Origin of the sequence: Bradyrhizobium sp. CCBAU 51745 (assembly GCF_028128715.1) — a bacterium.
GTDB lineage: Bacteria > Pseudomonadota > Alphaproteobacteria > Rhizobiales > Xanthobacteraceae > Bradyrhizobium > Bradyrhizobium manausense.
On record NZ_LBJP01000001.1, the window covers coordinates 206,524 to 262,232 of the forward strand.

At 64.0% G+C, this 55,709-nt stretch carries 56 protein-coding genes (2 of these 56 only partly in view); 36 read left to right on the top strand and 20 right to left on the bottom strand.

The genetic code is table 11. The annotated features are described in order from the left end of the window. A protein-coding gene (locus XH98_RS00945; RefSeq protein WP_271617504.1) for an ABC transporter permease crosses the window boundary here: on the top strand, positions 1-38 show its 3' portion. Its footprint begins 976 nt before the window's first position; only the last 38 of its 1,014 coding nucleotides appear in the window; the start codon falls outside the window, past its left edge; it ends in the stop codon at positions 36-38. Positions 39-975: 937 nt separating this feature from the next. On the opposite strand, the gene XH98_RS00950 is transcribed toward XH98_RS00945, so the two are convergent. Together XH98_RS00950 and XH98_RS00955 are read right to left on the bottom strand one after the other, a co-directional pair. Beyond that, the gene (locus tag XH98_RS00950) at positions 976-3,444 is read right to left on the bottom strand and encodes a TonB-dependent receptor (protein WP_442868528.1); all 2,469 of its coding nucleotides are present in this window, start codon (positions 3,442-3,444) and stop codon (positions 976-978) included. 180 nt (positions 3,445-3,624) lie between these two features. Next, positions 3,625-4,983: a histidine kinase gene (locus XH98_RS00955; RefSeq protein ID WP_271617505.1), complete on the bottom strand. Its 1,359-nt coding sequence runs from the start codon at positions 4,981-4,983 to the stop codon at positions 3,625-3,627. A gap of 209 nt (positions 4,984-5,192) precedes the next feature. Here XH98_RS00955 and XH98_RS00960 point away from each other — a divergent pair, with 209 nt between their 5' ends. Continuing rightward, complete coding sequence (locus XH98_RS00960; protein WP_271601446.1) at positions 5,193-5,813, top strand: response regulator; 621 nt, start codon at positions 5,193-5,195, stop codon at positions 5,811-5,813. 72 nt (positions 5,814-5,885) lie between these two features. Then, complete coding sequence (fghA, locus tag XH98_RS00965) at positions 5,886-6,731, top strand: S-formylglutathione hydrolase (RefSeq protein ID WP_271601447.1); 846 nt, start codon at positions 5,886-5,888, stop codon at positions 6,729-6,731. Positions 6,732-6,888: 157 nt separating this feature from the next. Here fghA and XH98_RS00970 read toward each other — a convergent pair whose 3' ends face one another. Then, complete coding sequence (locus tag XH98_RS00970; protein ID WP_271601448.1) at positions 6,889-7,389, bottom strand: DUF3280 domain-containing protein; 501 nt, start codon at positions 7,387-7,389, stop codon at positions 6,889-6,891. Between the two features lie 128 nt (positions 7,390-7,517). Between XH98_RS00970 and XH98_RS00975 the strand changes: the two genes are divergently transcribed. The 6 genes from XH98_RS00975 (at position 7,518) to XH98_RS01000 (ending at position 12,573) form a co-directional block, all read left to right on the top strand. Continuing rightward, on the top strand, positions 7,518-8,699 hold the full coding sequence (locus XH98_RS00975; protein ID WP_271601449.1) for an ABC transporter substrate-binding protein: 1,182 nt from the start codon (positions 7,518-7,520) through the stop codon (positions 8,697-8,699). A 173-nt stretch (positions 8,700-8,872) separates the two neighbouring features. Beyond that, positions 8,873-9,874, top strand: a complete 1,002-nt coding sequence (locus XH98_RS00980; RefSeq protein WP_442868529.1) for a YVTN family beta-propeller repeat protein — start codon at positions 8,873-8,875, stop codon at positions 9,872-9,874. Next, positions 9,871-10,677, top strand: coding sequence for an ABC transporter ATP-binding protein (locus XH98_RS00985; protein WP_271601450.1), 807 nt, complete (start codon positions 9,871-9,873; stop codon positions 10,675-10,677). Before XH98_RS00980 ends, XH98_RS00985 begins: the two co-directional genes overlap by 4 nt. Beyond that, on the top strand, positions 10,674-11,522 hold the full coding sequence (locus XH98_RS00990) for an ABC transporter permease (RefSeq protein WP_271601451.1): 849 nt from the start codon (positions 10,674-10,676) through the stop codon (positions 11,520-11,522). The genes XH98_RS00985 and XH98_RS00990 overlap by 4 nt, the downstream gene beginning before the upstream one ends. Continuing rightward, positions 11,519-12,127 carry a hypothetical protein gene (locus XH98_RS00995; protein WP_271601452.1) on the top strand — a complete coding sequence of 203 codons (609 nt, stop codon included), beginning with the start codon at positions 11,519-11,521 and terminating at the stop codon, positions 12,125-12,127. The genes XH98_RS00990 and XH98_RS00995 overlap by 4 nt, the downstream gene beginning before the upstream one ends. A 146-nt stretch (positions 12,128-12,273) precedes the next feature. After that, positions 12,274-12,573, top strand: a complete 300-nt coding sequence (locus XH98_RS01000; RefSeq protein ID WP_271601453.1) for a copper-binding protein — start codon at positions 12,274-12,276, stop codon at positions 12,571-12,573. A gap of 113 nt (positions 12,574-12,686) precedes the next feature. Here the strand turns inward: XH98_RS01000 and XH98_RS01005 are convergent, their stop codons facing one another. Beyond that, entirely contained in the window at positions 12,687-13,274 is a 588-nt protein-coding gene (locus XH98_RS01005) for a PQQ-dependent catabolism-associated CXXCW motif protein (RefSeq protein ID WP_271601454.1), read from the bottom strand. Next, a complete protein-coding gene (locus XH98_RS01010; protein ID WP_442868530.1) occupies positions 13,271-14,149 on the bottom strand; it encodes a substrate-binding domain-containing protein in 879 nt (292 codons plus the stop codon). The genes XH98_RS01005 and XH98_RS01010 overlap by 4 nt, the downstream gene beginning before the upstream one ends. 108 nt (positions 14,150-14,257) lie before the next feature. Here XH98_RS01010 and XH98_RS01015 point away from each other — a divergent pair, with 108 nt between their 5' ends. Beyond that, a complete protein-coding gene (locus XH98_RS01015; RefSeq protein ID WP_271617506.1) occupies positions 14,258-15,184 on the top strand; it encodes a quinoprotein relay system zinc metallohydrolase 2 in 927 nt (308 codons plus the stop codon). A 53-nt stretch (positions 15,185-15,237) separates the two neighbouring features. After that, complete coding sequence (locus tag XH98_RS01020) at positions 15,238-16,056, top strand: quinoprotein dehydrogenase-associated SoxYZ-like carrier (protein WP_271601456.1); 819 nt, start codon at positions 15,238-15,240, stop codon at positions 16,054-16,056. Positions 16,057-16,200: 144 nt separating this feature from the next. Here the strand turns inward: XH98_RS01020 and XH98_RS01025 are convergent, their stop codons facing one another. Beyond that, positions 16,201-16,560 (bottom strand): hypothetical protein, encoded by a 360-nt coding sequence (locus XH98_RS01025; RefSeq protein ID WP_271601457.1) that lies wholly within the window; start codon positions 16,558-16,560, stop codon positions 16,201-16,203. Positions 16,561-16,681: 121 nt separating this feature from the next. Here XH98_RS01025 and XH98_RS01030 point away from each other — a divergent pair, with 121 nt between their 5' ends. Genes XH98_RS01030 through XH98_RS01045 form a run of 4 tightly spaced genes read left to right on the top strand, consistent with a single transcriptional unit; the run spans position 16,682 to position 19,475 of the window. Next, on the top strand, positions 16,682-17,623 hold the full coding sequence (locus XH98_RS01030; RefSeq protein ID WP_442868535.1) for an ABC transporter substrate-binding protein: 942 nt from the start codon (positions 16,682-16,684) through the stop codon (positions 17,621-17,623). A 1-nt stretch (position 17,624) separates the two neighbouring features. Next, positions 17,625-18,362, top strand: coding sequence for an ABC transporter permease (locus tag XH98_RS01035; RefSeq protein ID WP_271601458.1), 738 nt, complete (start codon positions 17,625-17,627; stop codon positions 18,360-18,362). Next, positions 18,352-19,074, top strand: coding sequence for an ABC transporter ATP-binding protein (locus XH98_RS01040; RefSeq protein WP_271617508.1), 723 nt, complete (start codon positions 18,352-18,354; stop codon positions 19,072-19,074). The genes XH98_RS01035 and XH98_RS01040 overlap by 11 nt, the downstream gene beginning before the upstream one ends. Before the next feature lie 47 nt (positions 19,075-19,121). Then, positions 19,122-19,475 carry a hypothetical protein gene (locus XH98_RS01045; RefSeq protein ID WP_271601460.1) on the top strand — a complete coding sequence of 118 codons (354 nt, stop codon included), beginning with the start codon at positions 19,122-19,124 and terminating at the stop codon, positions 19,473-19,475. Between the two features lie 10 nt (positions 19,476-19,485). On the opposite strand, the gene XH98_RS01050 is transcribed toward XH98_RS01045, so the two are convergent. The 4 genes from XH98_RS01050 to XH98_RS01065 all read right to left on the bottom strand — a co-directional run bounded on the left by XH98_RS01050 (position 19,486) and on the right by XH98_RS01065 (position 21,388). Continuing rightward, complete coding sequence (locus XH98_RS01050) at positions 19,486-19,695, bottom strand: hypothetical protein (protein WP_220001069.1); 210 nt, start codon at positions 19,693-19,695, stop codon at positions 19,486-19,488. A 105-nt stretch (positions 19,696-19,800) separates the two neighbouring features. Next, complete coding sequence (locus XH98_RS01055; RefSeq protein WP_333931479.1) at positions 19,801-20,706, bottom strand: hypothetical protein; 906 nt, start codon at positions 20,704-20,706, stop codon at positions 19,801-19,803. Between the two features lie 25 nt (positions 20,707-20,731). Further along, positions 20,732-20,812, bottom strand: coding sequence for a pyrroloquinoline quinone precursor peptide PqqA (pqqA, locus tag XH98_RS01060; RefSeq protein ID WP_012029362.1), 81 nt, complete (start codon positions 20,810-20,812; stop codon positions 20,732-20,734). Between the two features lie 183 nt (positions 20,813-20,995). Beyond that, positions 20,996-21,388, bottom strand: coding sequence for an EF-hand domain-containing protein (locus tag XH98_RS01065; RefSeq protein ID WP_057751392.1), 393 nt, complete (start codon positions 21,386-21,388; stop codon positions 20,996-20,998). A gap of 335 nt (positions 21,389-21,723) precedes the next feature. Between XH98_RS01065 and XH98_RS01070 the strand changes: the two genes are divergently transcribed. From XH98_RS01070 to XH98_RS01085, 4 genes are all read left to right on the top strand, one after another. Further along, on the top strand, positions 21,724-23,388 hold the full coding sequence (locus tag XH98_RS01070; protein ID WP_271617510.1) for a methanol/ethanol family PQQ-dependent dehydrogenase: 1,665 nt from the start codon (positions 21,724-21,726) through the stop codon (positions 23,386-23,388). A gap of 21 nt (positions 23,389-23,409) precedes the next feature. After that, positions 23,410-23,766, top strand: a complete 357-nt coding sequence (locus XH98_RS01075) for a c-type cytochrome (RefSeq protein ID WP_271617731.1) — start codon at positions 23,410-23,412, stop codon at positions 23,764-23,766. Further along, positions 23,763-24,701, top strand: a complete 939-nt coding sequence (locus XH98_RS01080) for a substrate-binding periplasmic protein (protein WP_271617511.1) — start codon at positions 23,763-23,765, stop codon at positions 24,699-24,701. The genes XH98_RS01075 and XH98_RS01080 overlap by 4 nt, the downstream gene beginning before the upstream one ends. A gap of 183 nt (positions 24,702-24,884) precedes the next feature. Next, positions 24,885-25,310, top strand: a complete 426-nt coding sequence (locus XH98_RS01085) for a hypothetical protein (RefSeq protein ID WP_271617732.1) — start codon at positions 24,885-24,887, stop codon at positions 25,308-25,310. 47 nt (positions 25,311-25,357) lie between these two features. Here XH98_RS01085 and XH98_RS01090 read toward each other — a convergent pair whose 3' ends face one another. Further along, positions 25,358-26,326 carry a helix-turn-helix domain-containing protein gene (locus XH98_RS01090; RefSeq protein WP_271617512.1) on the bottom strand — a complete coding sequence of 323 codons (969 nt, stop codon included), beginning with the start codon at positions 26,324-26,326 and terminating at the stop codon, positions 25,358-25,360. 515 nt (positions 26,327-26,841) lie between these two features. Here XH98_RS01090 and xoxF5 point away from each other — a divergent pair. The 7 genes from xoxF5 (at position 26,842) to XH98_RS01125 (ending at position 34,698) form a co-directional block, all read left to right on the top strand. After that, a complete protein-coding gene (xoxF5, locus tag XH98_RS01095) occupies positions 26,842-28,644 on the top strand; it encodes a lanthanide-dependent methanol dehydrogenase XoxF5 (protein ID WP_271617513.1) in 1,803 nt (600 codons plus the stop codon). A 112-nt stretch (positions 28,645-28,756) separates the two neighbouring features. After that, positions 28,757-29,245, top strand: coding sequence for a c-type cytochrome, methanol metabolism-related (locus XH98_RS01100; protein ID WP_271617733.1), 489 nt, complete (start codon positions 28,757-28,759; stop codon positions 29,243-29,245). A 61-nt stretch (positions 29,246-29,306) separates the two neighbouring features. After that, complete coding sequence (locus XH98_RS01105; protein WP_271617514.1) at positions 29,307-30,416, top strand: S-(hydroxymethyl)glutathione dehydrogenase/class III alcohol dehydrogenase; 1,110 nt, start codon at positions 29,307-29,309, stop codon at positions 30,414-30,416. A 30-nt stretch (positions 30,417-30,446) separates the two neighbouring features. Continuing rightward, positions 30,447-31,010: an S-(hydroxymethyl)glutathione synthase gene (gfa, locus tag XH98_RS01110; RefSeq protein WP_057750896.1), complete on the top strand. Its 564-nt coding sequence runs from the start codon at positions 30,447-30,449 to the stop codon at positions 31,008-31,010. 603 nt (positions 31,011-31,613) lie between these two features. Then, complete coding sequence (locus tag XH98_RS01115) at positions 31,614-32,066, top strand: (2Fe-2S)-binding protein (protein ID WP_271617515.1); 453 nt, start codon at positions 31,614-31,616, stop codon at positions 32,064-32,066. Between the two features lies 1 nt (position 32,067). Then, positions 32,068-34,380 carry a xanthine dehydrogenase family protein molybdopterin-binding subunit gene (locus XH98_RS01120; protein WP_271617516.1) on the top strand — a complete coding sequence of 771 codons (2,313 nt, stop codon included), beginning with the start codon at positions 32,068-32,070 and terminating at the stop codon, positions 34,378-34,380. Positions 34,381-34,434: 54 nt separating this feature from the next. Then, a complete protein-coding gene (locus XH98_RS01125) occupies positions 34,435-34,698 on the top strand; it encodes a hypothetical protein (protein WP_271617517.1) in 264 nt (87 codons plus the stop codon). Between the two features lie 88 nt (positions 34,699-34,786). Here XH98_RS01125 and XH98_RS01130 read toward each other — a convergent pair whose 3' ends face one another. The 5 genes from XH98_RS01130 to XH98_RS01150 form a co-directional block, all read right to left on the bottom strand. After that, entirely contained in the window at positions 34,787-36,511 is a 1,725-nt protein-coding gene (locus XH98_RS01130) for a methanol/ethanol family PQQ-dependent dehydrogenase (protein WP_271601469.1), read from the bottom strand. 110 nt (positions 36,512-36,621) lie between these two features. After that, positions 36,622-37,272 carry a QcrA and Rieske domain-containing protein gene (locus XH98_RS01135; RefSeq protein ID WP_271617518.1) on the bottom strand — a complete coding sequence of 217 codons (651 nt, stop codon included), beginning with the start codon at positions 37,270-37,272 and terminating at the stop codon, positions 36,622-36,624. 264 nt (positions 37,273-37,536) lie between these two features. After that, positions 37,537-38,001, bottom strand: a complete 465-nt coding sequence (locus XH98_RS01140; RefSeq protein WP_271617519.1) for a group III truncated hemoglobin — start codon at positions 37,999-38,001, stop codon at positions 37,537-37,539. Between the two features lie 267 nt (positions 38,002-38,268). Continuing rightward, positions 38,269-39,120: a 3-hydroxybutyryl-CoA dehydrogenase gene (locus XH98_RS01145; RefSeq protein WP_271617520.1), complete on the bottom strand. Its 852-nt coding sequence runs from the start codon at positions 39,118-39,120 to the stop codon at positions 38,269-38,271. A gap of 258 nt (positions 39,121-39,378) precedes the next feature. Beyond that, positions 39,379-40,800 carry a carbohydrate porin gene (locus XH98_RS01150; protein ID WP_271617521.1) on the bottom strand — a complete coding sequence of 474 codons (1,422 nt, stop codon included), beginning with the start codon at positions 40,798-40,800 and terminating at the stop codon, positions 39,379-39,381. A 184-nt stretch (positions 40,801-40,984) separates the two neighbouring features. On the opposite strand from XH98_RS01150, the gene XH98_RS01155 reads away from it, so the two are divergent. The 4 genes from XH98_RS01155 (at position 40,985) to XH98_RS01170 (ending at position 43,340) form a co-directional block, all read left to right on the top strand. Then, positions 40,985-41,329, top strand: a complete 345-nt coding sequence (locus XH98_RS01155) for an ArsR/SmtB family transcription factor (RefSeq protein WP_271617522.1) — start codon at positions 40,985-40,987, stop codon at positions 41,327-41,329. A 91-nt stretch (positions 41,330-41,420) separates the two neighbouring features. Beyond that, positions 41,421-41,831 (top strand): arsenate reductase (glutaredoxin), encoded by a 411-nt coding sequence (gene arsC / locus XH98_RS01160; RefSeq protein WP_271617523.1) that lies wholly within the window; start codon positions 41,421-41,423, stop codon positions 41,829-41,831. After that, complete coding sequence (locus XH98_RS01165) at positions 41,831-42,511, top strand: aquaporin (protein ID WP_271617524.1); 681 nt, start codon at positions 41,831-41,833, stop codon at positions 42,509-42,511. The genes arsC and XH98_RS01165 overlap by 1 nt, the downstream gene beginning before the upstream one ends. A 130-nt stretch (positions 42,512-42,641) precedes the next feature. Next, a complete protein-coding gene (locus XH98_RS01170) occupies positions 42,642-43,340 on the top strand; it encodes an ABC transporter permease (RefSeq protein ID WP_271617525.1) in 699 nt (232 codons plus the stop codon). Here XH98_RS01170 and XH98_RS01175 read toward each other — a convergent pair. Then, complete coding sequence (locus tag XH98_RS01175) at positions 43,314-44,123, bottom strand: extracellular solute-binding protein (RefSeq protein WP_271617526.1); 810 nt, start codon at positions 44,121-44,123, stop codon at positions 43,314-43,316. The genes XH98_RS01170 and XH98_RS01175 overlap by 27 nt on opposite strands. 271 nt (positions 44,124-44,394) lie before the next feature. Between XH98_RS01175 and XH98_RS01180 the strand changes: the two genes are divergently transcribed. The 3 genes from XH98_RS01180 to XH98_RS01190 all read left to right on the top strand — a co-directional run bounded on the left by XH98_RS01180 (position 44,395) and on the right by XH98_RS01190 (position 48,292). Further along, positions 44,395-44,667: a hypothetical protein gene (locus tag XH98_RS01180; protein WP_271617527.1), complete on the top strand. Its 273-nt coding sequence runs from the start codon at positions 44,395-44,397 to the stop codon at positions 44,665-44,667. Between the two features lie 239 nt (positions 44,668-44,906). Next, positions 44,907-45,992 carry a hypothetical protein gene (locus XH98_RS01185; RefSeq protein ID WP_333931483.1) on the top strand — a complete coding sequence of 362 codons (1,086 nt, stop codon included), beginning with the start codon at positions 44,907-44,909 and terminating at the stop codon, positions 45,990-45,992. 293 nt (positions 45,993-46,285) lie between these two features. Next, positions 46,286-48,292: a putative bifunctional diguanylate cyclase/phosphodiesterase gene (locus tag XH98_RS01190; RefSeq protein WP_271617528.1), complete on the top strand. Its 2,007-nt coding sequence runs from the start codon at positions 46,286-46,288 to the stop codon at positions 48,290-48,292. Positions 48,293-48,310: 18 nt separating this feature from the next. Here the strand turns inward: XH98_RS01190 and hutU are convergent, their stop codons facing one another. From hutU to hutI, 3 genes are read right to left on the bottom strand one after another with little or no spacing between them, the layout of a single operon-like run. Continuing rightward, positions 48,311-49,981: a urocanate hydratase gene (hutU, locus tag XH98_RS01195; RefSeq protein WP_271617529.1), complete on the bottom strand. Its 1,671-nt coding sequence runs from the start codon at positions 49,979-49,981 to the stop codon at positions 48,311-48,313. A 12-nt stretch (positions 49,982-49,993) separates the two neighbouring features. Further along, on the bottom strand, positions 49,994-51,553 hold the full coding sequence (hutH, locus tag XH98_RS01200; protein ID WP_271617530.1) for a histidine ammonia-lyase: 1,560 nt from the start codon (positions 51,551-51,553) through the stop codon (positions 49,994-49,996). After that, complete coding sequence (hutI, locus tag XH98_RS01205) at positions 51,550-52,764, bottom strand: imidazolonepropionase (RefSeq protein WP_271617531.1); 1,215 nt, start codon at positions 52,762-52,764, stop codon at positions 51,550-51,552. The genes hutH and hutI overlap by 4 nt, the downstream gene beginning before the upstream one ends. 102 nt (positions 52,765-52,866) lie before the next feature. Between hutI and XH98_RS01210 the strand changes: the two genes are divergently transcribed. The 3 genes from XH98_RS01210 to XH98_RS01220 all read left to right on the top strand — a co-directional run. Next, positions 52,867-54,225 (top strand): formimidoylglutamate deiminase, encoded by a 1,359-nt coding sequence (locus XH98_RS01210; protein WP_271617532.1) that lies wholly within the window; start codon positions 52,867-52,869, stop codon positions 54,223-54,225. Next, positions 54,222-54,950, top strand: coding sequence for a histidine utilization repressor (gene hutC / locus XH98_RS01215; protein WP_271601486.1), 729 nt, complete (start codon positions 54,222-54,224; stop codon positions 54,948-54,950). Before XH98_RS01210 ends, hutC begins: the two co-directional genes overlap by 4 nt. Positions 54,951-55,033: 83 nt before the next feature. Next, positions 55,034-55,709 carry the 5' portion of an ABC transporter substrate-binding protein gene (locus XH98_RS01220; protein ID WP_271601487.1) on the top strand. Its footprint extends 269 nt past the window's final position, so the window shows 676 of its 945 coding nt (coding positions 1-676); the start codon lies at positions 55,034-55,036; its stop codon lies beyond the right edge, outside the window.

Sequence of the window (55,709 nt, forward strand, 5' to 3'; positions counted from 1 at the left end):
CCCAGGCAAGCCTCACGGCTGCCCCGCTCGAGGGGTGACGGCGGGAGGAAAGCCGAAAACAACCCCATGCACAGTAGCCGGCGATAACGAAATCAATGGCCTAATGCGCAATGCGATCGGGATGACCAATCATCGCGCATGAGCTCGTCGTTCGCGCACAGTATTTCCGAAAAACAGAATAACGCTTGTCCCGTCGGGCAACGGGCCTGATGGGTCGGGCCCCTCCCTCCGCTGGTCGCTATCGTTATCCTCAAGCTTCACATCGGGCCACATGGCGAGCCGAGCAGATCATGCGCGCCCGACGTCATCTCAACATCGCGCCGGCATGATGCCGAAGCTGGGCCGCCGCGCCGCTTGAACTATCCCATGGATAAATCGCGTTGTGACTTGGTTCATAGTCCCCGGCCAACAGCGGGGCCTATAAAACTTGAGGTTGAGGACCAAACAACCGGCGTACCTTCGAAAGCGGAACTGAAAGGAATTAGCACGAGGAGATTGGATTATGCTCGGATTGAAACAAAAGATCGCGTTCACCGCAGTACTGGTCATTAGCGCTGTCCCTTCCGGAAGCAAGGCATTCACAATTGAGCAATGCTCTGACGCTGTTGAGCGAGACTACGCGAATTGCAGCGCAGGCTCGTATTATCAAAATTTCGGCCAGTGCGAAAATAGGCGGGCGCAGGGGTTGGCGTTCTGCTTACAGGGCCGATACGTGCCACCCGGTGCAAGCCTAAAAGACCAATGTCTTACGAGAGTACAAGCAGAGTGGGCGAACTGTGGTTACAGGAATGTTTGCGCGAACAGGTGGATTCAGGGGCTCCAGGAATGTAACTCCTACCCCGGTTGATGGAAGCCGGACATTACTGAACTACAAGCGGGCCTTCGTCGACGGCGGGGCCGGTCGTGTCTAGCCAGCGAGCCGCAGCGCGCCTCACCAATGCGATAAAATCAGCAGCTTGATGGTGAGCACTCGCCCTAGAACGTCACCCGCATCCCCGCATAGAACGCGCGCGGCCTTGCCGGGCTCAGCGAGCGCGGGTCGGTGAAGGGGTTGCCGCCGCTCGTGAAGTTCGGCAGAGCGCCGGTGTCGAAGAACTGGCCGTAGGTCGCGTACCTGTTGTCGAAGACATTGTCGACCTTGCCGTAGAGCTGGACCTGCTTGCTGACCTGGTAGGAGGTGTGCAGGTTGAAGACCGTGTAGGATGGCAGCTTGGAAGATTGGTTGGATTCGTCGCCGACCAAATATTGGCTGGAGACGAACAGCGCGTTGCCGCCGACCTTCCACTCGTCGGTCACGGCATATTCGACACCGACCTTGACACGGTGGCGCGGGATCGCGGGGATCTGGTTGCCTGGCAAGACCTGGATGTGGCCGTCCGCATCGGCGAACGGGCTGTTGGAGCCGAGCGTCAATGGATCGAGGAAGCGGGCATCGATGAAGGTGTAGCTCGTCTGGAACTGAAGCGCCTGCGACTTGATGTCGACCTCGGCCTCCAGCCCCTGCCGCCGTGTCCGGCCGACATTGCTGAAATAGCCAAAGCCGGTTCGATCAGGAACGGGGACGGCTAGGATGTCATCATAGTTGGTGGCGCGGAAGCCACCGAGCTTCCAGCCGAGCGTGCCGATGTTCAGCTCTCTGGTGCCGCGCAGGCCCGCTTCGACGGTCTTGGACACGACCTGCTTCAACGGCGGATCGGAGACCAGAAACGCCGCGATAAGACAGGGATTGTGCGGATCGGCGCAGCCGAGCTCGAGCGGCGTCGGCACGCGGTTGGCCTCGGAATAGCCGGCATAGGCGGTCAGCTCCGACGTGATCTTGTAGGTGCCGCCGATCACCGGATTGAACCTTGTGTAGGTGTAGTCGCCGTTCAGCGCGGTGCCGAGCTGGTCCTCCAGCGAGATGCGCGCCACGTTGAAGCGGCCTCCGCCTGTGACCGCGAAGGCGTCCGTCACGTTGAACGTATCGGTCGCATACAGGCCGTTATATTGATTGACCGTCCGCAGCGAGACGGGACCGGCAAGCCCGGTCCCGATCGTGCCTGATGGCCCGAGGAAGACGCCGCTGCCAGTCACGACGTAGTTCTGTCCGATCGAGCCAATCTCCGCCATGGCATCGTAGCGCGTGGTGCTGGCATCGTAGCTCGTGCCGATCACGAAGCGGTTCTCGTGCCCGAACAATTGATCGGTGTTGGTGGCCTGCCCCGAGACGCCAAAGCTGGTTGAGCGTATCGAGCTGCGGTCGATCTCGCCGAGGATCGTGCCCGGCGCAAAGGGATTGCCGAGCTGGACGCCGTTCGCGCCGTTCGCAGGCGTTGCACCGTCGCCGAAGCACAGCAGCGTCGCATCCGCCGTGCACTCCTCGACGTTGGTTGGATTGCCGTCGACGACCTTGTGCTCGTAGCGGCGCACATGCGCGGTACCTTCGAGCGTCCAGGTCGGCGTCGCGTCGGCCTTGGCCGTGAGGTTGAGATAGCCGACGCGGTTGGAGCTGGTTTGCGGCGTCGTGTAGGTCGCGCCCCAGTAATTGCTTAGGAGCTCGGCCGGAACGGTGGCGCTGGCGCCGAAATCGTTCTTGGCAGCTCCCACATTGACATGGAATTCGCTGTCGCCCGCGATGTAGCCGACGTCGCTGTAGAAGCGCCGCACATCCGATTGGGAGAAGTTGCGGAAGCCGTTGTCGTGCAGGCCTTCGAGCGCGGCGTAGACGCCGTAGTTCTGGTCGACCTGCTTGCCCCATTGTGCCGAGCCCTGGATGCGGCCGAACGAGCCGCCCATGACATCGAGCTCCGCTCCCTGATAGGTGAAGCCGTCCTTCATTTGCAGATTGATCGCGCCGCCGAGGGCGTTGAGGCCAAAGGCGGGATTGTTGGTCACCAGCGTCGCCGACCTGATCGCCGCGGTCGGGATCAGGTCCCAGTTGACGGCGTCCGAGAACGCTTCGTTGATGCGCACGCCGTTCTGGTACACGGCGAGGCCTTGCGGCGTGCCTGTCACGGGCGAGGCGATAAAGCCGCGAAACTCGACATTGGGCTGGAACGGGTTGCCGGTGACTTCGCTGATGCTGACGCCGGCGATGTTGTCGCGCAGCGCATCGGTGACGTTGAGCGAGCCGGTGCGCTTGATCTGATTGGCATCGACCGCGTTGATCGCCGACGGAACCTTGTCGACCTCGAGGCCTCTGCCGGTGCCGGGCTCGGTCGGATAGACGTAGATCCGGCCACTGCTCCTCGGCTTGCCTGCGTTCGCAGCCGTCCGCGCGATGCGGCGCGGCGGTGCGCGACGCGCGACCAGCTGCGGCGCCACCACCTCGATCGCCGGCAGATTCTGGACGTTGGTCTCCTCATCCTGCGCGGCGCGCCCGTCGGTCGCGAGAACGAATCCCGACATCAGCCCTGATGAGACCGAGGCCACCAAGAGACGTCGCGTGTGTCCAGCCCAGCGCATTCCCATCGTTCCACCCGTAACCACCGGCTGCTTTCTTGTTCGCCTGATGGTTTGAAACGAGTGTAATCGGCGGCACCTGATGCACTAGCCACAAAAGGTCGTACGCCATCCGCACCCGTTTTCCCGACAGAATCGGGAATTATTCCCGATCGGGAATTTTCCCGCTTGAACCGGGCGCGATCAGGCCGCCGCGGTTGGAACCAATGCTTCCACAGTGACGCCACTCTCGCCTGAGGCCACGTTGAGCGTGCCACCGAGCGCCAGAATGCGCTCGCGCATACCGACAAGGCCGAAGCCGAGCTTCTGGCCAGGCTCCATGCCGCGGCCGTTGTCGCTGACCCGCACACGCGCGCAGCAGCGACCATCGCGGCCCGGCTGCTCCGCGGGCTCGATCACCACATCGATCGCAGTCGCGCCGGCGTGGCGGAACGCGTTGGTGAGCGCCTCCTGCACGACGCGATAGATGGTGAGGTCGGCCGTCTCGCCGGTGACGCCGAGCGCGGGCGAGATCGTGGTCTCGATGGTGACGTCGGGATGCGACTCCCGCCACAGCCGCGACAGCGATTCCAGCGCCTTGCCGAGGCCTAGCTCGGCAAGGCCGACCGGCCGCAACCGCTCCAGCACACGCCGCGTGAACTGCTGCAGCGCGTTGATCTGCTCCAGCAGTGCGACGCCGTGCTTTCGCACGGCGTCTGCGCTCGGGGCCCGCCCATCGGCCAGCTTTGCCAGCGCGCTGGCATGGGCGCGCAGCGAGAACAGATACGGCCCGAACTCGTCATGCAGCTCGCGCGCAATCTCCTTGCGCTCGACGTCCTGGAGCGACACCGCGCGCTCGGCAAGGCGCTGCTTGTCCTCGACCGCCTCGCCGAGTGTCGCCGCCAGATGATTGAGCCTGGTGCAGATCGCAGCCAACTCAGGCGCGCCACCGGGCGCAACGCGTGCACCGTAGTCGCCGCCCTCGAGCTCGCCCATGGTCTGCGCCAGGGACTGGAGCGGCGCAAGCGCCCGGCCGACAACTGTCATCATCACCAGGAACAGCACCAGCGCGATCACGGAGCCGACCTCGAGCTGGGTGACGATGGCGTCCCAGATCTCGGCGATCTCGTCATTGGGATGCGAGGTGATCACCAGCGAGCCGGGCTTGCCATGAACCGTAACAGGCACGCTGACGGCGGTCTGCTCGGGATGAACCAGGCTGACGAACCAGGCCGGCGGCCCCGGCGTATCGTCGTCCGCATCGGGCCGCGGCGGTGTCAGCGGGTTACCGCCGGCATCGCGAAGCGCGATGCTGACATGACGCAGACGGTTCAGATCGTGCGCGATCCGGTCCAGCCTCGCATCGGGGTCCGGCGCCTCGTTGAGATCGGCAACGATCATCTCGATGAATTCGCGCGCCAGCCGGATCACGCTCTGGTCCTCGGCCTGCACGCGCGGCCCCGCTTCCGCGACCTGGCGGGCGATGTTGACCGCGAGCCCGAGGGCAAGCAGCAGCGCCAGCAGAAGGTTGATGCGCCCGCGCAAGGAAAGATTTTGCCACATTGCTTTCGCCCGTACCCGCTGCCGATCGCTCGCGCCTGCCCAATAGCGTTGACAGGGGCGAAGCGCCCGATATCTAATCGGAAGCGTACAGCAATCCCGGGCGAGTTGCATGGGCCGACAAGCTTCTCGGTGGGCATCATGCGGCGCGAAATCGCGAGACTCACGCGACAACGAAACTGAAGAGTCCGGTGCTGTCGCGGGGAACGCCTATGCGCATTCTGATCGTCGACGATCATCCCATTGTCGCCTCCGGCTGCCGCGCCGTGCTGGCCGACGAAGGCGAGGTCGAGATCCTGGAGGCCGCCGACGCCGAGGATGGCGAGAGCGTCTTCATCGTCGAGCGCCCCGACCTCTGCATCATCGACATCAACTTGCCGACGGTCTCCGGCTTCGAGCTGGCGCGCCGCATCCTCGGGCACGCGCCGGATGCCCGCATCATCATGTTCAGCATGAACGACGACCCCGCCTTCGCCGCGCGCGCGATCGAATGCGGCGCCAGGGGCTACGTCTCCAAGACCGGCGATCCCGATGATCTCGTCGAGGCGATCCGCGCCGTCGGCGGTGGCGGAACTTACTTGCCGAGTGCGATCGCGCGCAGCATCGCCTTCGCGGGGCCCGCACTGGCGCAGAGCCCGCTGTCGAAGCTGAACGCGCGCGAGATGGAGATCTTGCGGCTGCTCAGCGCCGGAAAAAGCCTGTCCGAAATCGCCTGGCTGGTGCAATCGTCCTACAAGACGGTCGCCAACACCTCCTCGATCATGCGCCAAAAGCTGGGGGTGAAGACCTCGGTCGAGCTGGTGCGGCTGGCGATCGACAGCGGCGTCGCCTGAACGCGCGCCACAAACTTTGGTCACACAGGCATTGCATTCTCGATGTGGCGAGATGCCACGGAGCTATCAGGCATGACGATCCAGACTGTCTCGACCAACAAGTCCCATGGCGGCGTGCAGGGCGTATATCGCCATGCAAGTATGGCGACCGGAACCGATATGGTGTTCTCGGTCTATGTTCCCCCGCATGCCGAAGGCGCCAAGCTGCCCGTCGTCTGGTATCTCTCCGGCCTCACCTGCACCCATGCCAACGTCACCGAGAAGGGCGAATTCCGCAAAGCCTGCGCCGAGCTCGGCCTGATCTTCGTCGCCCCCGACACCTCGCCGCGCGGCCCGGACGTGCCTGGCGATCCGAACAATGCCTATGATTTCGGCCTGGGCGCCGGCTTCTATGTCGATGCGACGGAGGCACCGTTCGCGCGCAATTATCGGATGTGGAGCTATGTCACCGACGAATTGCCGAAGCTCGTGGCGGGACATTTTCCCGTCGATGCCAAGCGGCAATCGATCATGGGCCATTCCATGGGCGGCCACGGCGCGCTGACGGTAGCGCTGCGCAATCCGCACCGCTACCGCGCCGCCAGCGCCTTCGCCCCGATCGTGGCGCCATCACAGGTGCCGTGGGGTATCAAGGCGCTGACCGGCTATCTCGGTCCGAACAAGGAGGCCTGGCGCAGCCATGACACCGTGGCGCTGATCGAGGACGGCGCAAAGTTTTCCGGCTTCCTGGTCGATGTCGGCGAGGCCGACAATTTCCTGAAAGAGCAGCTCAAGCCCGAGCTGCTGCAGGCCGTTTGCACCAAGGCCAACATCCCGCTGACGCTGCGGCGGCAGCCGGGCTATGACCACAGCTATTATTTCATCTCGACCTTCATGAGCGACCATCTGCATTGGCATGCGGAGCGGCTGAAGGGGTGAGGTCTTTTCTTCTCCCCTTGCGGGAGAAGGTGGCGCGAAGCGCCGGATGAGGGGTTCTCTCCGCTCGCATCGGTGTTCGCGAGGATAGATACCCCTCACCCGTCTCGCCGCTACGCGGCGAGCCACCCTCTCCCACAAGGGGGAGAGGGAAACCATCTCACGGCCTGCCGTAGTTCGGCGCCAACAGGCGGTTGCGGATCAGATAGCTCATCGTGCGCGTCCAGGATTCATCGGTGTTGCCGCGCATGTCGGCGCTGGCGGCCGTGATCATGTTGCCGGTCTTCACGTCACGCAGGTAAATGTTGAGATTGATGATCAGGTTCGAGACCTTCTGCACCATGCCTGTGATCTCGAGGTCCGCGCCCAATTGTCCGGCAAGCTTGAGGTCGCAGCCGCCGCAGGCCTGCAGATTGCTGTGACGGGCGGCATCCCTGACCGGCGCGATATCGAGCACCTGGAACTTGCCTGACTCCGCCAGCTCCTTGCGGAGTTGCTCGCTGATGCGATCGAGCCGCGCCTCTTCCGGCTTCGAGCCATAGAACTCGCCGGGCAGGCTGGTGTCGATCAGCTCGAAATCGAACACGGCAAGTTTTGGCGGATCGGCGGCTGCCTGCGAAACCATCAGCAGCAAAGCTGCGAAACATATCGGCGCTCGCATGATCGTGATTCCGATCCTCGTGTTGCGACGACCAAATGCGGGGTTGCAAGCCCGGCCAAATCGGTCATGCTTGAACAGAAACAATTCTCCACCGGCGGTCAAGCCGGGGAGGAGGTTGCGGAGGAAGCATGATCCGATGGTTGCTCGGCCCTATCGGCCTGTGTCTGGCAGCGGCGCAAGCGCTCGCGGCCGACCCTGTGACGATCGGCGTCGGCTATCTCGGTTTAGCCGGCACCAGATCGACGCTCTCGCTGGTCGAGCAGCCGGCGGAGAATGACGGCGTTGCCGGCGCCAGGCTCGCGATCGAGGACAACAACACCACAGGAAAATTCCTCGGCCAGCGCTTCACGCTGGAGGAGCACCGCATCAGGGAGGGCGAAGATCCGGTCCAGGCTGCGACTGCGCTTGCCGAGCACAACGGTTTTATTGTCGCCGCCCTGCCGGCCGATGCGCTGTTGAAAGTCGCCGACGCCTTGCACGATCGCGGCACCTTGCTGTTCAACGCCGGCGCCATCGACGAGCGGCTGCGCGAGGCCGATTGCCGCGCCAATGTGATCCACACCGCGCCGACACGCGCGATGCTGGCGGATGCGCTCGGCCAATATCTGGTGTGGAAGAAGTGGTCGCGCTGGCTGCTGGTGGTCGGCTCGCATGATGAGGACAAGCTCTATGCCGATGCGCTGCGGCGTGCGGCCGCACGCTTCGGCGCCAAGATCGTGCAGGAGCGCACCTTCGAGGACACCGGCGGCGCGCGCCGCACGGATAGCGGCGTCACGCTGATCCAGCGGCAGATGCCGGTGTTCACGCAACAGGCGCCTGCCTATGACGTGCTTGTCGCCGCGGATGAAAGCGAGGTGTTCGCCGCCTATCTGCCCTACCGTACCTGGGACCCCCGCCCCGTCGCCGGCTCGGCCGGCCTCGTGCCGCGCAGCTGGGATGCGGCGCAGGACCAATGGGGCGCGACGCAGATGCAGAACCGCTTCATGAGGCTGAACGCGCGCCGCATGACCGCGCTCGACATGCAGGCCTGGACCGCGGTGCGCATGATTGGCGAAGCGACCTCGCGGACCAATTCCGGCGAGGTCAAGAAGGTCACCGATTTCATCAAGGGGCCGAATTTCGAGGTCGCCGCGTTCAAGGGCACAAGGCTGACGCTGCGCGACTGGAATCTGCAGTTGCGGCAGCCGATCCTGCTGGTCGACGGCCGCATGGTGGTGTCGGTGTCGCCGCAGGAAGGGTTTCTGCACCAGGTCTCCGAGCTCGACACGCTCGGCTACGACCGCCCGGAGAGCAAATGCAAGCTGAAATGAACTTTTGTGAGATGGGCTCAAACTGCGGCCGCAACGGCGCTGCGCCCCCTCCCCCGCTTGCGAGGGAGGGTTGGGGAGAGGGTGTCTCGACAACGAAGACCCCCCAAGAGGAGCGAGCCCTCTCCCGCATCGCATCTTGCGATGCGCTGCGACCTCCCCCGCAAGCGGGGGAGGTGAAGACCGCCCGCGGATGGACGTTGCGCGTGCCGGGAGCAGCATCGCTCGTGGCACTCGCGCTCGCCGCCACGCCCGCGCACGCCTTCATCGCCTATGTCTCGAACGAGAAAAGCAACACGGTGTCTGTCATCGACACCGACAGCTGGACCGTTACAAAGACCATCAAGGTCGGCCAGCGGCCGCGCGGCATCGAGTTCACGCGCGACGGCAAGTTCGTGATGGTCGCGGTCGGCGACGACGACACCATCCAGCTGATCGACGCCAAGACGCAAGCCGTGGTGGACACCCTGCCCTCCGGCCCTGACCCTGAATTGTTCACCCAGGATGCCGCCGGCAAGACGCTCTATGTCGCCAACGAGAACGACAACACGGTGACCGTGATCGACCTCGAGAAGCGCGCCCGCCTCGGCGATATTCAGGTCGGCGTCGAGCCCGAGGGCATGACCATCAGCCCTGATGGCAAGACCCTGATCAACACATCCGAGACGACCAACATGGCGCATTTCATCGATACGGCCTCGCGCCAGATCGTCGCCAACGTGCTGGTGGATGCGCGGCCGCGCTTTGCCTGTTACAAGCAGGACGCTTCCGAATTATGGGTGTCCTCCGAGATCGGTGGTACCGTCTCGATCGTCGATCCCATGAAGCACGAGGTGATCGGCAAGGTCACATTCGAGATTCCGGGCCTGCGGAAGGAAGCGATCCAGCCTGTTGGTATCGGCATGACCAAGGACGACAAGACCGCCTTTGTCGCGCTCGGCCCTGCCAACCGTATCGCGGTGGTCGACACCGCCACGCGCAAGGTGATGAAATATCTCCTGGTCGGCCAGCGCGTCTGGCACATGGCCTTCACGCCGGACGAGAAATACCTGCTCACCACCAACGGCGTCTCCAACGACGTTTCCGTCATCGAGGTCGCCGCACAAAAAGTGATCAAGACCATTCAGGTGGGCGAATTGCCCTGGGGCATCACGATCGCGCCAGGGATCGCGCCATGACCAGCCCCGCTCCTGTTGCCGAACCGCGCGAGACGCCACGGCCCGATCCCGCCGCGGTACCGGCGCTGTCGATCGACGGTGTCAGCCATTCCTACGGCCAGCGCCGGGCGCTGACGGACGTCTCCTTCAACGTACAGCCCGCAAGCTTCACCGCCCTGCTCGGGCTCAACGGCGCCGGCAAGAGCACGCTGTTCTCGCTGATCACGCGGCTGTTCGGCATTCAGACCGGCCGCATCGGCATCTTCGGCCATGACATCAGCAAGAGCCCCGGCGAGGCGCTGCGCCTGCTCGGCGTCGTGTTCCAGCCGCGCACGCTCGATCTCGACCTGTCGCTGACGCAGAATCTGCTCTATCACGCGGCGCTTCACGGCATCATCAGGCGCGAGGCGGCCGCGCGCAGCGCGGAGCTGCTCGCGCGCATTGGCCTCAGCGAGCGTGCCGGCAGCAAGGTGCGCGATCTCTCCGGCGGCCAGATGCGGCGGCTGGAGATCGCCCGCGCGCTGCTGCACCGGCCGCGCCTGCTGCTGCTGGACGAGCCGACCGTCGGGTTAGATGTCAAGGCGCGGGCCGACATCATCAGCCATGTCCGCCAGCTCGTGACCGAGCAAGGCATCGGCGTGCTCTGGGCCACGCATCTGTTCGACGAGATCATGCCCGGTGACGATCTCGTCGTGCTGCACCAGGGCAAGGTGCTGGCGCAGGGGCCGATGAGCCGCGTCCTCACCGAGGCCGGCGCGCAGGACGTCAACACCGCCTTCATGCGCATGACGGGCGCGCAAGTGATGCCGGGAGGCGGCGCATGAGCAGCATCACCACGCGCGACACACCGCGCGGCTTCTCGTTACAGGAGTACATGACCTGCCTCACCGGCATTGTCTGGCGCGAGGGCCTGCGCTTCCTGCACCAGCGCGAGCGCTTCGTCTCGGCCTTGGTGCGGCCGCTGGTATGGCTGTTCATCTTTGCGGCCGGCTTCCGCCAGGTGCTCGGCATCTCCATCATCCCGCCCTACGAGACCTACATCCTCTACGAGGTCTTCATCGCGCCCGGGCTGATGGCGATGATCCAGCTGTTCAACGGCATGCAGTCCTCGCTCTCGATGGTCTATGACCGCGAGATGGGCAATATGCGCACGCTGCTGGTGAGCCCGTTGCCGCGCGGCTTCCTGTTGTTCTGCAAGCTGCTCGCGGGCACGGCGGTGTCGCTGCTCCAGGTCTATGCGTTCCTGATCATCGCCTGGTTCTGGGACATCACCCCGCCTCCGATCGGCTACCTCACCGTGCTGCCGGCGCTGATCCTGTCAGGGCTGATGCTGGGCTCGCTGGGAATGCTGATCTCCTCCGGCATCAAGCAGCTCGAGAACTTTGCCGGCGTGATGAACTTCGTCATCTTCCCGATGTTCTTTGCGTCGTCCGCGCTCTACCCGCTCTGGCGGGTGCAGGAGGGCAGCCCCTATCTCTCCTATGTCTGCCAGGCCAACCCGTTCACCCATGCGGTGGAGCTGATACGTTTTGCGCTGTATGGGCAGATCAACTGGATCTCGCTCGCCGTGGTCGGAGCTTGCACAATCGTCTTCATGACGGCAGCGATTTTCGCCTATGATCCCTCGCGCGGACTGGCGCGGCGCGGGCCTGCGGGAGGCGAAGGATGATGGTTCGAGCCCTTGCCTTGGCGGCCCTTGCGTTCGCGGTCTCCACGGCGGCGCGCGCCGCCGATCCGCGCTATCCCAACTGGCCCTGTGCGCAGGCCAAGGTTCCGGAGATTTCGCTGGCCGCGGTCTGGGCCGGTCCGGAGCTAGGTGACGCCGAGAGCAAGTGGAAGGAGGACAGCAAGATCAGCGCGCTGGTCGCCAAGCTCGCGGCGCGCAAGACGCCGCTGGACGAGGCCGAGAAGTCGGTGAAGGAGTTCCTGGCCGGCTCCGCCGACAAGACCGCGAACGCAAAGCTGCTGTTCGCCGGCCTGTTCGACACGCTCAACGCCCAGCGCTCCCAGGTCATGAGCGGGCTTGAACGCGTCAGCCGCAAGCAGCGCGAGGCCGCCGACAAGATCCGCGAGGAGACCATCCAGCTCCAGGCACTCCAGGACGCAACGCCCCGCGACGACGCCAAGGTCGACGCCATGAGCAACCAGCTGATCTGGGAGACCCGCATTTTCGAGGACCGCCGCAAGGTGGTGCGCTTCGTCTGCGAGGTTCCGACCGCGATCGATCAGCGTCTGTTCGCGCTCGGCCGGGTGATCCAGCAGGAAATGGAATAGCGCGAGCCTTATAACGTCAATCCTGCTGACGGCTTTCATAAAAGTTCCCGCGATATCAGTGCGATCCTTAATGTTTGCCGCGCTATCTGCCGGAACCAAATCGATCTAGGATGGCTTGTCCCGTGAATCAAACGCCGGAGGCCTCGATGGGAACAGCAAAATTCATTTTCGCAGGCGCTGCGGCCATCACCGTGCTCGCAACCAGTGCCTTTGCTGACGACAAGACCGGAATGGTCACCAGCATCAACAGGCTCAACAATACGATCTCGATCCAGGAGATGCAGAAGGGCACGGTCGGCGGTAGTGCCGGCGGCGCCGGCGCGCTTCAACAGTACAAGGCCAAGGATGCCGCGATGCTGGATGCCGTCCATGCCGGCGACAGGGTGACGTTCACCGCGACCGACACCGACGGGGCGAGCACGCTGACGAAATTGCAAAAGCAGTAGGGCGACGCTCTACCCACCCCGTATTGCGAGCGCAGCGAAGCAATCCAGAGTCCCTCCGCGGAAAGATTCTGGATTGCTTCCCTGCGCTCGCAATGACGGGGAGAGAGCCAGGCCTATTGCTCCGGCCGTGGCTCCGGCCGCGCCTCCTCCGTCGGCAGCTTCGCGTGCTCCCAGCCGTCGGTGCCGTCGGGATACCAGGCAACGTTGGCATAGCCATAAGCCAGCGCGCGCTTGGCGGCGTTCCAGGACATCCAGCAATCGGCGAGGCAATAGATCACCAGCAGCGCGGCCTTGTCATCGTGCGAGGCCTGCGCAAGGCCACGCTGGAAATAATCGTCCATCGCAGGCGGCAGCGCGCCGTAGCCGGTGTCGGGCAGCCAGATGCTGCCCGGGATATTTTTCCGCGGCGTATCGCGCCACACCGTGCCCGCGGGGAGGTTCTTCGGCTTCGGTGCACGCGGCAGCACATCGACGAAAGCACCGCTCTTCGCCCGCCAGATTGCCTCGGCGTCGGCCGTCGTCAGCACGCGCGCGCCTTCCAGCGTCGCCGGCACCGGCGCGCGGTAATTGTCGGTGCGATAGCCCTCCGGCTCGAACGGCTCCTGCTGCCGGGCCTGACCTTGCTGCGCCGACACTTGCTGCACCAACACTTGCGCCACCAGTGCGGCGGCGACGAGCGCAGCGGCAAGGGGCCATCTCATGGCGTCTTCTTGGCCGCCTCCACGCCGAGCGGCCTGTCATTCTCGTCGAGCAGAGGCACTCCGAAGTCGAGCAGGATCTTGTTGATCTCGCCCTGGTTCTCCTGGATCAGCTTGTTGAGCTGCCGCTTCCAGTTCTGATCCGCGGCGCGCACGCCCATGCCGATGCGATAGACCAGTTTTGGCCCCGAGCTTTCCTTCACCAGCGGCGTCACGTGCAGCGAGCCGGCCTTCTTGGCGTAGTACCCCGCCATCGGCCCCCACAGCACACCGGCATCGATCTTCCCCGAGGTGAGATCGTCGATCATGGCCTGCGCCGAATTGTCGTAGCGTGTATCGATCATCAACGGATAGGGCTTGGCGTCGCTCATCAGCCCGGCAATCGCCATGTTGGTCGCCGGCGGCGTGCCGGCGATGATACCGACATGCTTGCCCTTCAGCCGGGGATCTTCGAGCGTGTCGACATCCTCGAGCCCGCTGCCCTCTTTCGCAACCAGCGCATAGGTGGTGCGGTAATAGGGATTGGTGCCCTGCACGATATCGTCGCCCTGCGGGAAGCCCATGATGACGTCGCAACGATGCGCACCCAGCGTCATGCGCACGAAGCCTGTGGCTTGCGGGAAGAAGACGTAGTCGAGCTTCTTGCTGAGCTTGTCGGCGAACAGCTCGGCGAGCTTGTTCTCGATGCCCTCGCCCTTCTCGTTGGAGAACGGCATGTTGCGCGGATCGGCACAAACCCGCAGCACCTTGGGATCGACCAGCTCGAACGAGAGATCGCCACCATCGCTCGTCTGCGCGCGGGCAACGCCGCCGATCGCACAAGATGCCGCCATCACGCACAGTGAAACCAACCAGCGACGATGTCGTCCGGCCTCCATCGCGCTTCCTCCTCATTTCCCTCGAATGCTACTCTTTTGTTTGCCAAACTTGGTGTTGGCTCGTTGTGTTGCAGTGCAATGAGGCCAATCCTGAACTGAGGCGGAAAAGTGTCGCAGCTCGTTTCAAAGATCGCAGCCCTGTCTCTGCTTGGACTCGCGACGCTAGCACGCACTGGGGCAGCCGAATTGCCTGTAAGCGAAGTCGCGACCGGAATCTTCGTGCACTCCGGGACCATCGCCCTGATGACCCGTGAGAACGAAGGCGATATCGCCAATGTCGGCTTCATTGTCGGCGAGGACGCCGTGGCCGTGATCGACACCGGCGGCAGCCTGCGCGAAGGCGAGGCGCTGCTGGCGGCGGTACGGGCCCACACCAGGAAGCCGATCCGCTATGTCATCAATACCCACGGCCATCCCGACCATGTGTTCGGCAATGCCGCCTTTCTCGCCGACGGGACCAGCTTCGTCGGCCACAGCAAGCTGCCGCAGGCGCTGGCGAGGCGCGGCCCCTATTATCTCGACAATTTCAGGCGCATCATGGGTGGGGAACTGATCGATCCCGTGAAGATCGTGCCGCCGACCATGCTGGTAAAGGACACCATGACGCTCGATCTCGGATCGCGCATGATAACCTTGCGGGCGTGGCCAGCCGCGCACAGCGACAACGATCTGACCGTGTTCGACGAAACCACGAAGACGTTGTTCGCCGGCGACCTCGTCTTTCTCCGCCACGTCCCGGTGATGGACGGCAGCCTTCGTGGCTGGCTTGCCTTGCTGAAGCAGTTGGAGGCCATTTCGGCGGTCCGCGTCATTCCCGGTCACGGCCCTGTGAGCGATTGGCCTGCCGCCCTGTCAGACGAGCGGCGTTATCTCACGACGCTGCTGTCGGACGTCCGTACCTCGAACAAGAAGGGCGAGCCGATCCGGACCGCGGCCGAGAAGGCCGCCGCGACGGAGCGGTCGCATTGGGAACTGTTCGACGATTACAACGCCCGCAACGCAACCGCAGCATTTTCTGAAATTGAATGGGAGTAGTGGGCGCGCTACCTTCGCCCTGATATTCGCCTCGTCCGCACAGGACCTTGATCATGATGGGATGCATACGCCGCCTGCCGCTGATCGCCGCGCTGCTCGGCATCGCCTTTGCGCTGCCTGTGAGCGCCGAAGAGGTTTATGATCCCTGGCCCGGCCTGGTGCAGGATATCTTCAACAACCGTCCGATCAACGACGGCGCCGAAATCATCGCCATCGAGATGCCCTATCGCGCCGAGGATGCGGCGATCGTACCGGTGACTTTGCGCAGCAAGCTGTCGCCCGCTGACAGCCGCCGCATCCGCTCGATCACGCTGGTGATCGACCGCAACCCGGCGCCGGTGGCCGCGAAGTTTGAGCTTGGCGCAGATGCGAATGTCAGCGAAATCTCCACGCGCGTGCGCGTCAACAACTACACCGATGTGCATGCGGTCGCCGAACTCAGCGACGGCCAGCTCTACGTCTCCAAGACCTATGTGAAGGCCTCAGGCGGCTGCTCGGCGCCGGCGGGGAAAAACGCGGAGGAAGCCCAGAACCACCTCGGCCAGATGCGCTACCGGCAATTCTCGCGCGAGGACCTGCCTGCGAGCCGCATCCGTGAGGCCCAGATCATGATCGGCCATCCCAACAATTCCGGCCTGCAGATGGATCAGGTCACCCAGCTCTATATCCCCGCTTTCTTCATCAACCAGCTGAAGCTGACGCAGGATGGCAGCCCGGTGCTGTCGATGGAAGGCGGCATCTCGATCTCGGAAGATCCCAATCTGCGCTTCACCTATGTCTCCAACGGCGCGAAGCGATTCCGCGCGGAGGCCAAGGACACGGACGGACACGTGTTCCGGAATGAGTGGGACGTGGAGAAGTCCGGGACGTAAGTCTCCCGGATGGCCGGGCTTGTCCCGGCCATCCACGAACTTTGCACCCAGCCCAAGAACGTGGATGCCCGGGACATCTAGCGCGAAGACGCGCTTCGCGCTCCTGCCCGGGCATGCCGGAAACGGCGAGCTGAGCCCAAAGAACTAGAAACATCGCACCTCGGCCTCGGCCTGCGCCCTGCGCAAATCATTCACGGCGGCATTCGCCTGCTCGGAGGTCCGGAACTGGGTACCGAGATTGCCGCGAACCTGGGACATGCTGAGCGCGGTCTCTGCAGTGACATAGCGTTCATAGGGGACGATCGAGGCGACCACGTCGATCGAGCAGGAGCATTGCTCGATCGCCTGCCGCGTCTCGCCATTGGCTTTCATGCAGCCATAGACATATTCCGCGCGCGCTGAGGTCGGATAATCATTGGCCTCCTCGGCTCGCACCGCATAGCCGGTCGCCGCGAGCATAGCTACAGCGGCGACAACAGGTCGTAACTGTCCCGCAAAGTTCATGAGCATCCTCCCGGCTGGTTGCGATGGAAGCTATGCTATGCCTATTGTCCTGAGAAGCACTCTATCCGAGGAAATGGCCCACAAGGTGATGAGAGTTCTGGCACGCACAATAGTGCTGGCGATGATGCTGGCGCTGGGCACGGCGGCCCACGCCGCTGATGTCGTCCGCCTTGCGGTGCAGAAGACCGGAACGTTCTCCTGGGAACTGGCGACGATCCGCGCGGCCGGGCTCGACAAGGAGGCCGACCTGTCGCTTGAGGTCACCGAACTTGCGAGCCCCGAGGCCGGCAAGATTGCGATGCGCGCCGGCAATGCCGACATCATGCTGTCGGATTGGCTCTGGGTGTCGCGCGAGCGTGCGCTCGGCGCCAAGCTGACCTTCTATCCCTATTCCAGTGCGCTCGGCGCGGTGATGGTGCCCGCATCCTCGCCGATCAAGACGCTGGCCGATCTGAGGGGACGCAAACTCGGCGTCGGCGGCGGCCCGATCGACAAGAGCTGGCTGCTGCTGCAGGCGCGGATGAAGCAGGACGGCATCGACCTCAAGTCGGATGCGGCCATCGTCTATGGCGCGCCGCCCCTGATCGCCGCCAAGGCGCTCGACGGCGAGATGGATGCGAGCGTGAATTTCTGGAATTTCTGCGCCCAGCTCGAGGCAAAGGGTTTCCGGCGCCTCGCCGGCATCGAGGACATCTTGCCGAACCTCGGCGCCAAGGGCGCGGTCTCTGCGGTCGGCTATGTGTTCGATGAGGGCTGGGCCGCCAGCCATCGCGACGCCGTGGCGCGCTTCCTCGCCATGACCCGCAAGGCCAAGCAGCTTCTGGTCACCTCCGATGCGGCCTGGGACGAGATCGCCCCCCTCACCGGCGCGAGCGATCCGGCCATGCTGAAAACGTATCGCGACCGCTATCGCGACGGCATTCCGCGCCGGAGCATCAGTGACGAGGAGGCGGATGCGCGCGTGCTTTATCGCGTGCTGGCCGAGACCGGCGGCCGTGACCTGGTCGGGCCGGCGGCCGAGCTCGATCCCGGCACGTTCTACCACGCCGTCCCCGGAGACTGAGGTGCTGCGCCTTCTGTCGATTGCCCTGCTGCTTGCGATCTGGTGGACAGCCGCGCTGTTCGTCGGCGGTGCAAAACTGCCCTCCCCGCCTGTCGTCCTCCACGTCATCATCGCGGAAGCGGCGTCCGGCGCGCTGTTCCTGCATCTCGGTGCCACGCTTGCGCGCGTTGCGCTCGCCTTCGTGCTCGCGATGTCGGTCGGCAGTGCCATCGGCTATCTGATGGGACGGGTGACGCTCGCAGACCGTCTCGGTGATCCCTGGCTGATCCTGCTGCTCAACCTGCCGGCGCTGGTGGTGATCGTGCTGGCCTATATCTGGGCCGGGCTCACAGAGGCCGCGGCCATCGCAGCGATTGCCATCAATAAGCTGCCGACCGCGGTGGTCACCTTGCGCGAAGGCACGCGCGCACTCGACCGTTCGCTCGACGAGATGGCGAGCGTCTTTGCGATGCCGCGCTGGCGCGCCTTCCGTCATGTCGTACTGCCGCAGCTTGCCCCCTATATCGCGGCCTCCGCCCGCTCCGGCCTGTCGCTGGTCTGGAAGATCGTGCTGGTCGCCGAGCTGTTGGGACGGCCGAACGGCGTCGGCTTCGAGATCGGCGTCGCCTTCCAGCTGTTCGACACGCCGCGCCTGCTCGCCTATTCCCTGACCTTCGCCGCGGTCGTGCTCGTGATCGAGACGGCGCTGGTGCAGCCGTTCGAGGCCCGCGCAACGCGGTGGCGACCCCGTGCGGCTTGAGGTCGACATCACAGGCAAGACCTATCGGAGCGCTGCGGGTGGACCGCACCAGGTGTTGGCGCCGATCAAATTCGCGATTCAGTCCGGCGAGGTCGGCGTGCTCGTCGGCCCCTCAGGCTGCGGCAAGAGCACGATGCTGCGCATCATCCTCGGGCTCGACCGCGACTTCGACGGCCATGTCGCGCGCCCGCCGGAGGCGCGGATCGGCATGGTGTTCCAGGAGCCGCGGCTATTGCCGTGGCGCTCGGTCGAGCAGAATGTGCGGCTGGCAGCGCCCGACGTCACCGATGGCAAGCTGTCGGAGCTGTTCAGGATCCTCGAGCTGGAAGCGCATCGCAGTCACTTTCCAGGCGAATTGTCGCTGGGCCTTGCCCGCCGCGTCGCGCTCGCCCGTGCCTTCGCAGTCGAGCCCGATCTGCTGGTGCTCGACGAACCGCTCGCCTCGCTCGACGACGCCCTCGCCGGACGCCTGCGCGACGAGATCGCGACGCTGGTGGCGAGCCGTCCCGTGATGACGCTGCTCGTCACCCACAGCCTCGAAGATGCCATCCGTCTCGGCGACCGCCTGTTCTTCCTGTCGCCCCGCCCCGCACGCATCGTGCAGGAGGTGCCGATCGCGATTCCGCGCGCGAAACGGAACGAAGTTGAGCTCGCCAGGATCAGGGCGGAGATCAGGGCGGAGCTTGCGGCGTTGGAGCTTGAAACGAAATGAGAACTCGTGATCAACTAAGTTCAACGAGATTGTCGTGGGAGGTCACCGTGCGCCGCCAGCTGATTGCGACAGGCATCCTGTTGATTGCGATGACGGGCGCGACGCTCGCTCAGACCAAGGGTAAGGGCATCCGGCTCTGGAATTTGACCAGCGAGACGATCTCCGGCTTCCAGCTCGCGCCATCAGGCAAGACCGACTGGGGCCCGAACCAGTGCCTGAACGACAAGGACAAGGAGGTCGATCACGACGAACGGCTGCGCATCACCGGCATCGAGCCCGGCCGCTACGACGCCAAGGTGAGCTATCCCAATTCGCGGCAATGCATCGTGCGCGACATCGAGATCAAAGCCGACGCAGTGTTCTCGATCTCCGACAAGGATTTGAAGGATTGCACCAAGTAACGTTCGCGCGTCACGCCTTGTCATGCGTATGCGGAAATTCGCAGCGCCAGCGCACCGCCTGCCATTTCGGGTGATCACCGATCCATTGCGCGATATAGGGCGGCGCGGCCATGGAGCATTGCGCCGGCGAGCCGCCAAAATTGAAGACCAGATGCTGCTCCTCGCAGGTCGCAGGCGAGAGCACCACACACACAGTCACCACCAGGTCGATCGGATTCATGCCGGGATCCTCGCGCGGGGAGCGATTGAGACTAACACAAAGGGCTACGTTTCCCGCAGCTGGAAGTTTCAAACGCGCGTGAGGACAAGCGGGGAACCTCTCCTGCTAGAAGTTGATCCCGAACACGATCCGCGCCTGGTGGCGCTCGAAATTGACGAGATCGAGATTGGCCCCGGATCCCGCCGGACGGCCCCAGGCCTGCGTGCTCCAGCTCAGGGTCAGCCGCGATTGCTCGGAGAGCTGGACATAGGCCGTCGGTCCGACGAACAAGGCCTGGCCTGCGAACTCGCCAAGGCCAATGCCTTCGTATTGGCGGAAGTAACGCAGCTCTCCTCCGAGCAGGACATCCGGCCGCACACGCACCATGCCGGCGAATGCGGCGCCGATGGTCGAGCTCCTCTCCGACAGGCCTGACACCTCGAAGCGCGCCCATTCCGGCTGGTAGATCAGATTGAGCGCGCCGATCACGAAGTTCGGAATCAGCTCGCGATCGAAGGCGAGCGTGAAATTGGTGCCGTACATCCGCCCCTTCGCGCCACTGACCTCGTCGATGCGATCGCCGTGGGTCTCGGCGGCGATGGTCATCCCGAAGGGGGCGTGCTCACGGCCGAGCAGGCGATAACGCAAATCGAGCGAGAGGCCCTGGAAATTGAACTGGCGGCGGTCATCGATGTCAGGGACGCCGGTGATGTCATGCAGCGTCACGGTGCCGCCGACCTCGACGCGAAAATTCGGCAGCGGCACGATCTCGAGTTCGACCTCGTGCTCGAGGGCGTGATAGGTGCCAGCGCCCTTGCCGAAGCGTCCCGTCGTCTGGGTCTGGAATTCGCGCTCGCCCTGATTGCCGACATCGCTGCCGATCATGAAGCCGAAGATGTGCTCGGTATCAAAGCCCTCTTCGGCGCTCACACCTGCTGGCGCAAACGCGACGATGCACGCAACTGCAGTCCGGAATGTGGAAGCCCCCAAGCGCATGCAGAACACTACCACGGCTTCGAGGGCATCTGCCATCGAAGCCGTGGCAGGTTTGTCAGTCTTACTTGCGCGCTGCGCAGGCGTACATGTTGATTTCCATGCCGACCGGCACTTCCACGATCTTCGGAGCTTTCCAGGCCATTCGGGGTCTCCCCAGGTATTGAGCCAAGTATTGAGCGCGACATCGCGCCGGGCAAAACCTAGGGCTGCCTCAGGCACAGCGCAAGTCTGGAATCGGACCGCGAACACGGCGAAGTATCGAATAACACGCGTAAATTTCGCTCTCGGACAAACCGCCTTCGCTCCCAGTCAAGCGCTGACGACCTCAGCGCAGCAATCGCAGCAAGGCGCGACCCGCTGGCGAATTCAGCTCCTTGGCGTCGAGCGTGCCGTCCTTGTCGGGATTTGCTGCGTTGAAGCGCTGCTCCACGACGGCGAGATATTCATCGAGCGTCAGCGTGCCGTCGTGATCGGGGTCGGCAGCGGCGAGTTCTTTCGCCGTTAGCCGTCCGCGCAGTTCGCGCGCATCGAGCGTCCCGTCATGGTCCGGATCGAGCTTGGCAAACAGCGCGGTTGCAGCCTTCTTCACCTCGGCCAGATCGAGCGTGCCGTCATTGTCGGTGTCGAACATCTTGACAGCGCTAGCGGATGCCGACCAGGCCGGACCCGACACCACGGCAAACGTGAACGCAAGCGCAACTGAGCGACGCGATATCATTTTGACCTCCCTCGCCATGCCCCGACTCGCCGGGGATCGCGACAGCATAAATCCGCAAGCCGGCCTCCGGTTCAAGTCGGGAATTGCAACCCGCACACCGCACAACCGGTGGACCGGTCCGCGCGCCCGCTCATTGCAGGCCCTTGCATCATGCCGCGGAATTTTTTCAGCGTCTACGCGCAAGTCGGAGTCATCAGTCAGGTTTCCGTCAGGTGACCGATCTCCTGCGTCCAACATATCGGCAGCGCAGTTTCGACTTTCGTATTGACGTGTTTTGCTTTCGGGCGGAGTGTTGCAATCGCAGCGTCAAAAGACGCGCATATTGGGAGGAACGGATGAAACGCCTTGCGATGGCCGCGAGCCTCGTCATATCCGCATGCTCGGTTGCGAGCGCACAGACGACCGATCAACTGGTCAAGGGTGCAACCGATACGTTGAACGTTCTCAATTACGGGATGGGCTACAATCTTCAGCGCTTCTCGACGCTGAACCAGATCAACAAAGACACCGTCAAGAATCTCGTCCCGGTCTGGAATTACTCCCTCAACGACGATCGCAGTGAGGAATCGCAGCCGCTGGTCTACCAGGGCGTGATCTACGTCACCTCGCACAACGCGACCATGGCGGTCGAGGCCAAGACCGGCAAGCAGATCTGGAAATCCAAGATCGAATATCCGGCCGAGACACCGCGCATCGTCTGCTGCGGCATCATCAATCGCGGCGCGGCGCTGTTCGACGGCAAGCTGTTCCGCACCACGCTCGATGCCAACGTCATCGCGCTCGACATCAAGGACGGCAAGGAGCTGTGGCGGCAGAAAGCGGCCGACATCAAGGAAGGCTACTCGATGACGGTGGCTCCGCTGGTTGCCGACGGTGTCGTCATCACCGGCATCTCCGGCGCCGAATTCGGCACCCGCGGCTTCATCGACGGCTGGGATCCGGCGACGGGCAAGCACCTCTGGCGCACCCACTCGATCCCCTCGCCGGACGAGCCCGGCGGCGACACCTGGAAGGGCGACACCTGGAAGCTCGGCGGCGGCTCGACCTGGATCACGGGGTCCTATGATCCGGAACTGAACACGGTCTATTGGGGCATCGGCAACCCCGGCCCGTTCAATTCGGCCGTGCGCCCCGGCGACAATCTCTACACCTGCTCCGTGCTGGCCATGGATCCCAAAACCGGCAAGATCAAGTGGCACTACCAGTTCTCGCCGAACAACCCGTTCGACTATGACTCGGTGGCCGAGATGGTCCTCGCCGACATGAATGTCGAGGGCAAGCCGACCAAGGTGCTGATGGATGCCAACCGCAACGGCTTCTTCTACGTGCTCGATCGCACCAACGGAAAGCTGCTCGCTGCCAATCCATATGTGAAGGTGAATTGGGCGACCGGCGTCGACATGAAGACAGGCCGTCCGATCGAGACCGACGTCGTCAAGGATGCCCGTGACGGCAAGAAGGTCACGGTCTATCCGTCGATCCTCGGCGGCAAGAACTGGGAGCCGATGTCGTTCAACCCGCAGACGGGCCTTGCCTACGCCAACACGCTCGCCTTCGGCGGCAGATACAAATCGGAGCCGGTCACCTTCAAACAGGGTGAATGGTATCTCGGCATGGACCTGACCGATCCCTGGGAATGGGGTGACGGCGCGCGCGGCCATCTGAAGGCGATCGATCCGATGACCGGCAAGGCGAAGTGGGAGGCGGCCAGCGACATCCCGCGCTTCTCCGGCGTGCTGTCGACCGCGGGGGGCGTCGTCTTCACCGGCGCGCTGACCGGCGAGTTCGAGGCCTTCGACGCCGACAGCGGCAAGAAACTCTGGCAGTTCCAGACCGGCTCCGGCATCGAGGGACAGCCGGTGACCTGGCAGCAGGACGGCGTACAGTACGTCGCCGTCACGAGCGGCTATGGCGGCGTCTACTCGCTGTTCTCCGGCGACGAGCGGCTGGCCAAGGTGCCGCCCGGCGGCTCGCTCTGGGTCTTTGCAGTGAAGCAGTAACGGCAAGACCCGTTGCAAGACATCTTGAGAGACACAGCTCACAGGACGGTGGCGAGGATCGCCACCGTCGCGGTACTGACGGTCGCGCTTGCGGCGACCGTCCGTGCCGCGGATGATTCGAACGGCAATCCGCTGCAGGCGCAGATCGACCACGGCAAGTCGACCTATGCCGAAAAATGCTCGCACTGCCACGGCCCCAACCTGATGAACTCCGGCACCATCACGCCGGACCTGCGCGCCTTCCCTGACGACAGGACGCGCTTCGTCACCACCGTGAAGAACGGCAAGAACAACAAGATGCCGCCCTGGGGCGATATCTTGAGCGACGATGACATCAGCAATCTCTGGGCCTTCATTTCGAGCCGGAGGAAGCCATGAGACACCGGCTAGCGGCGCTCGCGCTCCTGACGATCATCGCGGCTGCGGCGACGGCAGCCTCGACGTCAACTCGGGCCGCCGATCCCCTCTCCATCTGTCTCGACGAGGACCACCCGCCGCTCTCGGCGCATCACAAGGGCAGGCCGGACTCAGGCTTCGACGTGCTGCTGGCGCAGGCGATCGCGGACCGGATGGGGCGGCCGCTCAAAATCCAATGGTTCGAGAGCAAACTGGATGAGGATTCGAGCCCGCAGCTCGAGGCCAACGCACTGCTCTCCGACGGGCGCTGCTCCCTGATCGGCGGCTACGCGCTGACGACGGACTCGCTCGTCAAGCCGGGCGTGCCAACGGCGCGCCTGCCGGATTTTGCCGGCGCCACGCGCGACGACCGCCGCCGCCGCGTCACACTCGGCGTGCTGGCGCCGAGCAAACCTTACCTCTATTCGCCGATGACCGTCGTCCTCGGCCCGAAGGCGCGCGAGCGCAAGATTGCTGACATCGGCGATCTCGCCGGGCTTCGCCTCGCGATCGAGAGCGGCTCTCTCGGCGATGCCATCCTGATGACGTTCGACAAGGGACGGCTGATCGACAACATTAGCCATCTCGTCCCCGGCCGCGATGACCTTCTGGGCGCGCTCAATCGCGGCGATTATGACGCGACCCTGATCGACCTCGCCCGCTACGACGCCCATCGCGCCGCGCATCCTGATACGGCCATCGCCGCCTCCGGCTATTATTATCCGGTCGGCGCCAATCGCGGCTATGTCGGGCTTGGCAGCGATCCCGACTTGATCGAGGCCGTCAACAAGGCGCTGGCGGATCTCGCCGCCGAGGGCAGGATTGCCGAACTCGGCAAGCAGGCCGGCCTGACCTATCTGCCGCCACGCGAGCCGGCGATCCTCGGCGATGTCTGGACGAAGATCATTCAGCGGTGAGGTGGCCGCCGCCCGTGCCACCACGTCACCGGTGTCATGCCCCGGCTTGACCGGGGCATCCACTACGCCGCGGCCTATGGACTCAATCACACCATCTCTGGAATACTGGATCGCCCGGTCAAGCCGGGCGATGACAGCGAGGATGTGGTGCGGCCGTCGCCCCACACGCAAGAGGCCGAGCGCATGAAACCCGATGCTGTCGCCGTCGCAGCCCTGGTCATCCTGCTTTTTCCGATGGGCTATTTCCTGCTGGCCTCGCCCGCATTCCTGCTGGTGAAGCTGGACATTCCGCCCGTCACGCAGCTGCTGCGCGGGATGTTCAACATCCAATTCAGAATGATGGCTGTGACCGGCGTCCTTGCGACCGCGGCTTTCCTCGTCGCAGGTCGGCCGCTTTTCGCCACCGGCATCGGCTTGATCGCGGCTCTCGCGATCCGGGGACGCGGCTGGTTCATGCAACGGATGGACGAAGAGCTCAGCGCCAGGGATGCCGGCGACACTGGGGCCGTGCGCCGACTACGCCTGTTGCATTGGAGCGGAATGCTCTGCAACGCAATGCTGGTCGCGGCGCTCGTGACCAGCATTCCCTACGTCGCTATGTCGAGTTGAGCAGGCCGGCCTACGGAAAACCGCTTCACACTTTTCCGGATCATGCTTTAGGTTTCGCCTGCCACGATGGCACCTTGCTGCGCCTTGTGGATCGATGACGGCACCACGCCGAAATATTTCCGGAATACGCGGCTGAAATGCGATGAGCTGGAGAAGCCCCAGGAGAATGCGACGTCGGTGATGGTCTTGCCGCCGTGGGCTTCGAGCTCCTGACGGCAGTTCTGCAGGCGCGCCTGCCAGATGTAGTCGCTCACCGTGGTGCCGCGCTCCGAGAACAGCATGTGCAGATAGCGCTTGGAACAGCCGAGCTCGGCGGAAATCTGGTCGATGCACAGATCGGGATCGCGCAGATGCTCGCGGATGAAAAATTGGGCACGCACATACATCGCCTCGGGCCCGACCCGATCGAACATCGTGTCGGCTTCGCGCAGCGGCAGCAGCAGCAGGTCGATCAGCGAATCGGCAACGCCGACCGCGGTGTTGGCCGACAGCTTCGCCGCCTCGTCGAACGTGGCATGGACGAAATCATGGGCGATCCGCCCGGTACCCGTCTTCGCCGACAGCTTGCAGGCCTGCATGCGCTGTGACGGGAAGCCGCGATCGCGCAAAAGCGCTTTGGGCACGATCACCACGTCGTGGCGCGTGAAGGCGGGGCTGACGATCAAATGCGGACAGGAGACGTCATAGGCGATGATGTCGCCCGGGTTCAGCTCGATATGGCGGCCTTCCTGCTCGAAGTAGGACACGCCATAGGTCTGGAAGTGAATCTTGATGTACGGGTGTTCGTTGGCCTTGGCCCGCGCGAAACTGTGCGCGATGCGATGCTGGCTGACTTCGATCTGACAGAGCTTCAGCCGCGAGACCGTCGTGTAGTCGATGCGCCCTTCGAGCGAGGATGCCTCCAGCGGATCGACATCGAAATGACCACACAGATTTGTCAATCCGTCCACCCAACTCTGGATCTGCCGCTTGGGCGTCAGTCCCGTCGTCGAGAGCGTGTGAATTGTGTCGGACATTAATCCAGCCACTGGTGATACCCGGAGATCCCATGCGAATCGCGGCCAGCGCCTGCTGAAGCCCTCAGCCATGATTGCGTGACGTTTACCTCAAATTTGGGCGGTCTTTTGAAACGAGCGCCACGTTCCATCGCCACCCTTGACGGTTAATCCTCCGCCTTAGTTGCACCGCCGTCAAGGGGAACCTGAGCGTTCAACAGAGCGCCGCATCGCATCGAAGCCGCTGAATTCGCTACCGCAAAATCAAAAACTTTGCGTTCGTGCGCTGTCGAGCAAAGCGGGTTCACTCTTGGGCAAGTTTCCCGTTGGCGAAGTCGTTAGGAATTGCAGCAGGAACAAAAAGAACGGGCCGCGCCTGCACGTGGACCCGTAGCTCTCATCAGGAGGAGGAAACAGCACAGCATCGTTTCTGGTCCCCCGCGTGACCGCCCTGCACGAGCAGACGCCGGACGAGAAGCCCGGTGATTAAGCAAATGCTTCGGAAACAATAAACGAGACCAACGGAGGAAATGACTATGCGCAAGGTGCTACTGGCGACCTTTCTTGGCTCCGCGGCGGCTCTCGCCGTCGGGAACGCGTCGGCCAATGACGAGCTGAACAAGATGTCGCAGAACCCGAAGGACTGGGTGATGCCGACCGGCGACTACGCCAACAGCCGCTACTCCAAGCTCAATCAGATCAACGCTCAAAATGTCGGAAAGCTTCAGGTCGCCTGGACCTTCTCGACCGGCGTGCTGCGCGGCCACGAGGGCGGGCCGCTGATCATCGGCAACATCATGTATGTCCATACGCCTTTCCCGAACAAGGTCTACGCTCTTGACCTTTCCAACGAGAACAAGATCGTCTGGAAGTACGAGCCGAAGCAGGATCCGAACGTGATCCCGGTGATGTGCTGCGACACGGTCAACCGCGGCCTCGCATTCGGCGACGGCAAGATCTTCCTGCACCAGGCCGACACGACCCTCGTCGCGCTCGACGCCAAGACCGGTCAGGTCGCATGGACCGCCAAGAACGGCGACCCGAGCAAGGGCGAGACCGGAACCTCGGCCCCGATGGTTGTCAAGGACAAGGTGCTGATCGGTATCTCCGGCGGCGAGTTCGGCGTTCAGGCTCACATGAGCGCCTACGACATCAAGACCGGCAAGCTGGCCTGGCGCGGCTATTCCGAAGGCCCTGATGACCAGATCCTGGTCAACGACAGCACCACCGCACTCGGCAAGCCGGTCGGCAAGGATTCGAGCCTGAAGACCTGGCAAGGCGATCAGTGGAAGATCGGCGGCGGCGCCACTTGGGGCTGGATTTCCTACGACCCCGAGCTGAACCTGATCTACTACGGATCGGGCAACCCCTCGACCTGGAATCCGAAGCAGCGCCCCGGCGACAACAAATGGTCGATGACGATCTGGGCACGTAACCCGGATACCGGCGCTGCGAAATGGGTCTATCAGATGACGCCCCATGACGAATGGGACTATGACGGCGTCAACGAGATGATCCTCTCGGATCAGTCGATCAACGGCCAGGCCCGCAAGCTGCTGACGCATTTCGATCGTAACGGCCTCGGCTATACGCTCGATCGCGCAACCGGCGAGCTCCTGGTCGCCGAGAAGTACGATCCGAAGGTGAACTGGACCTCCGGCGTCGACATGGACAAGAACTCGCCGACCTATGGTCGTCCGAAGGTGCTCGACGCAGCTTCGACCGACAAGGCGGGTGAGGACCACAACGTGAAGGGCATCTGCCCGGCCGCGCTCGGCACCAAGGACGAGCAGCCGGCAGCCTACTCGCCGGACACGCAGCTGTTCTACGTTCCGACCAACCACGTCTGCATGGACTACGAACCGTTCAAGGTGAGCTACACCGCGGGCCAGCCCTATGTGGGTGCGACGCTCTCGATGTATCCGCCGCAGGGCGATACCAACATGGGTAACTTCATCGCCTGGGACGGCAAGACCGGCAAGATCGTGTGGTCGAACAAGGAGCAGTTCTCGGTCTGGTCGGGTGCGCTCGCAACCGCCGGCGGCGTGGTGTTCTACGGTACGCTCGAAGGCTATTTGAAGGCGGTCGACGCCAAGACCGGCAAGGAGCTCTACAAGTTCAAGACTCCCTCCGGCATCATCGGCAACGTCACCACCTATGAGAACGGCGGCAAGCAGTATGTCGCAGTGCTCTCCGGCGTCGGTGGCTGGGCCGGTATCGGTCTTGCAGCAGGTCTGACTGATCCGACCGCGGGCCTTGGCGCGGTTGGTGGCTACGCGGCTCTCAGCAACTACACGGCACTCGGCGGCACGCTGACCGTGTTCTCGCTGCCCAACTAGCCTCTGTTCAGTATCGCTCCGGCGCGTGGATCAATTTCCACGCGCCGGCTCGTCTCCACCGGATGCCTTCGAGGAACATCTCTTGCGTAGAATCTGCTCTGTCATTGCTCTGATGATCTTCGTTGCGTCCGGAGGAATTGCTGTCGCGGACGGCTCGGGCGATCCGGCCGCCGTCAAGCAGAACGAAACTGGCGAATGGCTCGATAAGGACGGGAATCCGACCTTCAAGGTCAACGGCGACTCCGTCGACTGGTATACTTATTCCGGATACCGCCGCTATCACTCGGACTGTCACGTGTGCCATGGCCCTGACGGCATGGGCTCGACCTATGCGCCCGCACTGAGGGATTCGCTCAAGACGATGAGCTATGGCGATTTTCTCGGCGTTGTCGCCTCCGGCCGCAAGAACATCTCGACCGCTTCGGAGAACGTCATGCCGGCCTTCGGCGATAACCCGAACGTCGCCTGCTACATGGACGATCTCTATGTCTATCTGCGCGCCCGCTCCAACGACGCCTGGGGCCGTGCCCGTCCCGGCAAGCATGAGGACAAGAACGACGCCTATACCAACAATGAAGACTCGTGCATGGGCAAGAAGTGAACGTTTGCAGCCGATCTGAGACTTACGTCTTGGCATCCTGCGAGAATTTGAGGAGTTACCGATGAAGACACGTGCCGCCGTCGCTTTCGAAGCCAAAAAACCGCTCGAAATCGTCGAGGTCGATCTGGAGGGGCCGAAGACCGGCGAAGTCCTGGTCGAGATCAAGGCGACGGGCATCTGCCATACCGACGCCTATACGCTCGACGGTTTCGACAGCGAAGGGATATTCCCGTCGATCCTCGGTCACGAGGGCGCCGGCATCATCCGCGAGATCGGCGCGGGCGTCACCTCGGTGAAGCCGGGCGATCATGTCATTCCGCTCTACACGCCGGAATGCCGGCAGTGCAAAAGCTGCCTGAGCCAGAAGACCAATCTCTGCACCGCGATCCGCGCGACGCAAGGCAAGGGCGTAATGCCTGATGGCACCAGCCGCTTCTCCTACAAGGGCAAGCCGATCTACCACTATATGGGCTGCTCGACCTTCTCCAACTACACGGTGCTGCCGGAGATCGCGGTGGCGAAGATCCGCGAGGATGCCCCCTTCGACAAGAGCTGCTACATCGGCTGCGGCGTCACCACCGGCGTCGGCGCCGTGGTGAACACCGCGAAGGTTACGCCCGGTTCCAACGTCGTCGTGTTCGGCCTCGGCGGTATCGGGCTGAACGTGATCCAGGGCGCCAAGATGGCCGGCGCCGACAAGATCATCGGCGTCGACATCAACGACTCCAAGGAGGAATGGGGCCGCCGGTTCGGCATGACCGACTTCGTCAATCCGAAGAAGCTCACCGGCGACATCGTCCCGCATCTCGTCACCCTCACCGACGGCGGTGCCGACTACACCTTCGACTGCACCGGCAACACCACAGTGATGCGCCAGGCGCTGGAAGCCTGCCATCGCGGCTGGGGCACCTCGATCATCATTGGCGTTGCCGAAGCCGGCAAGGAGATCGCCACCCGTCCGTTCCAGCTCGTCACCGGCCGCAACTGGCGCGGCACCGCCTTCGGCGGCGCCCGCGGCCGCACTGACGTGCCGAAGATCGTCGACTGGTACATGAACGGAAAGATCCAGATCGATCCGATGATCACCCACACGCTCAAGCTCGAAGACATCAACAGGGGCTTCGACCTGATGCATGAGGGCAAATCGATTCGTTCCGTCGTCGTGTTCTAGCTCAAGCGTCACCCCAAGGAGGATCGACCCATGACTGTTGCACTCCACCCATCGATCGATAACGGCGTCAAACAAGGTACCGGGCACTTTGCCGGCGGCACGCTCGTCTGCAAATGCAGCGATCATCAGGTCAAGGTCGGCGTCAAGGGCGACGTCGCCCACAACCATGCCTGCGGCTGCACCAAGTGCTGGAAGCCGCAGGGCGCGACCTTCTCGGTCGTCGCCGTGGTGCCGCGCCAGAACGTCACCGTGCTCGAGAACGGCGACAAGCTCCAGGTGGTGGATCCCTCCGCGGTGATCCAACGCCACGCCTGCAAGGCCTGCGGCACGCACATGTACGGCCGCATCGAGAACAAGAACCACCCGTTCTATGGTCTCGACTTCATCCATCCCGAGCTGTTCCAGGAGCAGGGCTGGCAGGCGCCGCAATTCGCCGCCTTCGTCTCCTCCGTCATCGAATCCGGCGTGAAGCCCGAGCAGATGGCCGGCATTCGGTCGCGGCTGAAGGAAATCGGGCTCGAGCCCTATGACTGCCTGTCGCCGGCACTGATGGATGCGATCGCCACCCACGTGGCGAAGGCCAAGGCCGCCTGACAAGGCCACCTGACGATGTCCCTTCCGCTCGCTGGTCCGCCAGCGAGCGGGATGGGCGCGGCTCGGATGATCGCGGCCATCCAGCCACCAGTGCACTTGTGCATGCGCGCGTTCCGCTCCCTCAGTCCTGGTCTCTGAATGACTGCGCGGTGCCGCCCTCTTCGGTCTTGAAGTCAGCGCGGCCCAGCGATTCTCCCTCCCTCGACTGAGGACGACTGCTTCGTCCGCCCAGTCCCTCTGGCGGACGAAGCTTTTTTCTCTCTTCGATTTTGCGATCGCCGTCGCGCGAGCCGTCGCCGCGCCCTGCTTTTGACAAACCCCGATGCAATCTGTTCACGTCAAGGATACCCGGCCGTGAACGCCGGTCCGGCGCGTTTCCTGCTACGGTCGCGTCGTCACGATGCCGCACGAGTCCAATCAAACAAGAACAAGACGGGAGGTATCGAGCACTTCAGGACATTTCGATTTGCATTCCAGCTTCCTGCCGGGACCTGCCCAGGTGGGATGACGAGCCGGAATGCGGTCATACGACGCTACGGACATTGCGCCGACCGAAACCGGCAATGTCGAAATCAGCAAGCTTATGAAGAGCGAGGGACGATCATGATCAAGGTGAAGATCAACGGCCAGGAACAGAGCTGGGACGGCGACCCGGATCTCCCACTACTCTGGTTCCTGCGCGACGAAGCCGGGCTCACCGGCACCAAATTCGGCTGCGGCCAGGCGCTGTGCGGTGCCTGCACCGTCATCGTCGACAAGGAGGCGGTGCGCTCCTGCATCACCTCGATCGACGACGTCGCGGGGCGCGAGGTTACCACGATCGAGGGGCTGCATCCGAGCGGAGATCATCCCGTCCAGAAGGCCTGGCGCCAGGTCAACGTCCCCCAATGCGGCTTCTGCCAGGCCGGCCAGATCATGCAGGCCGCGGCCCTGCTGATGGACAATCCCAAGCCATCGCATGACCAGATCCGCGAGGCGATGTCGGGCAACATCTGCCGCTGCGGCTGCTACCAGCGTATCGAAAACGCCGTCCACCTCGCGTCGACGGGAGTGTGACATGAATTTCATCGACAATCCCGGCAAGCTCCGTGGCTTCGACAAGAACATCAAGGTCGAGAAGGTCTCGCGCCGCAGCATCCTGAAGGGGCTCGGCATCACCGGCGGCTTCGTGCTCGCCGCACCCGTGATGACGCGTCAGGCCTTTGCCTATGAGACCGGCGCCGGCAACATGCCGCATGGCGTCGTCGTCGATCCGCGCGTCTTCGTCGCTGTCGCGCCTGACGGCACCGTCACCATCCTCGCTCACCGCTCCGAGATGGGCACCGGCGTGCGCACCAGCCTGCCGCTGATCGTGGCCGAGGAGATGGAGGCCGACTGGTCCAAGGTCAAGGTCGAGCAGGCCCATGGTGACGAGGCCAAGTTCGGCAACCAGGATACTGACGGTTCGCGCAGCACCCGGCACTATCTGATGCCGATGCGCCAGATCGGCGCCTCCGCCCGCATCATGCTGGAGCAGGCCGCGGCCAAGCGCTGGAACGTGCCGGCGACCGAGGTCAAGGCGGTCAATCACGAGGTCGTCCACCGCACCAGCGGACGCAAGCTTGGCTTTGGCGAGCTGGCTGCCGATGCCGCCAAGGAATCGGTGCCGGCTGTCGAAGGCCTCAAGCTGAAAGACCCGCGGGATTTCCGCTATCTCGGCAAGGGCCAGGTCAGCATCGTCGATCTCCACGACATCACCACCGGCAAGGCCCGCTACGGCGCCGACGTTCGGCTACCAGGCATGAAATACGCCGTGATCGCGCGCCCGCCGGTCACCGGCGGCAAGCTCACCTCATTCGATCCGGACGCGGCGCTGAAAGTGCCCGGCGTCGAGAAGGTGCTGAAGGTTCAAGGCTGGCCGTGGCCGTCGAAATTCCAGCCGCTCGGCGGCGTCGCGGTGATCGCGCGCAACACCGGCGCCGCGATCAAGGGCCGCGACGCGCTGAAGCTGGTCTGGGATGACGGCGCCAACGGCAAATACGACTCGGTCGCCTACCGCAAGGAGCTCGAGGAGGCCGCGCGCAAGCCGGGCCTCGTCGTGCGCCAGGAGGGTGACGCTGACGCCGCGTTGAAAACCGCCGCCAAGGTCGTAACAGGCGAATATTATCTGCCGCATCTCGCCCATGCCAGCATGGAGCCGCCGGTCGCGGTCGCCGACGTCAAGGGCGACAAGGCGGAGATCTGGGCGCCGGTGCAGAGCCCCGGCGGCACCCGCGAGGATGTCGCCAAGACGCTCGGCATCCCCGAGGCCAATGTCACCGTCAATGTCACGCTGCTCGGCGGCGGCTTCGGCCGCAAGTCGAAATGCGACTTTGCGCTGGAGGCTGCGCTGTTGTCGAAGGAGCTCGGCGTACCGGTGAAGGTGCAATGGACGCGCGAGGACGACCTCCATCACGACTTCCTGCACACCGTCTCGGTCGAGCGGATCGAGGCCGGCCTCGACAAGGACGGCAAGGTGATCGCCTGGCGTCACCGCAGCGTGGCGCCGACCATCGCCTCGACCTTCGCGGCGGGTGCCAACCATGCGGCGTCGTTCGAGCTTGGCATGGGTCTCGTCGACATGCCGTTCGAGATCGCCAACATCTCCTGCGAGAATCCGGAAGCTGCGGCGTTCACTCGCATCGGCTGGTTCCGATCGGTCTCGAACATCCCGCGCGCCTTCGCGGTGCAGTCCATGGTCGGCGAGATCGCCAATGCGACCGGCCGCGACCAGAAGGAGACGCTGCTCGCGCTGATCGGCAGCCCGCGCATCGTCAAGCCCAATGTCAAGGACCTCTGGAACTACGGCGAGCCCTATGACAGCTACCCGATCGACACCGCGCGCCTGCGCAAGGTGGTCGAGCTGGTTGCCGAGAAGGGCGAATGGGGCCGCCAGGTCCCGAAGGGCCACGGGCTCGGCATCGCCGTGCACCGCAGCTTCGTCAGCTATATCGCGACCATCGTCGAGGTGGCCGTCGACGAGAAGGGCAAGCTGACGGTGCCGCGGGTCGACACCGCGATCGACTGCGGCACCTATGTCAACCCGGAGCGCATCGCCTCGCAGATCGAGGGCGCCGCGATCATGGGCCTGAGCCTCGCCAAATATGGCGCTGTCACCTTCAAGGACGGCAAGGTCGAGCAGAAGAATTTTGACGACTTCCAGGTCATCAGGATGGATGAATCCCCTGCCGTGACCAACGTCCACATCGTGCCGCCGGGACCTGACACGCCGCCGAGCGGCGTCGGCGAGCCCGGCGTGCCGCCGTTCGCACCGGCGCTGATGAACGCGATCTTCGCGGCGACCGGTAAGCGCATCCGCGCGCTTCCGATCGGCAAGCAACTGGAGGCGTAACGGAACAGAAGCGGCCTCGCGCCGTTTCTCATCGATCTGACAGGGAGCAGATCGATGACCAACATTCCAAGGGCGCTCGCAGTCTCGCTGCTGTCGAGCGCCTTTCTTTTGACCGCTGCCGCGGCGTTCGCGCAGAGCAGCAACACCACGCCGCCGACCACGGCGACGCGCCCCACCGCGCCGGACCAGAGCTCGCTGCCCAACGCCGGCGCCCCACCCGCCTCGACCACCCAGACGACCGGGCAGACGCCCAGCGACCCGAAGGTCCGGGAGATGAATCAGAAAGCCAAGGATAAGGTCGAGCGCGAGGGGAAGTAGCTCCGAGCCCGCGCAAAATGCGGCGGACGTTGCCGTCCGCCGCATTTGCCCCCTTGTCGCTCCGCGTCTCTCGATCCGCCTGCGGAGCTTATTTCTTCAGCGCGAACACCCAGATCACGCCGCCTTGCGGCACGTTGGACTCGATGCCGATATTGTTGGTCGCGAGCGCGTCCTGGATGCGCTGCGCGTCGACGCCCCAGCCCGACTGGATCGCGATGTATTGCGTGCCGTCGATCTCATAGGACATCGGCATGCCCATGATGCCGGAGTTGGTCTTCTGCTCCCACAACAATTCGCCGGTCTTGGCGTTGAAGGCGCGGAAATTGCGGTCGTTGGTGCCGCCGGCGAAGACGAGATCGCCTGCTGTGGCCGTGACCGATCCGAACATCTGCGACTTCGGGAAGTCGTGCTGCCACACCTTCTTGCCGGTTGCGGGATCCCAGGCCTGGAGCTCGCCGAAATGATCGGCGCCGGGCTTGGCCTTCAGGCCGATGTCTTCCGGCTTGGTGCCGAGCCAGAGCTCGCCGGGCTTGAGCGGGATCTTCTCGCCGGTGAAGCCGCCGCAGAAATTCTCGTTGGCTGGCACGTAGACGAGGCCGGTCTTCTGGCTGTAGGCCGCCGAGGGCCAGTCCTTGCCGCCCCACAGCGACGGGCAGAACTCGACGCGCTTGCCGACGACGGGCTTGTGCGCGGGATCGACGATCGGCTTGCCGTTCTCATCGATCCCCTTCCAGACGTCGGTGGAAACGAACGGCCAGCCGGCGACATAGTTGATCTTGGTCGGCGTGCGCTCGAGCACCCAGAAGATGGCATCGCGACCCGGGTGGATCAGGCTCTTGATGCTGCGGCCGTCGCGCTGGAGATCGACCAGCATCGGCGCATCGACCTCGTCCCAGTCCCAGGAATCGTTCTGGTGGTACTGGTGATAGGTCTTGATCTTGCCGTTGTTGGGATCGAGCGCGAGCACCGACGATGTATAGAGATTGTCGCCGGGATGCATCTCGCCGGGCCATGGCGCCGCGTTGCCGACGCCCCAATAGATGGTCTTGGTGTCCTTGTCGTAGGTGCCGGTCATCCAGGCCGAGCCGCCACCATTCTTCCAGTCGTCGCCCTGCCAGGTGTCGTGGCCGGGCTCCCCTTCACCCGGAATGGTGAAGGTGCGCCACAGCTCCTTGCCGGTCTTGGCATCGTAGGCGGCGACATAGCCGCGCACGCCGAACTCGCCGCCAGAGCCGCCGACGATGACCTTGCCGTCGACGATCAGCGGCATCAGGGTCATGTACTGGCCCTTCTTGTAGTCCTGCACCTTGGTGTCCCACACCACCTTGCCGGTCTTGGCATCGAGCGCGACGACGTGGTCGTCGGTGGTGGCGAGATAGAGCTTGTCCTCCCACAGGCCGACGCCGCGGCTGGTCGGATGCAGCTGGAACAGATCGTCGGGGAGCTGGCGCTTGTAGCGCCAGTATTCGTCGCCGGTCTTCGCGTTCAGCGCGATGACCTGGCCCATCGGGGTTGCCACGAACATCACGCCATTGTTGACGATCGGCGGCGCCTCATGGCCTTCGACCACGCCGGTGGCGAACGTCCAGACCGGCGTCAGGTTTTTCACATTCGAGGTGTTGATCTGGTCGAGCGGGCTATAGCCCTGTCCGTCATAGGTGCGGCGATAGAGCATCCAATTGCCGGGTTCCGGATTTTCCAGGCGTTGCTGGGTGACGGGCGCGTAATTCTCGATCGGGCCGGCGATGGCGGCGGTCGAGACGACACATGTGAAGGCGACGAAGCCCGACAAAAACCACTGCCTTGTGCTCATGGACGTTTCCCCTTTTGAATTCTTGTGAATTGAATTTTTGTCGTTCGTCTCGTCGCCCGCTCGTTGGCGGGCGCGACCTGTTGTGGCGCGCGGGCGCGACCCGCGGCGTGTCATCCGGGCTGCGCGCCACCTATCTTTCCGATGAAGGGAGCGGCGACGGTGAGCGAACCTTCGCTCAACGACAGCGGCAGTGCCGCGAGGCGTCGCGGCGCGGGTCCGAACACGACCTGGGCGCCCTGGCGTGGATCATATTCGGAGTTGTGGCAGGGACACTTGAAGACGGTCATGTCGCCTCCCTGATCCGCCTTCACCCATTCGGAAACCGGACAGGCGGCATGCGCGCAGACCGCCGAATAGGCAACAATACCGTCGGCTGCGCGTGCGCGCGTGGTCTCATCGAGCTCGTTCGGATCGAGCTTCACGACAAGAATCTCGTTCAGGCGTGAGCCGCTGCGGACGACAGAGGTCTTTGGATCCTTCGGCCAGGCGCGAACCGGAGGACCGCCGAGCTTGAGATCATCCGGCTTGACGAGCTGACCTTCGTTGTCGCCTTCGGAGAGAACGAGCAAATCGCCCTTCTGCGGCCGCTCGTCCGAACCGGGCGCATCCTCGCCCGCGCGCACCGGTGCGGAACAGCCAAGACACGCGGTGGTGGCGAGCGCACCGAGCAGCAGCGTTCGCCGCGTTTGCTCCGCGCAAGATTCAGATTCCGCAATGTTGTCGGAGGATGACGATGCGATGTTGGATGATGCATTCGACATGCACGCTAGCAGGCGCTGGAACTCTGCCGAAATGAAGGCGAAGAATTGGCGCCGCAGTGCATCAATATGGCTTTGCTCGCTTTGAGCGAACACGATTGTACGCATTCAAAAGCATTTTGCCGCTGCAACATCATGCCACGCGACCGGCATGACGATTTTGCAGATCAGACCGATGATGCGGGAATTGGTGCGACGCGCCGTTAGCCGCGCGATGCGACTGCGATACGGTTCAACTGCACGTCTATCGAGCAGGCATTCTGTATTTCAGGACCTAAGCACGTGGCGCGGCGCGGCGATGCGACCGGCGATCGTCGCCGAAGCCATCTCAAAGCTGTCGGCGATACGACGTGCCCTGTCGATGAACAGGCCGGCTGCCGGCGGCGGGCAGACCTCGCGCGCGGTCCGCTCGAACAGGTCGAGCCAGCGGTCAAAATGATCGCCGACAAGGCTCAGCGGCATATGCGCCCGCATCGGCGAGCCGTGGTAGCGACCGCTCATCAGCACCACCGAGGACCAGAAGTCCTTGAGCTTGGCGAGATGCTCGTCCCAATTCTGCACGATCGCGAAGACAGGCCCAAGCAATGCGTCCTCACGCACGCGGCCGTAGAAACGGGTCACGAGTTCCCCGATCATTTCCTCGGTGATCCCGGTGCGCTCGATCGCATCCTGGGTCAAGAGGTTCCGCCGCGCGGCCGCCGCCTCGCGCTCGGCCTTCAGTCGATCCGACATTGTTTGTTTTCCGTTTCGTTGTTCCCGCGATCCGCGTTCCCGCGATCCGCCCGTTCGACATTGTCAGGCCAATTGCGCGCGACGTCTTTGTCCCGGCGCAAATTGCGGGGTTGAGCGGCGGGCATTTCGGCCTGGCGCCTGCTCCTCGATCAGTATCGTAGGCGGGCAAAGGCGCGCTTGCGCCGTGCCCACAACTCTCTCTCATCGCGACAAATGCGTGGGCACGCTTGCGCTTTGCCCACCCTACGGCAGCGTCTTTGTTCGCGATCACGCGCCGTAGCTGTAAAAGCCCTGCCCGGTCTTGCGGCCGAGATGGCCGGCATCGACCATTTCCCTGAGCAAGGGGGCCGGACGATATTTGGGATCGTTGAAGCCCTTATAAAAGACCTCCATCACCGACAGCATGGTGTCGAGGCCGACGAGATCGGCCAGCGCCAGAGGCCCGATCGGATGGTTGCAGCCGAGCTTCATGCCGGCATCGATTTCTTCCGCGGTCGCGATGCCCTCCTGGAGCGCGAAGATCGCCTCGTTGATCATCGGGCACAGGATGCGGTTGACGGCGAAGCCGGGGCTGTTCTTCGCGGTGATGGCCACCTTGCCGACGCGCTGGGCGAAGTCGAGCGCCTTGGCGTGGGTGTCGTCGGAGGTCTGCAGGCCGCGGATGAGTTCCAGCAGCTGCATGACCGGAACCGGGTTGAAGAAATGCATGCCGATGAATCGATCCGGGCGATCGGTCGCGGCGGCAAGCTTGGTGATCGAGATCGACGAGGTGTTGGTCGCAACCAGCGTGCGCGGCGACAGCGTGGCGCAGAGGTCCTTCAGGATCTTGACCTTCAGCTCTTCGTTTTCGGTCGCGGCCTCGATGACGAGATCACAATCGGCTAGCTTGGCCCGATCAGTGGTGCCGGTGATGCGCTTGAGCGTCGCCTCGCGATCGGCCGCCGAGATCTTCTCTTTCTTGACCAGGCGCTCGAGGCTGCCGCCGACGGTCGAGATGCCGCGGTTCACCGCCGCATCGGAGATATCGACCATCACGACCGACAGCCCGGCCGCGGCGCAGACCTGGGCGATGCCGTTGCCCATGGTGCCTGCTCCGATGATGCCAACGGTATTGATCATGGAATGACGTCCTCTGGTTGAGCGGGCCCGGCCTATGGTGGCGCGCCCGGCTGGATGAATTTCGAGCCGCGGCGCCTCACCTGCTGCACCGCATCCAGTCTCTTCCTTAGCGCATCCGGGGCGAGAATAAAGCCGCCTTTCCTCCTCGACGAGGCATGATTTCGCGGTCTCGCGGCCCGATCGGCCCGAGTTTTGCGGCCGGTTTCGCCCCCTGGAATTGCCGAGGGCGCAGGTAAGGCCGGGCGCTCGTGAGCGCGCCTAGAATTTCAGCGTGGTCCGCAGCCCGAACACCGATGCGTTTCGCAGCGCCTTGCCGGCGAGCGGGCCGGACGGCAGCGTTGCGCCGCCGCCGGGATGAATGATGTATTGGAAATTCGGCTGAACCGTCCAGCCATCCCTGATTTGATATTGATAGACGGCGGTGAGCAATCCTTCAAAACTGCGGACCGGCCAATCCGGCGCGACAAGGGCCCGGTAGTCCGCGTCAAGCGCCTGGGCGCGCTTCGACACATGGGCGTAGCCCACAGCGATCCCGAACTTGTCGTCCGGACGCCGCCCGTCGAGACCGACGAACTCGACGCCACCATCGGCATAGAGATCAATCAGGTTGCGATCGGCCGGCGCGCCGGAGGCGCGGACAAAGACGCCGATGCCGCGATCGTCACTGTGAGGCACGCGATAGAGTTGCTGCTCGAAGACGGCCCAACCGCCGATATCGCCGGACAGCAACATCGGCGCGCCACTGCTCGCAGGCGCTGCGAGCGATACACCGTTGGACGCAAATCGCTGATCGGCGAATGCGCCCAGATGACGCCAGCCCCCGAACTTGATCTGGCCGGTAAGATTGGGATCGCCCTTCTTGTTGTTCCAGGCGTACTGAATCTGGCCCAGAAGCAGTGGCGGATCGTTGACGCGGAAATTGACGCCGTAGCGATTGCGTTGCTGGGGATCGCCCGGCCCGGGCCCCGCCTGGTCGCCGTCGAAGATTCCGCCGAGGACGGTGAGCTGGTCGGTGACGTTGACGAGAAGCCGCGCGCCCAGCGCAGCCAGCGGTGGCGACGGGCCGCCGCTCGGCAGGTCGAGCGAAGTGATCGCCGGCCAGCCCATCGAGGCGTTGGTGAGGACGTCGGTGTATTTGGTGTTGAAGAATTCGCTGTCGGCCGCGAGCTGGCCGAGCTTCAGCGAGACCTTCTTCTCTCCCCACTGCTTCTCGAAATAGGCCTCGTAGAGCCGGGTCGATGGCAGCGCCTCGATCCCGCTCACGACGAAGAAATTCTGCAGATTATCGCGCGACAGGCCGCCCCCGTGGATCTGGAACATGTTGGCGTGAAAGGTCAGCTTGTCGAGGCCGGCAAGCTTGTCGAGGTCGGCATCGACGGCGAGATTCAGACGACCCTCGTAGATCGCGCCCTGCTTGACGCCGCCGGAGGTGTTGCCCAGCACCTCTCCGATGTAAGTCGCCGCGAACTTCACCCCATATTTCTGCAGCGGGTTCGGCAACAGCCCGAGGGTTTTCTCCTCAACCGTACTCTCGCCCGTATCCGGATCGGCCGGCTTGTCGTCGTCAGTCTTCTTGTCTTCCTGGGCTAAGGCCTGAACGCCCGCCAGCAGATATCCGCCAGCCACGATGGCTGCCAGAATTCGCAAAGCTGCGCTTGAGGTCGATCGAGATCCGCTCATGCATGATGAGTGGGACACGTTCGAGACACAGATTCAAGAACAACCTCTTCAGGGAACCTTACCATCCGTGTGCGAGTGTTCAAAAGTATACGCTCGTCCACGAGTGTGCCGCGATCGGTGGCGTCCGAGACAAGTCGTCCGAATTTCAATTGACATTTGTTATTATTTCAATAATCGTTGAAATATGGAAAAGACAGATGCCGTCACGGCGCTCGCCGCGCTGGCGCAGGACAATCGTCTCGACGTCTACCGTTTGCTGGTTCAGGCCGGCCCCGACGGCATGACCGCGGGTGCGATCGCCGAAGCGCTGGATCTCGCGCCAAACACGTTGACGTTTCACTTCGACCGGCTGCGCATGGCCGGCCTTGCGACGGTGCGGCGCGAGGGACGCTCGATGATCTATGCGGCGCGGTTCGAGACCATGAACGCGCTGGTCGGCTTCCTCACGGAAAACTGCTGCGGCGGCGTGTCATGTGCAGCCGCCCCGTCTTCGAAACCCGCGCGAAAGCGCAGCAAGACTCCAGCCTGAAAGGACAGACCATGAAGCGCCTGCACGTTCACGTGTCCGTCGACGACGTTGCGCACAAGCAGACATTGGCCTGCTGTTGAGGGTTTCGGCGATGGACGTGATCATCTACCACAACCCCGCCTGCGGCACCTCGCGCAACACGCTAGCCATGATCAGGCAAGCCGGGATCGAGCCGCACGTGATCGAATATCTCAAGACGCCGCCGTCGCGCGCGTTGTTGCAGCAGCTTGTCCTCCGCATGGGCCTCTCGGTGCGCGAGCTGCTGCGCAAAAAGGGCACGCCCTATGCCGAGCTTGGGCTGGACAACGCTGACCTGACCGACGACCAGCTGCTCGACGCCATGATGGCGCATCCAATCCTGATCAACCGGCCGATCGTGGTGACGCCGATGGGCGTAAAACTCTGTCGGCCCTCCGAGGAGGTGCTGGAGCTTCTGCCGCCTCAGCACGGCGAATTCGTCAAGGAAGACGGCGAGCGTATCAAGCTGGACCGCGGCGCCTGATGACGCCGCGTCTTGCACAGCGCGCATTTGCCGAATGGCTGGGAACGGCGTTCCTGCTCGCCGCGGTGGTCGGCTCGGGCATCATGGCCCAGAAGCTTGCCGGCGGAAACGTGGCGCTGGCGCTGCTCTGCAATACGCTTCCCACCGGCGCCATCCTCGTCGTGCTGATCCTGATGTTTGCGCCCATCTCGGGCGCGCATTTCAATCCGGCGGTAACGCTGGCCTTGGCCCTGCGGGGCGAGACGGGCTGGATTGATACGGCGATCTATATCGCTGCTCAGATATCGGGCGCGATCATCGGCGTGTGGATCGCGCATCTGATGTTCGGGCTTGCCGTCCTTCAGATTTCGCTGACGGAGCGCAGCGGCGCGGGACAATGGCTCGCCGAGGCCGTCGCAACCTTCGGCCTGCTGCTGACGATCTTTGGCGTCGCATCGAAAGCCTCGGCTGCCGTTCCCTATGCGGTCGGCCTCTACATCACATCGGCCTATTGGTTCACGGCCTCGACATCATTCGCCAATCCCGCCGTCACCATCGCCCGATCGCTGTCCGATACGTTTGCAGGCATCGCGCCGCATGGCGTGCCGGCCTTCATTTCCGCGCAGCTCATCGGGGCGATCCTCGCCCTTCCGCTTGCAAGCTGGCTGTGGCGCGGAGCAAGCGCAAAGCGCGCGACGTGAATGATTGGAGTTTCCAAACCGCTCGTGCCGGGTATTCTGTGACTGATGGCATGAATGTCAGGGACCAGCGTGACGCAACCTCGCAGCCGCAATATCGACCACTGCACCCGGCCCTGAGGCATCAGGCCGGATGAACGATTTCGCGCGATCCATCGTTGCCGCATTCACGCTGATCGGTGAAGGCGATCCCGAGCTTCTCGGCATCGTCGCGCTGTCGGTGCGCGTCAGCCTGACAGCCGGCATGATCGCGCTGCTGATCGGTGCGCCGTTCGGCGCTTTGCTGGCGATCACGCGCTTTCGCGGCCGACAGGTCATTATCGTGCTGACCAACGCGCTGCTCGGCCTGCCGCCGGTCGTGGTCGGGCTCGCGCTTTATCTTCTGCTGTCGCGCTCCGGCCCGCTCGGCGCTGCCGGCCTGCTATTCACGCCCTCAGCAATGGTGATCGCGCAGACGCTGCTGGCAACGCCAATCGTGGTTGCGCTGGTGCACCGGCCCGCAAGCCTGCTATGGGCCGAATATGGCGACCTCGCGCGGATCGACGGGCTCTCGACGCTGCGCAGCATCGGCCTGTTGTTCGCGCTCGGCCGGACCTCGCTTCTGACGGCCTTCCTCGCCGCGTTCGGACGTGCCATCGCCGAGGTCGGCGCCATCATCATCGTCGGCGGCAACATAAGCGGCTTTACCCGCACGATGACGACGGCGATTGCGCTGGAGACCAGCAAGGGCGACCTGCCGCTGGCGCTCGGCCTAGGCTTGATCCTGCTCGCGCTCAGCGTCGCCGTGTCGACCGTCGCCTTCCTGCTAGTGGGACGCGTTGGGGAAAAATAGCTGCTCGCCGCCGACCTTGTATCCGGCGATCGCATCCTGTCCCCTCGGCGAGATCAGCCAGTCGATAAAGGCCTGCCCGTCCTTGGCCTTGACGTTGGGATGCTTGTCCGGGTTGACCAGCATGACGCCGTACTGGTTGAACAGCCGCTTGTCGCCCTCGGTCAGGATCGCAAGCTCGCCTCTGTTCTTGAACGACAGCCAGGTGCCGCGGTCTGAGAGCAGATAGGCATTCGACGAGGATGCCATGTTCAGCGCCGGGCCCATGCCCTGGCCGATCTCGCGATACCAGCTGTCCTTGCCGGTGGCCGGCTCGATGCCCGCTTCTTTCCACAGCCGCAGCTCGGCGGCATGCGTGCCGGACTTGTCGCCGCGCGAGATGAACGTGGCTTTCGCAGCTGCGATCTTGCGCAGCGCGTCGGCGACGTCCTTGTCGCCCGCGATCCTTGCGGGGTCGCTGTTCGGGCCGACGATGATGAAATCATTGTACATGACGTCGAAGCGCTTCACGCCGTGCCCTTCCGACATGAACTTGTCTTCGGCCGGCCTGTCATGGACGAACACCACATCGGCATCACCGCGCCGGCCGATATCGAGCGCCTGGCCGGTGCCGACCGCAACGACCTTCACCTGGATTCCCTCCGCCCTCGTAAACAGCGGCAGCAGATAAGCGAACAACCCGGACTGCTCCGTCGACGTCGTCGAGGCCACGGTGATGCTGCCGGCCTGCGCCCATGCGCATGTCGACCAGATCAGAGCCGCTGCGACGGCGGCAAGCTTCTTCATGACATCGTCCTCACTTCCAGATGATTCCCATTAAACGGAGAGGATGACGCCGGAAAGCCCGACATTGGGCTCCTGCGGCACATCCTTCGAGACGCCCGCCTCCGGCGGGCCCTCAGGATGAGGGCGGAGTGCCTGGCAGCAGCGTTGGCGGGCGCTTCACGCCTGCGTCACGACGGTTGAACCTCGCGTGATCAGTCCCGCGATCACGTGGCAGCGCGGAATATCGCGCGTTCCGAACGATCCCTAGGGATAGAACAGTTTGGAGTCTCCCATGGCAAAGACGAACATCATCGCCGCCTTCCGGATCGTGGTGTCGCTCGCGATCGCGGGCCCGGCGCAGGCCTGGCCCGGACAGTCCTCAAGCATCGACTGCGCCTGGGGCGGCGAAGCCACGGACTGTGAAGCACTGACCATGGCGCCGCTCCGCAAGCATGCGCTGGCGCATCCGCACGGCCGCAAACCGGCGCACGCTGTCATGCCGTTTGCGTCGTCGCATCTGCCGGATCACGACGCGGATCCGCTTGCATCGATGCATTTCGAATGAACGGAATGGCGTGCGGGGCTGTGCAGATGTTCTGCAATTGGTCCCGCCTCAATTGACAGGGGTGTGACGGCCGGGGCAGTTTTTCACATTGCTGGCGAATCAGCTGAAGCCCACGGCCCTGAGTACCTCTTGGACAACTCCCAGTGCTTTCGAGACTGATATCGTTGCTAAGCCGCATTCCTGCGGTGAAATGGGCCTTCAACCGGCTTCGGCCCGCGCCGCAGGGCGGCAGCATCGAGTTGCAGGGCGGCGGCATCGAGTTGACGCCGAGCGCTGCGGATGAGCAGCCGATTGTTACCGCGATCGAAGAAGCCGCTCCGACCGTCGAGACGAACGGCAGGGAGGATTCATCCCTGCAGACGTACGCCGAAGCCGCGCCCGAACCCACCAGCAGCGATCCGCCGGCGGAACTCGTAGCGAGCGTTGAGCTCGAAATCGTGGAAGAGGCCTCATCCGCCGGGGTCGAAGCCGTCGATGCTCCCGAGCCTGTCGTCAGCAGCGACCTGCCCGTAGAATTGCTGGCGAACGCCGACCCCGAACCCGTGGAAGAGGCGCAGGCCTCATCCGCCGAAGTCGAAGCAATCGAACCGCAAGAGCCTGTCATCAGCAGCGATGCATCGTCGGACGATGATGCGGAGGTTGCGCCCGATGTTGCAGAGCAGGTTCTTATTTCTCCGGTCGAGGTCGAGACCGTTCCGGTCGAGGCCTCCGAGCCGATCGTTGAACACGACCCCGTATCCATCGCTTCCGAGGAGATCGAAGCCGTCGACGCGACGCCCGCCGTCGTGGTCGACGTCGCGGCGCCTGCCGTCACCGAGGTCAGGATCGACAACGAGCCCGCTCGTGATGTCGTGATGGAGATCGAGCCGCTCGTCGCAGCCGATCCCGCACCCATCGCGGCCGACGTCGCTGAGAAGACGATCGCCGACGCACCCGTCGTCGCCGCAGAGGTCGAGCCGCCTCCGGCGCCCGCTCCGAAGAAGCCTCGCGCGAAGATCGTCGAGCCCGCCGATCGCGCCGCGCTGATCCGGCAACGTTGGGCCGAGACCGGGATCAGGATGTGGAATCCGCGGCTGCATGGCACCGGCGATGCAACGCTCAACATCCAGGGCCGCATCGGACTGCTGCCGCCCGAGCCGGGCGGGACCATGCCGCGTTACGACAAGCTCGAATTCAAGATGCTCGGCGGGCAGATCGTGTGCGAAGGCGTCATCGTCGAGGCGCCCGTGCAGGCCGGCCAGCGCAGCTTTACCCGGCTCGCCGAACCGCGCAGCGCCGATCGCGGCCGTGGGCCAGTGCGGGAACGCCACGCCGCGCTCGCCTGATCCTTGTCCGCCTGCAATGACGCAACGCTGACCGCCGCGACATCGGTGCGCGCCGCGCGGCCGAGGACGCTATGGTTAGCAGAACGTAGCCGATCGATTTCGGCCGAGCCGCCAGACGCGGCCGCTTGCGGCTCACATCCTTAATATCGCCTCACCAATGCACGCGCCCTGCCGGTCCGAAAGCGATACACAACCAGAACGAGAGTTCCCGGAAGGAACCAATCTAACGCGCTCTTTACCCCGGCCGGGCAAGATCATCTTCGTTTTTGAAGGGATTTGGGGCGCGTATTGCTATGCCTGCCGTCGATTTGAAAGCCTATTTCGCCGCCGCGATGCGGCTGTTTCGCGTGTCTGAAGACCCGGACCTGACGCGCGCGCAGTTCGACGCTTTCTCCAAGCAGATCCCGCTGCTCTACTTCATCCTGATCAGCAACACGATCGCGGTCGCCTATACCTACGTCAACATCGCGCCGGACTGGCTGACGATGATCGTGCCGAGCCTGCTGACGGTGCTCGCCGCGCTTCGGACCTTGTGGTGGCTGAGCCAGCGCCATCTCGTCCGCAGCGATGCCGACATCCTGCGCAATCTGCGCGCCACCAATTGGATGGCCCTGCCGATCGGCGCCGGCTTCACCGCCTGGTCGTTCGCGCTCTACCCCTATGGCGATCCCTTCGCCAAGAGCCAGGTCGCCTTCTACATGGCGGTGACCGTGATCGGCTGCATCTTCTCGCTGATGCATCTGCGCTCGGCAGGGTTGATCGTGACGCTGGTCGTCGACGTACCCTATGTGCTGTTCTTCTGGGCCACGGGCGAACCCACGCTGAAGGCGATCGCGGTCAACAACCTCCTGGTCTCCGGCGCCATGGTGACGGTGCTGTTCATCTATTATCGCGACTTCGCCGATCTCGTCGCCAGCCGCAAATCGCTGCTGGTGCAGCAGGCGGCGACGCAGGAGCTGTCCGACGAGAACTTCCGTCTCGCCAATCTGGATTCCCTCACGGAGCTGCCGAACCGCCGCCGTTTCTTCGCCGAGCTGTCGAGCGCCTTCAGTGACGCCGAGCGCAGGCACGTGAGCGTTGCGGTCGGCATCATCGACCTCGACGGCTTCAAGCCGATCAACGACAATTACGGCCATTCGGTCGGCGACCGCGTGTTGATCGAGGCCGGCCGTCGCATCCGCGATGTCTGCGAAGGCTTCGGCCCGCAGCGGGTGGAGTTCGCCCGCCTCGGCGGCGACGAGTTCGGTCTCGTCGTCTGCGGCGACACCGAGGATGCCGACCTTGAGCGGCTCGGCGAACGCATCTGCGAGCTGGTCAAGCTGCCCTACCAGCTCGACACCGCCCATACCGGCCTGTCGTGCTCGATCGGCTTTGCGCTCTACCCGCGCTCGGCGCCGACGGCGGAAGCGCTGTATGAATGCGCCGATTATTCGCTCTATCATGCCAAGCGTCATCTGCGCGGCCGTACCGTGATCTTCTCGAGCGAGCACGAGGCCGAGATCCGCAGCCGCGGCGTGATCGAGACCTTGCTGCGCACGGCCGATTTCAGCGCCGAGATGGACCTGATGTTCCAGCCGATCGTCGACGCCATGAGCGGGCATACCGCGGGCTTCGAGGCGCTGGCGCGCTGGCAGAGCCCCCGCCTCGGCCGGGTCTCGCCGGCCGACTTCATCCCCGCCGCCGAGCGCATCGGCCTGATCCGGCCGCTGACGCAGGCGCTGCTGGTGCGCGCGCTGGCGGCCGCCGGGACCTGGCCGGACCATACCCGTCTGTCGTTCAATCTCTCGGCCCACGACATCTGCTCGCCCGACGGCATCCTGCCGCTGATCGCCATCATCGAGAACAGCGGCGTGCCGCCGCGCCGGCTCGACTTCGAGATCACCGAGACCGCCGTGACCTTCGACTTCGCGCGCGCCGAACAGTCGATCGCGGCGCTGAAGGCGATGGGCTGCGGCATTTCGCTGGATGATTTCGGCACCGGCTATTCCTCGCTGAGCCACGTGCATCGCCTGCCGCTGGACAAGCTCAAGATCGACCGCAGCTTCGTCGCCGACATCAACGACAATCCCGTGAGCCACAAGATCATCAAATCGCTGACCGGCCTGTGCGACGACATGGAGATCGCCTGCGTGGTCGAGGGTGTCGAAACCCGCGCCCAGCTCGATGCCTTGCGCCGCCTCGGCTGCGACTTCGTGCAGGGCTATTACTTCGCAAAGCCCATGCCGGGCGCGGCGATCGTGGACTATCTCGCCAACGAGCGCGAGCGGCTGGACCATGGCGCAACCAAGGTCGTGGCCTGAGGCAGATTGGCCCCTTGGCTACTTCGAAAGGCTCGGCAGATCGAGCCCCTTGTCACGGGCGCAATCGATCGCGATGTCGTAGCCCGCATCCGCATGGCGCATGACGCCGGAGGCCGGATCGTTCCAGAGCACGCGCTCGATGCGTTTGGCGGCCTCCGGCGTGCCGTCGGCGACGATCACCATGCCGGCATGCTGGGAATAGCCGATGCCGACGCCGCCCCCGTGATGCAGCGAGACCCAGGTCGCACCGCTGGCGCAATTCAAGAGCGCGTTGAGCAGCGGCCAGTCGGACACCGCGTCCGAGCCGTCCTTCATCGCCTCGGTCTCGCGGTTGGGGCTTGCCACCGAGCCGCTGTCGAGATGATCGCGGCCGATCACGACAGGCGCCTTCAACTCGCCGCGCGCGACCATCTCGTTGAAGGCAAGACCCAGGCGATGACGATCGCCGAGACCGACCCAGCAGATCCGCGCCGGCAGGCCCTGGAACTTGATGCGCGCCTTGGCCATGTCGAGCCAATTGTGCAGATGCTTGTCGTGGGGCATCAGCTCTTTCACTTTGGCATCTGTCTTGAAGATGTCCTCAGGGTCGCCTGACAGCGCGGCCCAGCGGAACGGCCCGACGCCGCGGCAGAACAGCGGGCGGATATAGGCGGGCACGAAGCCAGGGAAATCGAACGCGTTCGTCAGGCCCATGTCCTGCGCCATCTGGCGGATGTTGTTGCCATAGTCGAGCGTCGGAATGCCCTGCGCATGGAAATCCAGCATGGCCCGGACATGCTCGACCATCGAGGCTTTTGAGGCGCGTTCCACGCCCTTCGGATCGGAGGCGCGCTTGGCCTCCCAATCGGCAAGCGTCCAGCCCTTCGGCAGATAGCCGTTGATCGGATCGTGCGCGCTGGTCTGGTCGGTGACGATGTCGGGCTTGACGCCGCGGCGGACCAGCTCCGGGAATATCTCGGCGGCATTGCCGAGCAGACCGACCGAGACGGCCTTCTTCGTCTTTGCGGCGTCCGCCATGAGTGCGAGCGCTTCGTCGAGCGTCGCCGCGTGGCGATCGAGATAGCCGGTGCGCAGCCGCATCTCGATGCGGCTCGGCTGGCATTCGACCGCGAGCATCGAGGCGCCGGCCATGGTCGCCGCCAGCGGCTGCGCGCCGCCCATGCCGCCGAGGCCGGCGGTCAAGATCCATTTGCCCGCAAGGCTGCCGCCATAATGGCGACGACCGACCTCGACGAAGGTTTCGTAAGTGCCCTGCACAATGCCCTGGCTGCCGATATAGATCCAGGAGCCCGCGGTCATCTGGCCGTACATCATCAGGCCCTGGCGATCGAGCTCGTTGAAATGATCGAGCGTCGCCCAATGCGGCACGATGTTGGAGTTCGCGATCAGCACGCGCGGCGCATCGGCATGGGTGCGGAAGATGCCGACCGGCTTGCCGGATTGCACCAGCAGGGTCTGGTCGTTCTCGAGCTTGCGCAGCGCGGCCGTGATGCGGTCAAAACTCTCCCAGTCGCGCGCGGCGCGGCCGATGCCGCCATAGACGACGAGCTCGCTCGGGCGCTCGGCGACATCAGGATCGAGATTGTTCATGAGCATGCGCAGCGGTGCTTCCGTCAGCCAGCTCTTGGCGCTGATCTCGCTACCGCGGGGAGCGCGAATGGTGCGGTCGTTGTCCAGTCGGCGGTTCATGCGGAACACCCCTTAGTCGAGTCTTGGAAACGGATCAGATGAGAGCGCAGTGAGCGCGATGGCTGGCAGCGCATCGGCCTCGATGAACGCCGCGGCCTTGGCGAGATCGCCGGCCATGTAGCGGTCGGCGCCGAGCGCGGGCACCTGCTCGCGAAGCTTCTCGATGACCGCCACCAGCGGCGCGCTGGTCGCGTGCGGTGCGCGCAGCGTGATGCCCTGGGCGGCGACCAGAAGCTCGATGCCCAGGATGGAGGCGAGATTGTCGGCCATGTCCGACAGTCGTCGCGCGGCATGCGCGGCCATCGAAACGTGGTCTTCCTGGTTGGCGCTGGTCGGCGTCGAATCGATCGAGCAGGCTGCGGCACGCTGCTTGTTCTCGGCATAGAGCGCGGCCGCCGTGACCTCGGCGATCATGAAGCCGGAATTGATGCCGGGATCCGGGGTGAGGAACGGCGGCAGGCCAAAATTGAGCGCGGGATCGACCAGCGTCGCGATGCGTCGTTCGCTGATCGCGCCGATCTCCGACAGCGCCAGCGCGATCGTATCGGCGGCGAAGGCGACTGGCTCGGCGTGGAAATTTCCTCCTGAGACGATCTCACCGGTCTCGACCAGCACCAAGGGATTGTCGGTCACCGCGTTGGCCTCGACGATCAGCGTGCGCGCAGCCTGCGTGATCAGATCGAGCGCGGCGCCGGCGACCTGCGGCTGGCAGCGCAGGCAATAGGGATCCTGCACGCGCTCGTCGCCTTCGAGATGCGACAGGCGGATGTCGCTGCCGTCGAGCAGCGCCGTCAGCGTCGCGGCCGCAGCGATCTGGCCGGGAAGACCGCGCAGCGCCTGGATCTCGGGGCGGAACGGCGCGGTCGAGGCCATGGCGGCATCGACCGACAGCGCACCGGTGACCAGTGCCGCACGAGCGAGACGAAATGCACGCAGCACGCCTGATACGGCATAAGCAGTCGAGAATTGCGTGCCATTGATCAGCGCGAGGCCCTCCTTGGGGCCGAGCGTCAGTGGCACAAGGCCGGCGGCAGCGAGTGCCTCGCCTCCTGACATTATCTTGCCGTCGACGATCGCCTGCCCCTCGCCGATCATCACCGCAGTCATATGCGCAAGCGGCGCGAGATCGCCGGAGGCGCCGACCGAGCCCTGTTGTGGCACCAGCGGATAAACGCGTCGCACCAGCATGGCCTGCAATTGCTCGATCACCGCGCCGCGCACGCCGGAGGCTCCGCGCCCGAGCGAGACGATTTTCAGCGCCATCATCAACCGCACGATCGGTTCCGGAGTTGCAGGACCGATCCCACAGCAATGCGAAACAATGAGATTGCGCTGGAGCAGCGCGGTCTGATCAGGCGGAATCCGCTTCGACGCCAGCTTGCCGAAACCGGTGTTGATGCCATAGACGGGCGTCGTAGCCTCAGCCGCCTTTGCGACGATCTTCGCCGCCGCCGCGACGCGCGGCCAGAATGAGGGGTCGAGCACGACGGGCGCTCCCGCAAGCACGCGCGCGAGATCATCGAGCCTGACCTCTCCGGGTTTGACGACGATCGCGGCGTTCGGCTCCGTCATTGCCCCCTCCACACCCGCCGGTGCAGCGGATTAAATCCGATGCGGTAGACCAGCTCGGCGGGCCGCTCAATGTCCCAGATCGCGAGGTCGCACCATTTGCCGGCTTCGAGCGTGCCGGTCTCATGGAGCACGCCGAGCGCCCGCGCGCCTTCGCGGGTGACGCCGGCGAGGCATTCGGCGATAGTCATCCGGAACAGCGTGGCGCCCATGTTCATGGCGAGCAGCAGCGAGGTCAGCGGCGAGCTGCCGGGATTGCTGTCGGTCGCAAGCGCCATGGCAACGCCGTGCTTGCGGAACGCCTCCACCGGCGGCTCTTGCGTCTCGCGGATGAAGTAGAACGCGCCAGGCAGGAGGACGGCGACCGTTCCGGCCTTCACCATCGCGGCAGCGCCGGCTTCGTCGGTATGCTCGAGATGATCGGCCGACAACGCAGAGAATTTGGCAGCGAGCGCAGCGCCGCCGAGATTCGAGAGTTGATCGGCGTGCAACTTCACCGGCAGACCCAGCCCTCGCGCTGCCTCGAATACCCGCGCCGTCTGCTCGGCCGAGAACGCGATACCCTCCATGAAAGCATCGACGGCATCGGCGAGGCCTGCCTTTGCGACGGCCGGCAGCATCTCCTTACAGACGCGATCGATGTAGCGATCCTTGTCACCATCGGCCTCCACCGGCAGCGCGTGCGCGCCGAGAAACGATGTGCAGATCGTAACTTTCCGCCGGCGGCCGAGGCTGCGCGCAGCAGAAAGCTGGCGCATCTCGGTCTCCGTATCGAGGCCATAGCCGGACTTGATCTCAACCGTGGTTGCGCCCTCACCGATCAATGCATCCAGCCGCGGCAATGCGCTCGCGACAAGCTCGGCCTCACTCGCCTTGCGAGTCGCGGCGACGGTCGAGACGATGCCGCCGCCCGCGCGCGCGATCTCCTCGTAGCTTGCGCCCTTCAGGCGCAGTTCGAATTCATGCGCGCGGTTGCCGCCGTAGACCAGATGAGTGTGGCAATCGACGAGGCCTGGCGTGATCCAGCGCCCCTCGCAGTCGATCCACTGGATGGCGTCGGCATCGCCAGGAAAATCCGCCGCTGCGCCGGCATAGACGATGTGGCCGTCGCGTATCGCGATGACGCCTTGCTCGATCTCGCCGAGATCGGGACGATCCGCCCGCATGGTGGCGAGCCGGGCGTTATGCCAGATCCGGTCGAAGCGCTCTGCCATGCCACTGTCCCTTCGCGAAGTCCCTGCGCCCTGGGATGCTTGACTTATATGTCTAGACATATAATCGTAAGGCGGTTCTGTCCAGCCGGCGTGTAATCAATCATGACCCGACTGCATTTCGCCTCCGCGCTCCTGCCCTCGGGCTGGGCCAATGACGTGCAGGTGGTGGTCACCGCCGGCGCGATCGCGGCGGTGACACCCGATGTGGCGCCTGCCGCGGGCGACGAGCGCCATGCCATCGCGCTTCCGGGACTGGCGAGCCTGCACAGCCACGCGTTTCAACGCGGCATGGCGGGACTTGCGGAGCTGCGCGGCGCTTCCACCGACACGTTCTGGACCTGGCGCGAGACGATGTATCGTTTCGCGCTGGCGATGACGCCTGACGACGTCGCCGATGTCGCCACGCTGCTTTATGTGGAGATGCTGGAGCAGGGGTTTACGCGGGTCGGCGAATTCCATTACCTGCATCACGATCGCGACGGCTCGCACTACGCCGATCCCGCCGAAATGGCGGCACGCATTGCAGAGGCCGCCGAGGCCTCAGGCATTGGCCTGACGCTGCTGCCGAGTTTTTATGCGCATGGCTCGTTCGGCGGCGCGGCGCCGCACGACGGCCAGCGCCGCTTCATCAACTCGGTCGATCAGTTCGCCAAGCTGATGGCTGCATCACGCAAGGCGATCAGCGAATTGCCCGGCGCCAATATCGGCATCGCGCCGCACAGCCTGCGCGCGGTGGCGCCCGACGAACTCACTGCAATTATTCCGCTCGCGGAGGGTGGACCGGTGCACATTCACGCCGCCGAGCAGGTGAAAGAGGTCGAGGATTGCCTGGCCTGGTCCGGACAGCGGCCGGTGCAATGGCTGCTGGAGCACGCACCGGTCGACCAGCGCTGGTGCCTCATTCACGCCACGCACATGACGGACGAGGAAGTCAGCGCATTCGCCAGGACCGGCGCGGTCGCGGGCCTCTGCCCCGTGACCGAAGCGAGCCTCGGCGACGGCATCTTTCCGGCGCGAGAACTTCGCGACGCCGGTGGTTCGTTCGGCGTCGGCACCGATTCCAACGTGCTGGTCGGCGTTGCTGACGAGCTGCGTCAGCTCGAATACGGCCAGCGGCTCAGGCATCGCGCCCGCAACGTGCTTTCGGGCGGCGCCGGCTGCTCGACCGGCCGGACGCTGTTCGACGACGCCCTTGCGGGCGGCGCGCAGGCGCTGGCGCAGCCGGTTGCAGGCCTCGCACCCGGCGCTCGCGCCGACATCGTTACGCTCGACGCCGCACATCCGTCGCTGGCGGGACGCGGCGGCGATGCGACCATCGACGGCTGGATCTTTGCGAGCGGCAACGGTGCAATCGATTGCGTCTGGGCCGGCGGCAACAAGGTTGTCGAAGGCGGACGACACAAATTGCGCCAGACTGCGCGCGAGCGGTTCAACGCCGCGGTGCGGAGGCTCGTCGCATGAGCCTCGCCACCGACGCATCCGACAAGCCGACACTCTACAAGCGCATCCGTGCCGACATCGAAAAGCGCATCCTGACCGGCGAATGGCCGCCCGGCCATCGCATTCCGTTCGAGCACGAGCTGGTGGCGCGCTACGGCTGCTCGCGCATGACTGTCAACAAGGCGCTCTCCGAGCTCGCGCAGGCCGATCTGATCGAGCGGCGGCGGCGGGCTGGCTCCTTCGTGCGCCGGCCGCAGCATCAATCGGCTGTGTTGAAGATCGCCGACATCCGCGCCGAGATCACCGCGCTCGGTCGCGGTTACGGCTATGAGCTGATCAGCCGCAAGCTACGCGCGGCAACTGCTGCGGATCGCGAAAGGCTCGGCATCAAGAAGGCCGGCAAGGTGGTCGCGATCTCCTGCCGCCACAGCGCCGACAACGTGCCGTTTGCGGTCGAGGACAGGCTGATCGATCTGTCATCCGTGCCATCTGCCGCGACCGCGGATTTCTCGCGCGAGCCGCCCGGCTCGTGGCTGCTGCATCATGTTCCCTGGACGGAGGCCGAGCATACGATCAGCGCCATCGTTGCCGACGATCGCACGGCCGAGGCGCTCGACATTGCGGTCGGCGCGCCCTGCCTCGTGATCGACCGCTATACCTGGCGCAGCGCGCGCACGATCACCGCAGTGCGCCTGCTCTATCCCGGTGACTCTCACCGCCTTGTCGCGCGATTCAAGGGAGGTTGAGCAAACGATGTCGGCACAAATCGTGCAACGCTTCGACAGAGATCAACAGGACGTCAAACCATCTGGGCAAGAGGACGACAATCATGCGTAGTTCGACAGTTTTTGCGACAATCATTGCTCTCGCGGCCGCCGCGCCCGCGTTCGCCGACGACGTCAAGGTCGGCATCGGCATCTCCGGATGGACCGGCTTTGCGCCGCTGACGCTGGCGAAGGAAGCCGGCATCTTCAAGAAAAACGGCCTCGACGTCACTATCAAGAAGATCCCGCAGAAGGACCGTCACCTCGCCATCGCCTCCGGCGACGTGCAGTGCGCGGCAACCACGGTCGAAACCTGGATCTCCTGGAACGCCAACGGCGTTGCGACCAAGCAGATCTTCCAGCTCGACAAGAGCTATGGCGCCGACGGCATGGCCGTGCGCAACGACATCGCGTCGATCAAGGAGCTGAAGGGCAAGACGGTCGCAGCTTCGGCACCGGGCACATCGCCCTATTTCGCGCTGGCCTGGATGCTGAAGAAGAACGGTCTGACGGTGAAGGACGTCACCGTCGTGAACCTCGAGCCGGCCGCCGCCGCGCAGGCCTTCGTCTCCGGCCAGAACGATGCCGCGATGACCTATGAGCCTTATTTGTCGACCGTGCGCGCCGCGCCGGACAAGGGCAAGATCATCGCGACCACCTTGGACTATCCGATCGTGATGGACACGTTCGGCTGCACGCCGAAATTCCTCAGCGAGAACCCAAAGGCGGCGCAGGCGCTGG

Excerpts from the sequence above, each read along its gene's own strand:
- XH98_RS01080 (WP_271617511.1), top strand. The coding sequence starts at position 23,763 with ATGAGACACCGGCTAGCGGCGCTCGCGCTCCTGACGATCATCGCGGCT.
- hutU (WP_271617529.1), bottom strand. The coding sequence starts at position 49,981 with ATGAACCGCCGACTGGACAACGACCGCACCATTCGCGCTCCCCGCGGT.
- XH98_RS00955 (WP_271617505.1), bottom strand. The coding sequence starts at position 4,983 with ATGTGGCAAAATCTTTCCTTGCGCGGGCGCATCAACCTTCTGCTGGCG.
- XH98_RS00970 (WP_271601448.1), bottom strand. The coding sequence starts at position 7,389 with ATGCGAGCGCCGATATGTTTCGCAGCTTTGCTGCTGATGGTTTCGCAG.
- XH98_RS01190 (WP_271617528.1), top strand. The coding sequence starts at position 46,286 with ATGCCTGCCGTCGATTTGAAAGCCTATTTCGCCGCCGCGATGCGGCTG.
- pqqA (WP_012029362.1), bottom strand. The coding sequence starts at position 20,812 with ATGGCCTGGAAAGCTCCGAAGATCGTGGAAGTGCCGGTCGGCATGGAA.
- gfa (WP_057750896.1), top strand. The coding sequence starts at position 30,447 with ATGACTGTTGCACTCCACCCATCGATCGATAACGGCGTCAAACAAGGT.
- XH98_RS01115 (WP_271617515.1), top strand. The coding sequence starts at position 31,614 with ATGATCAAGGTGAAGATCAACGGCCAGGAACAGAGCTGGGACGGCGAC.
- XH98_RS01030 (WP_442868535.1), top strand. The coding sequence starts at position 16,682 with ATGATGCTGGCGCTGGGCACGGCGGCCCACGCCGCTGATGTCGTCCGC.
- XH98_RS00975 (WP_271601449.1), top strand. The coding sequence starts at position 7,518 with ATGATCCGATGGTTGCTCGGCCCTATCGGCCTGTGTCTGGCAGCGGCG.
- XH98_RS01090 (WP_271617512.1), bottom strand. The coding sequence starts at position 26,326 with ATGTCCGACACAATTCACACGCTCTCGACGACGGGACTGACGCCCAAG.
- XH98_RS01155 (WP_271617522.1), top strand. The coding sequence starts at position 40,985 with ATGGAAAAGACAGATGCCGTCACGGCGCTCGCCGCGCTGGCGCAGGAC.
- hutI (WP_271617531.1), bottom strand. The coding sequence starts at position 52,764 with ATGGCAGAGCGCTTCGACCGGATCTGGCATAACGCCCGGCTCGCCACC.
- XH98_RS01100 (WP_271617733.1), top strand. The coding sequence starts at position 28,757 with ATGATCTTCGTTGCGTCCGGAGGAATTGCTGTCGCGGACGGCTCGGGC.
- XH98_RS01050 (WP_220001069.1), bottom strand. The coding sequence starts at position 19,695 with ATGAATCCGATCGACCTGGTGGTGACTGTGTGTGTGGTGCTCTCGCCT.
- XH98_RS01020 (WP_271601456.1), top strand. The coding sequence starts at position 15,238 with ATGATGGGATGCATACGCCGCCTGCCGCTGATCGCCGCGCTGCTCGGC.
- XH98_RS00950 (WP_442868528.1), bottom strand. The coding sequence starts at position 3,444 with ATGCGCTGGGCTGGACACACGCGACGTCTCTTGGTGGCCTCGGTCTCA.
- XH98_RS00960 (WP_271601446.1), top strand. The coding sequence starts at position 5,193 with ATGCGCATTCTGATCGTCGACGATCATCCCATTGTCGCCTCCGGCTGC.
- XH98_RS01130 (WP_271601469.1), bottom strand. The coding sequence starts at position 36,511 with ATGAGCACAAGGCAGTGGTTTTTGTCGGGCTTCGTCGCCTTCACATGT.
- XH98_RS01180 (WP_271617527.1), top strand. The coding sequence starts at position 44,395 with ATGGCAAAGACGAACATCATCGCCGCCTTCCGGATCGTGGTGTCGCTC.
- XH98_RS01070 (WP_271617510.1), top strand. The coding sequence starts at position 21,724 with ATGAAACGCCTTGCGATGGCCGCGAGCCTCGTCATATCCGCATGCTCG.
- XH98_RS01210 (WP_271617532.1), top strand. The coding sequence starts at position 52,867 with ATGACCCGACTGCATTTCGCCTCCGCGCTCCTGCCCTCGGGCTGGGCC.
- XH98_RS01150 (WP_271617521.1), bottom strand. The coding sequence starts at position 40,800 with ATGAGCGGATCTCGATCGACCTCAAGCGCAGCTTTGCGAATTCTGGCA.
- hutH (WP_271617530.1), bottom strand. The coding sequence starts at position 51,553 with ATGACGGAGCCGAACGCCGCGATCGTCGTCAAACCCGGAGAGGTCAGG.
- XH98_RS01120 (WP_271617516.1), top strand. The coding sequence starts at position 32,068 with ATGAATTTCATCGACAATCCCGGCAAGCTCCGTGGCTTCGACAAGAAC.
- XH98_RS01125 (WP_271617517.1), top strand. The coding sequence starts at position 34,435 with ATGACCAACATTCCAAGGGCGCTCGCAGTCTCGCTGCTGTCGAGCGCC.
- XH98_RS01170 (WP_271617525.1), top strand. The coding sequence starts at position 42,642 with ATGAACGATTTCGCGCGATCCATCGTTGCCGCATTCACGCTGATCGGT.
- XH98_RS00995 (WP_271601452.1), top strand. The coding sequence starts at position 11,519 with ATGATGGTTCGAGCCCTTGCCTTGGCGGCCCTTGCGTTCGCGGTCTCC.
- XH98_RS01140 (WP_271617519.1), bottom strand. The coding sequence starts at position 38,001 with ATGTCGGATCGACTGAAGGCCGAGCGCGAGGCGGCGGCCGCGCGGCGG.
- hutC (WP_271601486.1), top strand. The coding sequence starts at position 54,222 with ATGAGCCTCGCCACCGACGCATCCGACAAGCCGACACTCTACAAGCGC.
- xoxF5 (WP_271617513.1), top strand. The coding sequence starts at position 26,842 with ATGCGCAAGGTGCTACTGGCGACCTTTCTTGGCTCCGCGGCGGCTCTC.
- XH98_RS00985 (WP_271601450.1), top strand. The coding sequence starts at position 9,871 with ATGACCAGCCCCGCTCCTGTTGCCGAACCGCGCGAGACGCCACGGCCC.
- XH98_RS01145 (WP_271617520.1), bottom strand. The coding sequence starts at position 39,120 with ATGATCAATACCGTTGGCATCATCGGAGCAGGCACCATGGGCAACGGC.
- XH98_RS01025 (WP_271601457.1), bottom strand. The coding sequence starts at position 16,560 with ATGAACTTTGCGGGACAGTTACGACCTGTTGTCGCCGCTGTAGCTATG.
- XH98_RS01010 (WP_442868530.1), bottom strand. The coding sequence starts at position 14,149 with ATGGAGGCCGGACGACATCGTCGCTGGTTGGTTTCACTGTGCGTGATG.
- XH98_RS01135 (WP_271617518.1), bottom strand. The coding sequence starts at position 37,272 with ATGTCGAATGCATCATCCAACATCGCATCGTCATCCTCCGACAACATT.
- fghA (WP_271601447.1), top strand. The coding sequence starts at position 5,886 with ATGACGATCCAGACTGTCTCGACCAACAAGTCCCATGGCGGCGTGCAG.
- XH98_RS01105 (WP_271617514.1), top strand. The coding sequence starts at position 29,307 with ATGAAGACACGTGCCGCCGTCGCTTTCGAAGCCAAAAAACCGCTCGAA.
- XH98_RS01165 (WP_271617524.1), top strand. The coding sequence starts at position 41,831 with ATGACGCCGCGTCTTGCACAGCGCGCATTTGCCGAATGGCTGGGAACG.
- XH98_RS01005 (WP_271601454.1), bottom strand. The coding sequence starts at position 13,274 with ATGAGATGGCCCCTTGCCGCTGCGCTCGTCGCCGCCGCACTGGTGGCG.
- XH98_RS01175 (WP_271617526.1), bottom strand. The coding sequence starts at position 44,123 with ATGAAGAAGCTTGCCGCCGTCGCAGCGGCTCTGATCTGGTCGACATGC.
- XH98_RS00990 (WP_271601451.1), top strand. The coding sequence starts at position 10,674 with ATGAGCAGCATCACCACGCGCGACACACCGCGCGGCTTCTCGTTACAG.
- XH98_RS01085 (WP_271617732.1), top strand. The coding sequence starts at position 24,885 with ATGAAACCCGATGCTGTCGCCGTCGCAGCCCTGGTCATCCTGCTTTTT.
- XH98_RS01055 (WP_333931479.1), bottom strand. The coding sequence starts at position 20,706 with ATGGCAGATGCCCTCGAAGCCGTGGTAGTGTTCTGCATGCGCTTGGGG.
- XH98_RS01000 (WP_271601453.1), top strand. The coding sequence starts at position 12,274 with ATGGGAACAGCAAAATTCATTTTCGCAGGCGCTGCGGCCATCACCGTG.
- XH98_RS01065 (WP_057751392.1), bottom strand. The coding sequence starts at position 21,388 with ATGATATCGCGTCGCTCAGTTGCGCTTGCGTTCACGTTTGCCGTGGTG.
- arsC (WP_271617523.1), top strand. The coding sequence starts at position 41,421 with ATGGACGTGATCATCTACCACAACCCCGCCTGCGGCACCTCGCGCAAC.